Annotated in this window: 40 protein-coding genes and 6 pseudogenes; 22 read left to right on the forward strand and 24 right to left on the reverse strand. The window is 70.2% G+C overall.

All coding sequences use genetic code 11. From position 1 onward, the window contains the following. Nucleotides 1-144 precede the first annotated feature (144 nt). From L2X99_RS09480 to L2X99_RS09490, 3 genes and pseudogenes are all read right to left on the reverse strand, one after another. Nucleotides 145-504 (reverse strand): DUF202 domain-containing protein, encoded by a 360-nt coding sequence (locus L2X99_RS09480; RefSeq protein WP_236123829.1) that lies wholly within the window; start codon nucleotides 502-504, stop codon nucleotides 145-147. Then, the gene (locus L2X99_RS09485) at nucleotides 501-860 is read right to left on the reverse strand and encodes a YidH family protein (RefSeq protein WP_236135009.1); all 360 of its coding nucleotides are present in this window, start codon (nucleotides 858-860) and stop codon (nucleotides 501-503) included. Before L2X99_RS09485 ends, L2X99_RS09480 begins: the two co-directional genes overlap by 4 nt. Before the next feature lie 108 nt (nucleotides 861-968). Further along, a pseudogene (locus L2X99_RS09490) lies at nucleotides 969-2,837 on the reverse strand (phosphoenolpyruvate carboxykinase (GTP)). Nucleotides 2,838-2,945: 108 nt separating this feature from the next. Here L2X99_RS09490 and L2X99_RS09495 point away from each other — a divergent pair. Beyond that, nucleotides 2,946-4,388 carry a helix-turn-helix domain-containing protein gene (locus tag L2X99_RS09495; protein WP_236123827.1) on the forward strand — a complete coding sequence of 481 codons (1,443 nt, stop codon included), beginning with the start codon at nucleotides 2,946-2,948 and terminating at the stop codon, nucleotides 4,386-4,388. Between the two features lie 47 nt (nucleotides 4,389-4,435). Here L2X99_RS09495 and L2X99_RS09500 read toward each other — a convergent pair whose 3' ends face one another. Next, the gene (locus tag L2X99_RS09500) at nucleotides 4,436-5,473 is read right to left on the reverse strand and encodes a winged helix DNA-binding domain-containing protein (RefSeq protein ID WP_236123826.1); all 1,038 of its coding nucleotides are present in this window, start codon (nucleotides 5,471-5,473) and stop codon (nucleotides 4,436-4,438) included. Nucleotides 5,474-5,574: 101 nt separating this feature from the next. Next, nucleotides 5,575-7,023, reverse strand: a complete 1,449-nt coding sequence (locus L2X99_RS09505; RefSeq protein WP_236123825.1) for a glyceraldehyde-3-phosphate dehydrogenase — start codon at nucleotides 7,021-7,023, stop codon at nucleotides 5,575-5,577. 193 nt (nucleotides 7,024-7,216) lie between these two features. On the opposite strand from L2X99_RS09505, the gene L2X99_RS09510 reads away from it, so the two are divergent. From L2X99_RS09510 to L2X99_RS09525, 4 genes are all read left to right on the forward strand, one after another. After that, the gene (locus L2X99_RS09510; RefSeq protein ID WP_236123824.1) at nucleotides 7,217-7,849 is read left to right on the forward strand and encodes an HAD-IA family hydrolase; all 633 of its coding nucleotides are present in this window, start codon (nucleotides 7,217-7,219) and stop codon (nucleotides 7,847-7,849) included. Nucleotides 7,850-8,162: 313 nt separating this feature from the next. Then, nucleotides 8,163-9,671, forward strand: coding sequence for a class I adenylate-forming enzyme family protein (locus L2X99_RS09515; protein ID WP_236135010.1), 1,509 nt, complete (start codon nucleotides 8,163-8,165; stop codon nucleotides 9,669-9,671). A 495-nt stretch (nucleotides 9,672-10,166) separates the two neighbouring features. Further along, nucleotides 10,167-11,561: a beta-ketoacyl-[acyl-carrier-protein] synthase family protein gene (locus L2X99_RS09520; RefSeq protein ID WP_236123823.1), complete on the forward strand. Its 1,395-nt coding sequence runs from the start codon at nucleotides 10,167-10,169 to the stop codon at nucleotides 11,559-11,561. Next, nucleotides 11,558-12,727 carry an acyl-CoA dehydrogenase family protein gene (locus tag L2X99_RS09525; RefSeq protein WP_236123822.1) on the forward strand — a complete coding sequence of 390 codons (1,170 nt, stop codon included), beginning with the start codon at nucleotides 11,558-11,560 and terminating at the stop codon, nucleotides 12,725-12,727. Before L2X99_RS09520 ends, L2X99_RS09525 begins: the two co-directional genes overlap by 4 nt. 331 nt (nucleotides 12,728-13,058) lie before the next feature. On the opposite strand, the gene L2X99_RS09530 is transcribed toward L2X99_RS09525, so the two are convergent. Continuing rightward, nucleotides 13,059-13,493, reverse strand: coding sequence for an Lrp/AsnC family transcriptional regulator (locus L2X99_RS09530; RefSeq protein ID WP_236123821.1), 435 nt, complete (start codon nucleotides 13,491-13,493; stop codon nucleotides 13,059-13,061). 70 nt (nucleotides 13,494-13,563) lie between these two features. On the opposite strand from L2X99_RS09530, the gene L2X99_RS09535 reads away from it, so the two are divergent. The 8 genes and pseudogenes from L2X99_RS09535 (at nucleotide 13,564) to L2X99_RS09565 (ending at nucleotide 20,314) form a co-directional block, all read left to right on the forward strand. Next, nucleotides 13,564-14,745, forward strand: coding sequence for a thiamine pyrophosphate-dependent dehydrogenase E1 component subunit alpha (locus tag L2X99_RS09535; protein ID WP_442923431.1), 1,182 nt, complete (start codon nucleotides 13,564-13,566; stop codon nucleotides 14,743-14,745). Then, nucleotides 14,742-15,763, forward strand: a pseudogene (locus tag L2X99_RS09540) (alpha-ketoacid dehydrogenase subunit beta). The gene L2X99_RS09535 and the pseudogene L2X99_RS09540 overlap by 4 nt, the downstream one beginning before the upstream one ends. Continuing rightward, nucleotides 15,760-17,238 (forward strand): dihydrolipoamide acetyltransferase family protein, encoded by a 1,479-nt coding sequence (locus tag L2X99_RS09545; protein WP_236123818.1) that lies wholly within the window; start codon nucleotides 15,760-15,762, stop codon nucleotides 17,236-17,238. Before L2X99_RS09540 ends, L2X99_RS09545 begins: the two are co-directional and overlap by 4 nt. 43 nt (nucleotides 17,239-17,281) lie before the next feature. Next, entirely contained in the window at nucleotides 17,282-17,764 is a 483-nt protein-coding gene (locus tag L2X99_RS09550; protein WP_236135011.1) for a nucleotidyltransferase domain-containing protein, read from the forward strand. Continuing rightward, the gene (locus tag L2X99_RS09555) at nucleotides 17,761-18,108 is read left to right on the forward strand and encodes a HepT-like ribonuclease domain-containing protein (RefSeq protein WP_236123816.1); all 348 of its coding nucleotides are present in this window, start codon (nucleotides 17,761-17,763) and stop codon (nucleotides 18,106-18,108) included. The genes L2X99_RS09550 and L2X99_RS09555 overlap by 4 nt, the downstream gene beginning before the upstream one ends. Nucleotides 18,109-18,180: 72 nt before the next feature. Further along, nucleotides 18,181-18,399, forward strand: a pseudogene (locus tag L2X99_RS18555) (site-specific integrase); the annotation flags it as partial. Continuing rightward, nucleotides 18,345-19,076 (forward strand): site-specific integrase, encoded by a 732-nt coding sequence (locus tag L2X99_RS09560; protein WP_268928498.1) that lies wholly within the window; start codon nucleotides 18,345-18,347, stop codon nucleotides 19,074-19,076. The pseudogene L2X99_RS18555 and the gene L2X99_RS09560, both read left to right, overlap by 55 nt. Next, a complete protein-coding gene (locus L2X99_RS09565) occupies nucleotides 19,073-20,314 on the forward strand; it encodes an MFS transporter (RefSeq protein WP_236135013.1) in 1,242 nt (413 codons plus the stop codon). The genes L2X99_RS09560 and L2X99_RS09565 overlap by 4 nt, the downstream gene beginning before the upstream one ends. A 39-nt stretch (nucleotides 20,315-20,353) precedes the next feature. Here L2X99_RS09565 and L2X99_RS09570 read toward each other — a convergent pair. Together L2X99_RS09570 and L2X99_RS09575 are read right to left on the reverse strand one after the other, a co-directional pair. Continuing rightward, nucleotides 20,354-22,440 (reverse strand): annotated as a pseudogene (locus L2X99_RS09570) (RecQ family ATP-dependent DNA helicase). Nucleotides 22,441-22,490: 50 nt separating this feature from the next. Next, nucleotides 22,491-23,000 (reverse strand): phosphoribosyltransferase, encoded by a 510-nt coding sequence (locus L2X99_RS09575; RefSeq protein ID WP_236123813.1) that lies wholly within the window; start codon nucleotides 22,998-23,000, stop codon nucleotides 22,491-22,493. 125 nt (nucleotides 23,001-23,125) lie between these two features. Here L2X99_RS09575 and L2X99_RS09580 point away from each other — a divergent pair, with 125 nt between their 5' ends. Continuing rightward, complete coding sequence (locus tag L2X99_RS09580) at nucleotides 23,126-24,973, forward strand: thiamine pyrophosphate-binding protein (protein ID WP_236135014.1); 1,848 nt, start codon at nucleotides 23,126-23,128, stop codon at nucleotides 24,971-24,973. 292 nt (nucleotides 24,974-25,265) lie between these two features. Here the strand turns inward: L2X99_RS09580 and allB are convergent. Further along, nucleotides 25,266-26,665, reverse strand: a pseudogene (gene allB / locus L2X99_RS09585) (allantoinase AllB). An 81-nt stretch (nucleotides 26,666-26,746) separates the two neighbouring features. After that, a pseudogene (locus L2X99_RS09590) lies at nucleotides 26,747-28,614 on the reverse strand (FAD-dependent monooxygenase). A gap of 147 nt (nucleotides 28,615-28,761) precedes the next feature. Between L2X99_RS09590 and L2X99_RS09595 the strand changes: the two are divergent. After that, nucleotides 28,762-29,457, forward strand: coding sequence for an IclR family transcriptional regulator (locus tag L2X99_RS09595; protein WP_236123810.1), 696 nt, complete (start codon nucleotides 28,762-28,764; stop codon nucleotides 29,455-29,457). A 104-nt stretch (nucleotides 29,458-29,561) separates the two neighbouring features. On the opposite strand, the gene L2X99_RS09600 is transcribed toward L2X99_RS09595, so the two are convergent. After that, nucleotides 29,562-29,915 (reverse strand): hypothetical protein, encoded by a 354-nt coding sequence (locus L2X99_RS09600; protein WP_236135015.1) that lies wholly within the window; start codon nucleotides 29,913-29,915, stop codon nucleotides 29,562-29,564. Nucleotides 29,916-29,926: 11 nt separating this feature from the next. Further along, the gene (locus tag L2X99_RS09605; protein ID WP_236135016.1) at nucleotides 29,927-30,742 is read right to left on the reverse strand and encodes an FAD-dependent monooxygenase; all 816 of its coding nucleotides are present in this window, start codon (nucleotides 30,740-30,742) and stop codon (nucleotides 29,927-29,929) included. Nucleotides 30,743-30,874: 132 nt separating this feature from the next. Between L2X99_RS09605 and L2X99_RS09610 the strand changes: the two genes are divergently transcribed. Continuing rightward, nucleotides 30,875-31,543: a TetR/AcrR family transcriptional regulator gene (locus L2X99_RS09610; protein ID WP_236135017.1), complete on the forward strand. Its 669-nt coding sequence runs from the start codon at nucleotides 30,875-30,877 to the stop codon at nucleotides 31,541-31,543. Between the two features lie 100 nt (nucleotides 31,544-31,643). Here the strand turns inward: L2X99_RS09610 and L2X99_RS09615 are convergent, their stop codons facing one another. Further along, a complete protein-coding gene (locus tag L2X99_RS09615) occupies nucleotides 31,644-33,026 on the reverse strand; it encodes an MFS transporter (protein WP_236123806.1) in 1,383 nt (460 codons plus the stop codon). Between the two features lie 70 nt (nucleotides 33,027-33,096). On the opposite strand from L2X99_RS09615, the gene L2X99_RS09620 reads away from it, so the two are divergent. From L2X99_RS09620 to L2X99_RS09645, 6 genes are all read left to right on the forward strand, one after another. Continuing rightward, nucleotides 33,097-34,656, forward strand: coding sequence for a fumarylacetoacetate hydrolase family protein (locus tag L2X99_RS09620; protein WP_442923432.1), 1,560 nt, complete (start codon nucleotides 33,097-33,099; stop codon nucleotides 34,654-34,656). Further along, on the forward strand, nucleotides 34,653-35,348 hold the full coding sequence (locus tag L2X99_RS09625; RefSeq protein WP_236123805.1) for a GntR family transcriptional regulator: 696 nt from the start codon (nucleotides 34,653-34,655) through the stop codon (nucleotides 35,346-35,348). Before L2X99_RS09620 ends, L2X99_RS09625 begins: the two co-directional genes overlap by 4 nt. 8 nt (nucleotides 35,349-35,356) lie before the next feature. After that, nucleotides 35,357-36,895 (forward strand): 5-carboxymethyl-2-hydroxymuconate semialdehyde dehydrogenase, encoded by a 1,539-nt coding sequence (gene hpaE / locus L2X99_RS09630; RefSeq protein WP_236135019.1) that lies wholly within the window; start codon nucleotides 35,357-35,359, stop codon nucleotides 36,893-36,895. 124 nt (nucleotides 36,896-37,019) lie between these two features. Continuing rightward, nucleotides 37,020-38,156: a 3,4-dihydroxyphenylacetate 2,3-dioxygenase gene (hpaD, locus tag L2X99_RS09635; protein WP_236123803.1), complete on the forward strand. Its 1,137-nt coding sequence runs from the start codon at nucleotides 37,020-37,022 to the stop codon at nucleotides 38,154-38,156. A 212-nt stretch (nucleotides 38,157-38,368) separates the two neighbouring features. Continuing rightward, complete coding sequence (locus L2X99_RS09640) at nucleotides 38,369-39,154, forward strand: fumarylacetoacetate hydrolase family protein (RefSeq protein ID WP_236123802.1); 786 nt, start codon at nucleotides 38,369-38,371, stop codon at nucleotides 39,152-39,154. A gap of 81 nt (nucleotides 39,155-39,235) precedes the next feature. Next, entirely contained in the window at nucleotides 39,236-40,039 is an 804-nt protein-coding gene (locus L2X99_RS09645; protein WP_236123801.1) for an HpcH/HpaI aldolase family protein, read from the forward strand. Here L2X99_RS09645 and L2X99_RS09650 read toward each other — a convergent pair. The 11 genes from L2X99_RS09650 to L2X99_RS09700 form a co-directional block, all read right to left on the reverse strand. Then, nucleotides 40,033-40,587 carry a hypothetical protein gene (locus tag L2X99_RS09650; RefSeq protein ID WP_236123800.1) on the reverse strand — a complete coding sequence of 185 codons (555 nt, stop codon included), beginning with the start codon at nucleotides 40,585-40,587 and terminating at the stop codon, nucleotides 40,033-40,035. The two genes, L2X99_RS09645 and L2X99_RS09650, sit on opposite strands and share 7 nt — an antisense overlap. Next, on the reverse strand, nucleotides 40,584-41,054 hold the full coding sequence (locus L2X99_RS09655; RefSeq protein ID WP_236135020.1) for a hypothetical protein: 471 nt from the start codon (nucleotides 41,052-41,054) through the stop codon (nucleotides 40,584-40,586). Before L2X99_RS09655 ends, L2X99_RS09650 begins: the two co-directional genes overlap by 4 nt. Nucleotides 41,055-41,156: 102 nt before the next feature. Next, complete coding sequence (locus L2X99_RS09660; RefSeq protein WP_236135021.1) at nucleotides 41,157-43,871, reverse strand: polysaccharide lyase 8 family protein; 2,715 nt, start codon at nucleotides 43,869-43,871, stop codon at nucleotides 41,157-41,159. Nucleotides 43,872-43,990: 119 nt separating this feature from the next. Beyond that, complete coding sequence (locus tag L2X99_RS09665; RefSeq protein ID WP_236135022.1) at nucleotides 43,991-48,079, reverse strand: NPCBM/NEW2 domain-containing protein; 4,089 nt, start codon at nucleotides 48,077-48,079, stop codon at nucleotides 43,991-43,993. Between the two features lie 85 nt (nucleotides 48,080-48,164). Then, complete coding sequence (locus L2X99_RS09670; protein WP_236123797.1) at nucleotides 48,165-48,800, reverse strand: hypothetical protein; 636 nt, start codon at nucleotides 48,798-48,800, stop codon at nucleotides 48,165-48,167. Nucleotides 48,801-48,874: 74 nt separating this feature from the next. Continuing rightward, on the reverse strand, nucleotides 48,875-50,755 hold the full coding sequence (locus L2X99_RS09675) for a metallophosphoesterase family protein (protein WP_236135023.1): 1,881 nt from the start codon (nucleotides 50,753-50,755) through the stop codon (nucleotides 48,875-48,877). A gap of 29 nt (nucleotides 50,756-50,784) precedes the next feature. Then, nucleotides 50,785-51,483, reverse strand: coding sequence for a hypothetical protein (locus tag L2X99_RS09680; RefSeq protein WP_236135024.1), 699 nt, complete (start codon nucleotides 51,481-51,483; stop codon nucleotides 50,785-50,787). A gap of 59 nt (nucleotides 51,484-51,542) precedes the next feature. After that, entirely contained in the window at nucleotides 51,543-53,060 is a 1,518-nt protein-coding gene (locus L2X99_RS09685) for a discoidin domain-containing protein (protein WP_236135025.1), read from the reverse strand. Nucleotides 53,061-53,065: 5 nt separating this feature from the next. Further along, nucleotides 53,066-53,566, reverse strand: coding sequence for a family 20 glycosylhydrolase (locus L2X99_RS09690; protein ID WP_236135026.1), 501 nt, complete (start codon nucleotides 53,564-53,566; stop codon nucleotides 53,066-53,068). Then, nucleotides 53,563-54,129 carry a glycoside hydrolase family 20 zincin-like fold domain-containing protein gene (locus L2X99_RS09695; RefSeq protein ID WP_236135027.1) on the reverse strand — a complete coding sequence of 189 codons (567 nt, stop codon included), beginning with the start codon at nucleotides 54,127-54,129 and terminating at the stop codon, nucleotides 53,563-53,565. Before L2X99_RS09695 ends, L2X99_RS09690 begins: the two co-directional genes overlap by 4 nt. A 247-nt stretch (nucleotides 54,130-54,376) precedes the next feature. Then, on the reverse strand, nucleotides 54,377-57,469 hold the full coding sequence (locus tag L2X99_RS09700) for an NPCBM/NEW2 domain-containing protein (RefSeq protein WP_236123792.1): 3,093 nt from the start codon (nucleotides 57,467-57,469) through the stop codon (nucleotides 54,377-54,379). Between the last annotated feature and the right edge of the window lie 202 nt (nucleotides 57,470-57,671).

The following is a 57,671-nucleotide window of genomic DNA, read 5'->3' on the forward strand; positions in this document are numbered from 1 at the left end:
GCGGGGTCTCGGCGCGCAGGCGGGGTCTCGGCGCGCAGGCGGGGTCTCGGCGAGCAGGCGGGGTCTCGGCGCGGTCAGGCGGGCCGGGTATCGGCGTGTACCGGAATGGCAGACCAAATGGAGACGATGCGTCTCAGAGACGTGTCACCAAGGGCGCCACTGCACGAAGAGCACCACGAGTCCGGCGACGCCCGCCGCGCCGACCGCGGCGGTCACGAGCGCCGGCAGTCGCCCGCTCACGATGAGCGACTCGTCGCGAACCAGGCCGCCGTGCGCCCTGCGATAGCGGATGGTGCACAGTACCCAGGCCACGACGGAGAGAGCGAGACCGAGAAAGCCGAGCAGCGTCGCCCACGCCCCGAGCGCGTCGGAGAGGTACTTGATCGCCGCGCCGTTGCCGACCGCGAGCGACAGGCAGGTCCGCCGCCAGGCGAGCAGCGTGCGCTCGGTCTGCAGCCCGGCGTCGAACGGACGATCGGCGGACTCGGCAGCGGCATCCGTCACAGGAAGAGCCCCGCGCCGAGCAGCAGGATCGCGATGATCACCCCGGCCGCGATCACGACGCCGGTGGTGGGACCGGGCAGGGCCAGGTGCAGCCGCATCGCGCGCTCGCTGCGCGCCCACGACAGCCAGGCGTGCACGGTCGCGATGACGCCCAGCAGCACGAACAGCACCGCCGCGAGGAAGCGCGGCACCGGATGGATGTCGAGCTGCAGCGCCTCGATCGCTATGCCGACCGCCACCAGCGCGAGCGCCGTGCGGATCCAGGCGAGGAACGTGCGCTCGTTCGCGAGTGAGAACCGGGGATCGGGCTCCTCCCCCACGCCGTACACGCGCCGGGGGAATCGTCGATCGCTCATGTGCCCAGCTTAGAACGCCCCGGACGGCGCCCCGAAACTGCACGCCCGCGCCGAGACCGTGGCGGTGCCACCACGTCTCGGCGCGGGCGTGCAGTTTCAAATGAGAGGTCAGCGGGCCGACGCGAGGCGGTAGCGCAGTGCCGCGAGCTCGCTGCGCAGCGCCGCGGGAGCCGGTCGCCGAAGACGGAGTAGAACTCCTCGGTCTTGTCGGCCTCCTCCTGCCAGGCCGCGGTGTCGACGGCGAACAGCTCGTCCAGGTCGGCCTGCGGGATGTCGAGTCCGTCGAGATTCAGGTCGGAGACGACGGGGAGCCGGCCGATCGGGCTGTCGATGGCGGGGACCCTGCCCTCGATGCGCCGGATGATCCAGTCGATCACGCGTGCGTTGTCACCGAAGCCGGGCCACAGGAAGCGGCCGTCCTCCCCCGGCGGAACCAGTTGACCTGGAAGATGCGCGGTGCGCGGTCGAAGCGCAGGCTGCGGCCCACCTTCAGCCAGTGGTCGAAGTAGTCGCCCATGTTGTAGCCGCAGAACGGCAGCATGGCGAACGGGTCGCGCCGCAGTTCGCCGACGGTGCCCTCCGCGGCAGCGGTGCGCTCGGACGAGATGGTCGAGCCGAGGAACACCCCATGCGTCCAGTCGGTGGCCTCGACGACCAGCGGCACGTTGCTGGCGCGACGGCCGCCGAACAGGATGACGTCGAGCGGCACGCCCTCCGGGTCCTCCCAGTCGTCGGAGATCTGCGGGCACTGCGCGGCCGAGACCGTGAAGCGCGAGTTGGGATGCGCCGCCGGGCGACCGGAGTCCGGTGTCCAGGGGTTGCCCTCCCAGTCGACGAGATCCGCCGGCGGGGTGTCCGTGAGGCCCTCCCACCAGACGTCTCCGTCGGGCCGCAGCGCGACGTTCGTGAAGATCGTGTTGCCCCACAGCGTCTCGACCGCCGTGACGTTGGTCGACTCGCCGGTGCCCGGTGCGACGCCGAAGAAGCCCGCCTCCGGGTTCATCGCGTGCATCCGGCCGTCCTCGCCGGGACGGATCCAGACGATGTCGTCACCGAGCGTCTCGACCCTCCAGCCCGGGATGGTCGGACGCAGCATGGCGAGATTCGTCTTTCCGCAGGCCGACGGGAACGCTGCCGCCATGTGGTAGGCGCGCCCTCGGGCGAGATCACCTTGATGAGCAGCATGTGCTCCGCGAGCCAGCCCTCGTCGCGGGCGATCACCGAGGCGATGCGCAGGGCGAAGCACTTCTTCGCGAGGATCGCGTTGCCGCCGTAACCCGAGCCGTAGGAGTACACCTCGAGCGTGTCGGGGAAGTGCACGATGTACTTCTCGTCGTTGCACGGCCACGCGACGTCGTGCTGTCCCGGCTCGAGCGGGGCGCCGACCGAGTGCACTGTGCGCACCCACGGGGCGCCCTCTGCGATCTGCCGGGTCACCGCGTCGCCGACGCGGGTCATGATGCCGATGGATGCCACGGCGTAGGCGCTGTCGGTGATCTGCACGCCGATGTGCGAGAGCTTTCCTCCGACGGGGCCCATCGAGAACGGCACGACGTACATCGTGCGCCCGCGCATCGACCCCTCGAAGATGCGGTCCATGGTCGCGTGCATCTCCGCCGGGTCCGCCCAGTTGTTCGTGGGACCGGCGTCCTCCTCCTTCTCGGAGGCGATGAAGGTGCGCGCCTCGGTGCGCGCGACATCACTGGGGTGCGAGCGCGCCAGGTATGAGCCGGGACGCCACTCAGGGTTCAGCTTGATGATCTTGCCCTCGTCGACCAGCTCGCGCATGATCGCGTCGTTCTCGGCCACCGACCCGTCCACCCAGTGCACGCGGGCGGGCTGGGTGAGCGCGGCGATGCCGTCGACCCACGCGCGCAGCTCCGCCATCGCCGGAGTGTCGTATGCAGGCGCTGCGCCGTAGCTGCGGGCGGGGGCGACGGCTGAGAGGTGAGGTGTGTACGTCTCGGCGATGGCCATGTCTGCTCCTTCGAAGCGGGTGCTGTGCATCCATCTTCTTCTCGAAACACCGTGACTTTCCAAGGGATGCGAGAGAAAGAACATTGAATCTTTCGCTATGATCAAGACATGGCGAGCACCGGACTGGAACTGACCACCCTCGGCCACCGCATCCGGCACCACCGGGTGGCGCGCGGCCTCACCCTCGACGAGCTCGGTGCCAAGGTCGGCATCGCCGGATCGCAGCTCAGCCTGATCGAGAACGGCAAGCGCGAGCCCAAGCTGTCGCTGCTGCAGGCGATCGCCGAGGCCTGCGGCACCGAGGTCTCCGATCTGATCTCGGGCGAGCCGCCGAATCGCAGGGCCGCGCTCGAGATCGAGCTCGATCGTGCCCAGCGCTCACCCGTGTTCCGCCAGCTCGGCATCGCGCCGGTGCGCGTGACCAAGGGCATGAGCGACGAGACCATCGAGTCCGTGCTCGGCCTGCACCACGAACTGCAGCGCCGCGAGCGCGAGGCGATCGCCACTCCGGAGGAGGCGCGCCGCGCCAACACCGAGCTGCGGCTGCGGATGCGGGCGCAGAACAACTACCGCGGCGACATCGAGAAGCTCGCCGAGAAGCAGCTCAAGGCCGCCGGTCACGTCTCCGGCGCCCTCACGCACCGCACCGTGAGCATCATGGCCGAGAAGCTCGGCTTCGAGCTCATCTATGCGAACGACCTGCCGCACTCCACCCGGTCGCTCACCGATCTCGAGAACGGCCGCATCTACCTGCCTCCGGCGTCCATCCCCGGCGGGCACGGCCTGCGATCGATGGCGCTGCAAGCCATGGCGCACCGGCTGCTCGGGCACACGCCGCCCACCGACTACGCCGATTTCCTGCAGCAGCGCCTGGAGATCAACTACTTCGCGGCGTGCTGCCTGATCCCCGAGACCGCCGGCGTCGCCTTCCTGCAGCAGGCGAAGAAGGACCGCAACCTCGCGGTCGAGGACTTCCGCGACGCGTTCGGCGTCACGCACGAAGCGGCCGCGATGCGCATGACCAACCTCATGACCGAGCACCTCGGCATGCGCCTGCACATGCTGCGCGTGGACTCGTCGGGCGCGATCACCCGGGTCTACGAGAACGACGACCTGCCGCTGCCGATGGACGTCACCGGCGCGGTGGAGGGGCAGCCCGTGTGCCGCAAGTTCCAGGCGCGTGCGGCGTTCGGCCAGCAGAACCGCACCACCGAGCAGCACCAGTACACCGACACCCCGGCCGGAACGTTCTGGTGCGCGACGCAGACCGGCACGTCGAGCGACGGCGAGTTCTCGGTGACCATCGGCGTGCCCTTCGACGACGCCCGCTGGTGGCGCGGACGCGAGACCTCGGCGCGCGCGCAGTCGACCTGCCCCGACGAGGCCTGCTGCCGGCGCCCGGATGCCGAGCAGGTCAACCGCTGGAGCGGCAGGGCCTGGCCGAGCGCCCGTGTGCACACGCACATGTTCTCGCCGCTGCCCCGCGGCGCGTTCCCCGGCGTCGACGACACCGAGGTCTACGACTTCCTCGAGCGGCACGCCGCCGGCTGACGCGGCCGCCGCGCCGTCACCACGAACAGGACGTCCCGGGCGCCGGATCAGCCCGCGCGGAACGCCGCGAAACGGGCGAGGGCGGATGCTGCGCCATCTGCGACCTCGTCCGACGGCGGCGCGAAGAACTGCGGCTCGGGAGCCGGCCCACCGGCGCCGGCATGCGACCAGGTGCCGACGATCCGGCCGTCTGCGACGATCGTGGGTCGCACCATGCCGTTCTTCCCGGGACCGACCGTCATCGCGTGCTCGGGGGCGCACACCGGCGAGCGGTCGGCGTAGGAGATGTAGTACTCGTCGAATGCCGGCAGCGCGTGCACGGAGGCCGCGCGCGGCGCGCGGCGCGGGGCATCCGACGCGGTGAACACGCCGTCATCGATCTCGACCACCCGGCGCCTGCCGCGCTCCACCGCCTCGCGGGCCATGCCGAGCGTGAGCCCCGCCCACCACGCCAGATCGGCCGCTCCGGCCGGCCCGTGGCCGTCGATGTACCGCACGAACAGCTCGGCGAGCGGATCGTCCGGCTGGGCGGCATCCGTGATCCATTCCTCGGCGAGCACGAACAGCTGGTCTTTGCCTGCGACCGGCCCCTGACAGAGAGCGCCGTTGATCGTCAGCACGAACAGCAGATGGATGCCGCGCTGTTCCCGCGGGTCGATGCCGGCCGACTCGAACGCCTCGAACACCTGCGCCCTGGTCATGCCGCCGTCGATGCGCTCCCGGATGACGCGCTCCGCCGCAGCGACGATCCCGTCGTCGATGCCCAGCTGGCGATGGCGGCTCGCCGCCTGCTGGCGCTGCCGCTCCGCCGTCACCGACAGCATCCAGCCGAGGTCACGGGCCGGCACGGTGTGCAGCGTGCCGCGCATCGGCCAGGCCCGCACGATCTCGCCGCGGGTGAACGCGGCGTCCACCTGCGACAGCGTGACGGCGCCGCGGGTGCGTGCGGCGAGCGCCCAGCGTCCGGCCACGAAGTCCTGACTCTGTACCGCGAGCAGGTGCGAAGCGGCATCCGCCACCGTGCGTGCCGGTGCCGTGAGCCGGTGCGAGCGCAGCCGCTCGGCGAGCAGGCGTTTCGTGTTCACCCCGCCATCCTGCCGGATGCCGCAGACACGACTCCGGTCTCACTCGTTGCGGGTGGGAACGGCGTCACACCCGCAACGAGTGAGACCGGAGCAGCGAAGACTCACGCCGTCAGCGTGACCTCACGACGGGTCGGGATGACGACCGGGTGCGAACCGGCCATCGTCTCGATCACGCGGATGACCTGGCAGGAGTAGCCGTACTCGTTGTCGTACCAGACGTACAGCACGACATCGTTGCCGGTGGCGATCGTGGCCAGACCGTCGACGATGCCGGCGCGGTGAGAGCCGACGAAGTCGGTGGAGACGACCTCCGGGCTCTCGACGTAATCGATCTGCTGGCGCAGCCTGGAGTGCAGCGATGCCCGGCGCAGGTAGTCGTTGAGCTGGTCCCGGTCGGCCGGGTTCTCGAGCGTCAGGTGCAACACCGCGAGCGATACGTCGGGGGTGGGCACGCGGATCGCCGAACCGGTCAGCTTGCCGGCCAGCTCGGGCAGCGCGCGTGCGACGGCCTTGGCCGCACCGGTCTCGGTGATGACCATGTTCAGCACCGCGCTGCGACCGCGACGGTCGCCCTTGTGGAAGTTGTCGGTGAGGTTCTGGTCGTTCGTGAACGAGTGCACCGTCTCGACGTGGCCGCGCACGATGCCGTACGCCTCGTCGACCGCCTTCAGCACCGGAGTGATCGCGTTGGTCGTGCAGGATGCCGCGGACAGGATGCGATCCGAGTCGTCGATCGTGCCGTCGTTGATGCCGTGCACGATGTTCTTCAGCTCGCCCTTGCCCGGCGCGGTGAGCAGCACGCGGGCCACGCCCTTCGCGCGCAGGTGCTGCGACAGGCCGTCGGCGTCGCGCCAGCGACCGGTGTTGTCGACGACGATCGCGTCGTGGATGCCGTACGTCGTGTAGTCGACGGATGCCGGATCGTCGGAGTAGATCACCTGGATGCGGGTGCCGTTGGCGATGATCCGGGAACTCGCCTCGTCGACCTCGACCGAGCCCTCGAACCGGCCGTGCACGGAGTCGTGCAGCAGCAGCGAGGCGCGCTTGACGAGGTCGTTCTCGGCGCCGCGACGGACCACGATCGCGCGCAGGCGAAGGCCACTGCCGCCGCTGGTGTGCGCGATGAGGATGCGGGCGAGCAGACGTCCGATGCGCCCGAAGCCGTACAGCACGACATCCGTCGGCTCCGCCGCTTCGGCGCCGAGCGCCGGGGCGAGCACCTCACGGAGGTACTCGTCGAGGTCGCGGTCGTCCGCCGCGTGGCCCTCGACGAGGCGGGCGACGTCGATCGACGAGGCGCCCGGGTTCAGCCGTCGAAGCCCCTCGAGCACCGCCAGGGTGTCCTCCACGCGCAGCTGCGCGTGCCCGAGCTGTGCGACCCGCTCGTGCACCTCGAGCAGTCCCTTGGTCGAGAGGCCGAGCAGGCGGTGTCCGTGCAGGGACGTCACCACGTCGCGCTCGCGGCGGAGCGACCCGATGAGCGGGATCATCCGCTCGGCCAGCTCCTCTCGCGAGGTCCATTCGTCGTGGCGGGCGGCGAAATCGTTCATCTGCTTCCTTGCGATGCGTGCGCGCCTGAGGATGGCGGCGCCGGGCGGGGTCGGGCGGATCGCCCCGTGATTCCAGGGTACCGGGGTGGTATACCGCGGTTCCCGACGATCCGCGCCGCAAGATCGGCGGATGCGCACGGGATGTTGAGAATCGCGATTCGGATGCCACGGGCGCCGGCCCTACGCTGTTGCCATGACCCAGTCGTTCCGCATCCGTGCCGTGCTCCTCGACATGGACGGGACACTGGTCGACTCGACGGCCGCGGTCGAGCGCACCTGGCTGGCCTGGGCGAAGCCGCATGGGCTCGATCCCGCACGCGTGCTCGAGGTCGTGCACGGTCGGCAGGGTTACGAGAGCATGGCGATCCTGCTGCCGGATCGCCCGCACGAGCAGAACATCGCCGAGAACGCCGTCATGCTCGCCACCGAGGCCGAGGACGTCACGGGCGTCGTCGCCGTATCCGGTGCCGGCGATCTGCTCGCCGCGCTGGCGTCGCATCCGCACGCGATCGTGACCTCGGCGGATGTGCGGCTGATGCAGGCCCGGATGGGCGAGGCCCGTCTGCAGATCCCGTCCCTGCACATCACCGCGGAGAACGTCACGTCGTCCAAGCCCGATCCTGAGGGCTTCCTGCTCGGTGCGTCCGAGCTCGGCGTCGATCCGGCGGACTGCCTGGTGTTCGAGGACTCCGAGGCGGGCATCGCCGCTGCGAAGGCCGCCGGAATGCGCGTGATCGGCGTGGGCGCGACCTCGGGGCGCATGCCCCCGACCTGGTCGTGGCCGACCTCACCGGCATCCGGATCGAGGCGGATGCCGACGGCCTGACCCTGACGGTGCTCTGACGAAGCCCCCGTCGCCCATCCGTCGCCTCATCCGTCTCCGCACCGTCCGGTCGCGCCGCGCGCCCCGCGATGCGAGGAGGAAAACGCCGCTGCGGTCCGCCGCCGACCTACGAAATCCTCCTTGCATCGACCAAGGCCCGCCGCCTCCCTGCGATGCGAGGAGGAAAACGCCGCTGCGGCCCCCGCCGACCTACGAAATCCTCCTTGCATCGGGGAACGCCCGGCTTGCGCCGACGGCCGGGCGACGCTGCTGAACAGGCGAGCTCTAGACTGGTGCGGACTGCAGGGAGGACACTGTGCCGATCACACGGACCGTGCTCGCTGCGGCGCAGGAGCACCCGGATCGGATCGCGATCGCCGGCCCTGACGGATCGCTGACCTACGCCGGGCTGGTCGAGGACTCCCGGCGCTCCTTCGCCGTCGTCGATGCGCTGCACCGCGAGCGCCCTGTGGCCCCGGCTCCGGAGACGGGTGGCATCCCGATCACCGCGATCAGCATCGATTCGGCGTTCCACGCGGCGCGCATCGTGGCGGGGCTCGCCGGATACCGGGCGGTCTCGGCGACGATCGACCCGCTCTGGCCGCTCGCGCACCGCGTGCGTGTGATCGTGCGCTCGGGCATCGGCGTCGTGATCAGCGACTCCGCCGATCTGGGCGAAGCGCTCGCTGCCGAGGGGTGGCGTGGCACGGTCATCGGTTTCGAGGAGTTCCGGATGCGGGAGGCGGAGGCAGTTCCAGCCGACCCGCCGACGGTGCGTGACGGCGACGAGGCGTTCCTGCTGCTGTTCTCGTCGGGCACGACGAGCGATCCGAAAGCCTTCCTGAAGACCCGCGCACAGTACCGCGCGAACTTCGCGATCTCGAGTGCGCATCTCGAGCCGCGGCCGGGCGTCGCGACCCTCGCCCCCGGCCCGCTCTCGTACAGCCTCACCCTGTACGCGCTGATCGAATGCCTGGCATCCGGCGGCGGCGCGCATCTCGCCGACGTGTTCGAGCCGGCGGCGATCGCCCGGCGTGTGCGCGATGAGCGCATCACGCGGGTGGTCGCCGTGCCCGCCGTCGTGCAGGCCCTGACGGATGCCGCTCGCCGAGAGCGTTCGGCCTTCGCCGCGCTCGAGCTCGTCGTGACCGGCGGTGCGAATCTGCCCGCATCGATCCGCGCGGGTCTTGCCGAGGTGCTGCCCGCTGTGCGGCTGATCAGCTACTACGGCGCGGCGGAGATCGGGTTCATCGGCGACAGCCGCGCCGGAGACGGCACCCTCATCGGGGTCTATTCCGGCATCGGCATATCGGTGCGCGACGAGTCCGGAGAGCCGTTGCCCGACGGTGACGTCGGCGAGCTGTGGGTGCACGCGGAGGCCTGCTCGGACGGATACCTGGCGGGGACGAGCACCGACACTCTGGTGGGACCGGACGGCTGGGCGACCGTGCACGACCAGGCACGGGTGGAGGTCGGCAGGCTCGCGCTGCTCGGCCGCGCCGGCGACATCGCCGTGACCGGCGGACACAAGGTCTCGCTCCCCGAGGTGGAGCGCGCCTTCGACGGGATGCCGGGGCTCGGCGCCGTGTGCGCGGTGTCGCTCCCACATCCTCGACTGGGCGCGGTCGTGGCGCTCGTGGTCGAGAGCCCGGCACCGTCGAAGGACGCGCTGCGCGCCTGGGCCCGCAAGCGCCTCGCACCGCAGTTCGTACCGCGCCGGTGGTACGTCGTTCCGGTGCTCTCCCGCACCGCGGGCGGCAAGATCCGTCGCGGCGCGACCGCGGAACTCGCCCTCGCACCCGACGCACCGGCGGTGCGGTTGTGAACGTCGCCCTCCCGCGGGTCGTTGAGCGAGCGAAGCGAGACGACGTTTCGTCTCCGCTCCTCCGTCGCTCCGCTCAACGACCCGAAAAGGGCCCCCACTCCCCGGTCGTTGAGCGAGCGAAGCGAGACGAAACGCCCACCGCCCGCCAGACACCTCACCACGTTTCGTCTCCGCTCCTTCGTCGCTCCGCTCAACGACCCGACCCGCCTCACCTCCCGCGGGTCGTTGAGCGAGCGAAGCGAGACGACGTTTCGTCTCCGCTCCTCCGTCGCTCCGCTCAACGACCCGACCCGCCTCACCTCCCCCGGTCGTTGAGCGAGCGAAGCGAGACGACGTTTCGTCTCCGCTCCTCCGTCGCTCCGCTCAACGACCCGAAAAGGGCCCCCACTCCCCGGTCGTTGAGCGAGCGAAGCGAGACGAAACGCCCACCGTCCGCCAGACGCCTCACCGCTCCGCTCAACGACCCGAAAAGGGCCCCCACGGGACGGTGAGCCAGTGAACCGCCGCGTCGTCATCACAGGGCTCGGGGCGATCACCCCCTCCGGCCTCGACGTCCCCTCGCTGTGGGACGCCGTGGTGCACGGGCGCTGCGCGATCACCGCGCTGGAAGGCGCGGAGTTCGACGGCCTCCCCGTGCGTATCGGCGGGCAGGTGCGCGGATTCGATCCGGCTTCCGTCATCGAACCGTCGCTGGCGCGCCGGCTGAGCCCTGTGCAGCACTGGGCGATCGCCGCCGCAGACCAGGCGATGACGCAGGCCGGTGCGATCCACGTCGACACGGCGGCCTTCGCTCACGTGCACCCGCCGCGGGGAAGTGCGCTTCCCGCGGAAGCATCCGCCACTCAGCCCCGCGGCAGCCGCACACCTCCGCGCGAAGCGCACGCCGAAGCGTCCGCGCAGACGCCGTCGGGATCCTCCCTCCCGTGGGATCCGTCCCGCTTCGGCGTCCTCGCCGCGACCGGCTCCGGCCCGATCGACGCGATGCAGCAGGCCACGCGCGCCCTCGACGCGAAGGGGCCGCGCGGCGTGCCGCTCACGCTCGTCGTCTACGGCGCTCCGGATGCCGCCGCCGCGCTGCTCAGTCAGCGCTACGGCGCCCGGGGGCCGGCGCACGGCGTCACGGCGACCTGTGCGAGCAGCGCCATCGGCCTCGGCGACGCACTGCGCCGCATCCGGCACGGCTACGCCGACGCCGTGCTCGTCGTCGGCATGGAGGACTGCCTGAACCCGGTCAACCTCGCCTCGAACGCCAACCTGCGCGCGCTCGCCAGCGGCTACGAGGACGACCCGGCGAGCGCGAGCCGCCCCTTCGATCGAGCCCGCCGCGGGTTCGTGATGGCGCAGGGCGCGGCGGCGCTGCTCATCGAAGCCGCCGACGTCGCCGAGGCGCGCGGGGCGGTCCCCCTGGCTGAGCTCTCCGGCTTCGGCGAATCCAGCGATGCGCACCATCCGACCGCTCCCGAGCCGCATGGCCGCGGTGCCGCGCTCGCGATCGCGGCGGCGCTGGCGGATGCCGGGATCGCCGCCGCCGACGTCGATCATGTCAACGCCCACGGCACCGGCACTCCCGCCGGCGACGCCGCCGAACTGTCCGCGCTGCGCGCCGTGTTCGGAGACCGCCTCAGCGGCATCCCGATCACGGCGACGAAGTCGTCGACCGGCCATCTGCTCGGCGCCTCCGGTGCGGTCGAGGCGGTGATCGCCGTGCAGAGCCTGCTCACCGGCATCCTGCCGCCGACGATCAACCTCGACGACCCGGGGTTCACCGGGATCGACATCGTGACGGATGCCCGCGAGCATCCCGTCGAGACCGTGCTGTCGAACTCGTTCGGGTTCGGCGGCCACAACGGCGCGCTCGTGCTGCGACGCGCGGAAGGGATCACCCCATGACGGACAACTCCCCTGATCGGCACGCTGCGCTGGCCGAGCGGTATCTGCCCGACGCGCTGCTGGAGCAGTTCCGCGAGCGGGCCGCGGTGTACGACCGCGAGAACGGGTTCTTCGATGAGGATCTCGCCGACCTGAAGGATGCCGGTTACCTACGGCTGTTCGTGCCGGAGGAGCTCGGCGGTGCCGGACTGAACCTCAACGAGGTGTCGAAGCTGCAGCAGCGTCTCGCGACCGCCGCCCCGGCGACGGCGCTCGCGATCAACATGCACCTGATGTGCACCGGCGTCGTGCACGCGATGCGCGAGCGCGGCGACCACTCGCTGGACTGGGTGCTCGAGGAGGCCGCCGCCGGCGAGATCTTCGCATTCGGCATCAGCGAGCCCTCGAACGACTGGGTGCTGCAGGGCTCGAAGTCCACAGCTGTTCCGCAGGACGACGGCGGCTACCTGATCTCGGGCGTGAAGATCTTCACCTCCCTGTCGCCGGTGTGGACCCGGCTGATCGTGCACGGCGCGGATGCCTCGGACGATCAGATGCTGATCTACGGATTCCTGGAGCGGGACGCCGACGGCATCACCGTCTCGGACGACTGGGACGTCATGGGCATGCGCGCCTCGCAGAGCCGCGCCACCATTCTGAAGGACGTGCGGATGCGGCCGGAGCGCGTCGCCCGCAGGATCCCCTCCGGCCGGTACCCCGACCTGCTGACGTTCGCGATCACGAGCAACTTCCAGCTGCTGATCGGCTCGGTCTACGCCGGCGTCGCGCAGCGGGCGCTGCAGCTGGCGGTCGCGGGGCTGAAGGCGCGGAAGTCGGCGAAGGCCGGCACCACCTACGCGGAGGTCCCCGAGACCCGCATCCGCCTGGCCGACGCGCACATGGAGTTCATGGCTGTCCCCGCCCAGCTGGAGGCGTACTGCCGCGACTTCGACGAGCTGGCCGACCACGGCGCCGGCTGGCCGCTGCGCCTGGTCAGCGCCCGCCTGAACGCCTCCACCGCCGCCCGCCGCACGGCAGAGGAGGCCCTCATGTGCACCAGCGGCTCCGGCTTCGGCAACGCCCACGAGGCCAGCCGTCTGTTCCGCGACGCCACCGCCGGCCTCTTCCATCCGCCGAGCGCCGACGCCGCCCGCCCGATGTACGCCGCCGCCCTCCTCGACGACTGACCCCGACCGACACGCCCGCGCCCCGGCCCTTGCAGATGGCGGACGATTCCGCACCCGGCAGCGGACACCCCGTGCTCAGGTCCGCCATCCGCAGATCCGTCCGCCATGCGGAAGACGACGGATCATTCGCAGCGCACGCCGCTCGTAGAGCCGGCCAGGCAGGTATGCCGGCATCCCTCGATGGGATGCCGGCATGCTCCTGCCCTCACCAATGTGACCCGCCCCTCCCACCCGGCCACGACGCGTTCCCGAGTCCTCACAAGACCTTGATGCGTTTCGTCTCAGTCGCTGGCGCTCCTTCGCTCAACGGCCCGGGAAGCTCAACGACCGGTCAAGAACCCCAGTCCTCGAAGATCAGCGACGTCCGGGAGGACCGCACCTGCGGGATCGCCTGGATCTCCTCGAGCACGATCCTCCGCAGATCCCGGTTGTCCCGCGCACGCACCAGCAGCAGCACGTCGAAGTCGCCGCCCATGAGCGCCATGTGCTCGACCTCGGCGATGCTGTGCAACCGGTCACGCACCTCCTGCCAGCTGGCCTGCTCTATCGCGACCATCACGTAGGCCGAGGCGTGGTGCCCGAGCAGCATCGGGTCGGTGCGCACCGTGTACCCGGTGATGACGCCGGCATCCGTCATCCGCTTGATGCGGGCATGCGCGCCGGCGCGCGAGATGTGCACGGCGTCGGCGATGGCCGTCATGGATGAGCGGGCATCCTTCTTCAGCATGCGCAGGATCGCGTGATCGGTCTCGTCGAGCTCCACCATGAGCGCCTCCGAATCGTCGGGTTCTGCTGACAGTCTGTCATCCGCAACCGGCGCACTGAAGCATTCGTCCATGAAATCGTCCCGTGGTCTGGATGATCGCTCGCGCGAGGCGCATGCTGGCGAGAGGACACGTTCGGCAAGGAGGCGGAGCGATGACAGACCTGCTCCCCGGGACACCCCGGTTCAGCTCATCGATGAGACCGGTCAGGCGCATGCCGACGAGCAATACCGGATGCCGGCATCCGACGCACTTCGCGAGGCGTATCGCATGCTCGTCGAGGGTCGGCGCCTGAACGAGCAGTGCACCGCGCTCGTCAAGCAGGGCCGCCTCGCGGTCTATCCGTCGTCGCACGGCCAGGAGGCCTGCCAGGTCGCGGCGGCCATGGTGCTCGGCGAGGGCGACTGGCTGTTCCCGACCTATCGCGACACCGTCGCGGTGGTCGGCCGCGGCGTGCGCCCCGCCGATGCGATGGTCATGCTGCGCGGCGACTGGCACGGCGGCTATGACCCCGCGGTCTACGGCGTCGCCCCGCAGGCCACCCCGCTCGCGACCCAGCTGCTGCACGCGGTCGGCTTCGCGCACGCCGCGAAGATGCGCGGCGAGGACACCGTCGTGCTCGCGCTGTGCGGCGATGGTGCCACCAGCGAGGGTGATTTCCACGAAGCGATGAACTTCGCCGCGGTGTTCCACGTGCCCGTGGTGTTCCTGGTGCAGAACAACGGGTTCGCGATCTCGGTGCCGCTCTCGCGGCAGACCGCCGCGACCTCGCTCGCACACAAGGCGATCGGTTACGGGATGCCGGGGCAGGGTGTCGACGGCAACGACGTCGCCGCCGTGCTGTCGGTGCTCACCGCCGCTGTGGATCGCGCCAGGGAAGGCGGCGGACCGTCGCTCGTCGAGGCGCACACCTATCGGATGCAGCCGCACACGAACGCCGACGACGACACCCGCTACCGCGAGCGCGACGAGGTGCAGCTGTGGATCGCGCGCGATCCGATCACCCGCATGAGCACGCACCTGCGAGCATCCGGAGCCCTCGACGACGATGCGCAGCAGACGATCGCCGAGGGCGCGGAGCGCATGGCATCCGATCTGCGCGACGCGATGAACGTCGATCCCGAGATCGATCCCGAGGACCTGTTCCGGTGGGTGACCGCGCAGCGGTCGCCGCAGCTCGCGGAGCAGTGGGAGCTGCTGCGGGGCGAGATCGACCGTGACCGGATGGTCACGACCGAAGGAGGCGCACGATGACGATCGCCGAGGTGCGGGCGGCGGATGCGGCATCCTCCGCCACCCAGACGATGACGATGGCCGGCGCGCTGAACCGTGCCCTCGCCGACGCTCTCGAGGACAGCCGCGAGGTGCTGCTGTTCGGTGAGGACGTCGGCAAGCTCGGCGGGGTGTTCCGCATCACCGACGGACTGGCCGCGCGGTTCGGCGAGGACCGCTGCTTCGACACGCCGCTCGCCGAGTCGGGCATCGTCGGCACCGCGGTCGGCATGGCGATGAACGGCATGCGACCGGTCGTGGAGATGCAGTTCGACGCGTTCGCCTACCCCGCGTTCGAGCAGGTCGTCAGCCACGTCGCCAAGCTCGGCAACCGCACCCGCGGTGCCATCCGGCTGCCCATGGTGATCCGCATCCCGTTCGGCGGCGGCATCGGCGGTGTGGAGCACCACTGCGACTCGTCCGAGGCGTACTACGCGCACACCCTGGGCTCACCGTGGTGACGCCGTCGACCCCGCAGGACGCGTACTCGCTGCTGCGCGCGGCCATCGACTCCCCCGATCCGGTGATCTTCCTCGAGCCGAAGAAGCTGTACTGGACCAAGGGCGAGGTCGACACGTCCCGGCGTACAGAGCTCGGCACCGCGCGGATCGTGCGGGACGGCACTGATGTCACCCTGCTCGCCTACGGCACGGCCGTGCCGATCGCGCTGGAGGCGGCGGATGCCGCCGCCGAGGAGGGCCGCAGCGTGCAGGTCGTCGACGTGCGCTCGCTGTCGCCGTTCGATGACGCGACCGTCACCGCCGCTGTGCGCTCGACGGGCCGCGCCGTGGTGATCGCCGAGGCTCCCGGCTACGTGTCGGTGGCATCCGAGATCCAGGCACGGGTCTCGGAGCGCTGCTTCGAGCACCTCGAGGCGCCGGTGCGCAAGGTCACCGGGTTCGACGTGCCGTTCGCGCCGCCGAAGTTCGAGCACTGGTATCTGCCCGACGTCGACCGCGTGCTCGACGCGATCGACACCCTGCACTGGGAGGACGAATGAGCGTCGCCACCGCCCGGATCTTCCGGTTGCCCGATCTCGGCGAGGGCCTCACCGAGGCCGGCCTCGTGCAATGGCTGGTCGCCGTCGGCGACACCGTCACCGTCGACCAGCCCATCGCAGAGGTTGAGACCGCGAAGAGTGTCGTGGAGCTTCCGACGCCGTTCGCCGGCGTGGTCACCGCGCTGCACGGCGCCGAGGGCGAGACGATCGCGGTGGGTGCGCCGGTGCTGGAGGTCGCGGATGCCGCGGACGCCGCCGCCCTCCGGTCCTCGAGCGAGGAGCGCAGTGACGAGCGGGCGCAGCAAGACGAAGTGACGAGAAGCGCCGAGGTCCCCGAGGACTCCACGCTGCTGGAGGCCCATCGCCAGGAGGAACAAGCCGGCTCGGGAAACGTGCTGATCGGCTACGGCACCCCTGAGCGCGCGACGTCGGGCCGGCGTCGCCGCCCGGCGGCACGCGCAGCTTCGGACCACCGCGCGCCGAACCCCACCGGGCCCGCCTCGCAACACACCGCGGAAGCGCCACCCGCCCCGAAGCCCGGCACGCGCTCGGCCCCGGTCGCCGTCCGCAACCCGATCGTGCGCAGGCTCGCCCGCGACCTCGGGCTCGATGTGAGCACCATCGTCGCGACCGGGGTCGACGGCGCGATCACCCGGGCCGACGTGCTGCGCGCCGCCGTCGACAAGGCCGTTGATCACGCCGCGGCCGCGCATGCGGCGACAGCGTCCGACGCGGCACCCGCGGCCGGCCCTGCATCCGCGTCCGGCGATCCCTGCGGTCTGGCGATCCGCTCCCAGGAGCCGCTGTCGCCGCTGCGGCGCGCGGCGAGCGCCACGCTCAGCCGCAGCCGCGCCGAGATCCCCGAGGCGACCGTCTGGCTCGACGTCGACGCGACCGAGCTCTGGAACGCCCGGAGGGCGATGGCCCCGGAGGGCGGGCGCGCACCGTCGATGACCGCCCTGATCGCCCGGTTCACGCTTCTCGCGCTGGAGGACTTCCCGATCCTGGCATCCCGCCTCTCCGCCGACGCCACCGAGCTCACGGTGTTCGACGGGGTGAGCCTGGGCATCGCGGCGGACACACCGCGCGGCCTCGTCGTGCCGGTGATCCCCCGCGCCCATGCGATGGACCTCGACACGCTCGACGCCGCAGTGCGGGATGCCGCAGATGCGGCCCGTGCGGGCACGCTCGAGCCGTCACGGATGCGCGGGTCGACCTTCACGCTGAACAACTACGGCAGCCTGGGCGTCGACGGTTCCGCGGCGATCATCAACCCGCCGAACGTCGCGATCTTCGGCATCGGCCGCATGATCGAGCGCCCCTGGGTCGTGGACGGGCAGATCGTGCCGCGCCGCATCGCTCAGCTCTCGCTCGTGTTCGACCACCGGGTCTGCGACGGCGGGTACGCCTCGGGCTTCCTGCGACGCGTGACCGAGCTGATCGAGCATCCGCTGCGCGCCTTCGGGAGGCTGTGAGCGTGGGCTGAAGGATATCGCGTATCCGCGATATCCTTGGTGCATGGGTCGAGCGGCGATGCTGTTGCGCAACGCCCGGCAGGACGCCGGGCTCACGCAGCCTGCGCTCGCCGCCAGAGCGAGGGTTCCGCAGAGCGTCATCAGCGAGTACGAGAGCGGCCGACGCGAACCCTCCGTCTCCGCGCTCGAGACGCTCCTCGGCGCGGTGGGGCTCGGCCTGACGACGGCCCCGCGTTCCACCGCTCTCAGCACGGTCCGGGAGCACGCCGCCGAGCTGCAGAGCGAGTTTGCAGCGCTGGGCGCAACCGGCATCGCCGTGTTCGGCAGCGTCGCCCGAGGCGACGATCACGAGGGCAGTGACGTGGACCTGCTCGTGGATCTCGCGCCGGACACCGGCCTCTTCGCGCTCTTGCGTCTGCAGACGACCGCGGAGCGCATTCTGGGCCGCAGCGTCGACGTCGTCCCTCGCTCGGATCTGAAGCCCACCGTCCGCCGCAACGCGCAGCGCGAGGCCGTGCCACTGTGAGTCGGGATGCCGGTTCGCGCCTGCAGGACATCCTCGTCGCGTGCGAGACCATCGCCCGGTACATCGAGCGTGCCGATGCCGACGACGAGATCGTATTCGACGCCATCCGCATCCGGCTCGTCGAGATCGGCGAGGCCGTCAAGGATCTCGATCCGGCACTGCTCACGTCGGAACCGACGATCCCCTGGCCGGAGATCACACGTATGCGCGACACTCTGGCGCATCGGTACTTCGACACTGCACATTCGATCGTGAACGCCACTGCTCGCAACGACGTCCCCGACCTCGCCTCCGCCGCTCGTCGGCTCCTCGCACGTCTGGAAGCACAGCCGGCAGACGAGTGATCCGCAAACCCCGGCACGCCCCTGTGCAACGCGATCTCCTCCTTAACCTGTGTCAATGTGTATTGTCGCAGTATGTCGATTCAGGACGCGGTTGCCGTATACCTCCAGGAGCTGCGGGATGCAGGGCGACGCGCGAACACGATCAGGGGATACGAGACGGATCTCCGCGTCCTTGTCGAGTGCGCGACGAAACGCGGCGGCGCACTCGACGAACAGGCCGTCACCGACTACCTGGCGTGGCCGTCCGCCCGAGCCGCCGCGACTCGGGCTCGACGGATGTCGGCGCTTCGCGGGCTGCTTCGAAGCTGCGGTCGCATGGATCTCCTGCCGCCTCAGAGCGAGATCTCTTCGCCATCCGAGCCCACCGCGCGCAACAAGACGCGCGGGGATGTCCGCGCCGACATCGATGCAGTGTTCGCAGCCATCCCCTGCACGCCGACCTCGATCAGTTGCTGTTCGGGATGCTCGCACGCCTCGGGCTTCGCCCCGGCGAGGCGCTGGAGCTGCAGGTCGAGGACTTCGACGAGACGTCCGCATCCCTGTCGGTGCCCGGCTGGGGCGGTCATCGCAGACGTGTTCTCGTCGATGATCGACAGATCCTGCTGCGACTGAGCAATTACATCCGTTACACCGCGAACCCTGCCGGTCCCCTGTTCACCGCACGAGGGCGCGACACACCATTGCGCTACCAGTCGGTTCAGCATCGCTGGGGGCAGTACTGCGCCGAGGCCGGCGTCGTCCTGCAGCTCTCCGAGCTGAGACAGGCTCACGCGGCGGAGCTGCTCGCAGGCGGTGTACCGGAGCACGTCGTCCGCGAGCGGCTCGGCCAGCGCTCGGGCGCGCTCGGTGCCGCGGTCTCGTTCTCCGCTGCAGACAGCGACGCGGCGCTCACCGCATGGCACGAGCGCCGCGAAGCGGAAGTCGCGAGCGCAGGCGTCTCCGAGAAGTTCCGGGGTCACGCCGGATGAGTCCGGGCATCCGCGCACTCGGCAGACCGTTCACGACATTCCTCGTCGCCGAGACGGTCAGTGCCACGGGCACGATGGTGACCGTCGTCGCCCTGCCCCTGATCGCGATCGAGACGCTGCAGGCCTCCACGTTCGCCATCGGGCTGCTCGAGGCGCTGCAATGGCTGCCGGCCGTCTTCCTGGGCCTGCTGCTCGGAGCGCTTGTCGACCGGAGCCAGCGGCGATGCCGTTCGGTCCTGGTCTCGGCGGACATCGGCCGCGCGGTCACGCTCGGGGCCCTCCCCCTCGCCGCGCACCTCGGCCTGCTCACCCTGCCCGTGCTCCTGGTGTCGGCGCTGCTGACAGGGGCCTTCACGGCCATGTTCCATTCCGCGTACACCCCCTACCTGCGCCAGCTCGTGCCGTCGGATCGGTACGCGGCTGCGAGCGCATCCATGCAGGCCGGGCGATCGAGCGCGCGGATCATCGGACCGGCGCTCGGCGGCGCCCTCGTCGCACTGATCGGGGCGTCGAACACCCTGATCCTCGATGCCGTCAGCTTTCTGCTCTGCGCCCTGGCGCTGCTGACGATCGTCGGCAGGGTCGACCCGCCCCAGCCGTCGCCGCGTCGCCGCCTCGCACGCGAGATCGGAGAGGGCTTGCGGGTTCTGCGCACAAGCACCGTGCTGGCCTGGATCACCGGCGGCGCAGCGACCGCGAACCTGCTGCTCTCCGCGAGCGGCACCCTGGAGATCCTGTTCCTCGCCCGGGATGCGTCACTGTCGTCAGATCTGATCGGTGCAGTCCTCACGGCTGGCGGTCTGGGTGGATTGACGGCCGCCCTGATCAGCCGTCGTCTCATCGATCGCTACGGCGTGGGAAGAACGGGGACCTCCGCCTTCCTCTACACGGCCCCGGCGTCGCTGCTTCTTCCGGCAACGCAGGCCGGCCCCTCGGTGCTCCTCTTCGCCGTCGGCATCTTCGTGCTCAGCTTCGGGATCACACTGGGGAGCGTGGCCGTCATGACGCTCCGCCTGCAGCACACACCGCTGGAGCTGCAGGGCCGGGTGAGCGCATTCTCCCAGGTGCTGAATGCGGCGACGATCCCGCTCGGTGCTCTGCTGGCCGGGGTGCTCGGCCAGTCCGTCGGCACGCGGGCGGCTCTGGTCGTACTCGGATGCTGTTACATCGCCTTCGGTGTCGCCTTCTCGCGCAGCCCGGTGCGCAGCGCTGCGCCCCAGCCGGTGCTGAAGGGCTGATCGAGCAGCCGACGATGACTTCGAGGCGCCTGCCGATCCTCAGCCGCGCAGCGCGAGGGTGAACGGCAGCACCGCGGTCGCGCCCGCCCGACGCAGGGTGCGTGTGGCGACGGTGAGGGTCCACCGGCTGTCGGCGACGTCGTCGACCAGCAGCACCGGGCCGGCCGGCACCTGCAGCCCGTCGGCGGTGAAGCGATCCCAGATGCCTGCGAGCCGGAACGCGCTGTTCCCGCCTGGTGCACCGGTAGGCCCGCCGTTCGCGAAGCCGAGCTCGCCGAGATACGGCAGCCGGCCGATCTCGGCGAATCCACGCGCCAGCGAGCCAGCCAGTTGCGGCCGCGAGCGCGACGGCATCCCGACGACGGCGACCGGACGCTCGTCCCACTCCCAGCCGGCCAGCACCCGCACGCAGGCGGCGAGCACCTGCGGCGGCACCGGCGCGTCCGGGGTCCCTGCAGCGAACAGCTCCCGCAGCGTGCCGCCCCAGCCGAGGTCGGTCAGCCGCGCCAGCGCCCGCCCCTCGGCGGCCTGCTCCTCCGCTCCGATCCGTCCCCGCACCGGCACGTCGAGCCGGTCGGCACCCGTAGGCCACTGCCTGCGAGGCTCGATCGGCACACCTACCCGGTCGAGCGACTCGGCGGCGCTCGACGAAGCGGTCGCGGCGATGTCGTCGGGGTACCAGACCCCCGCGCAGTTGTCGCACCGGCCGCACGGCGCCGCAGTGGCGTCGTCCAGGGAGCGCTGCAGGAACTCCATCCGGCATCCGCGGGTCTGCTGATACTCGATCATGTGCTGCTGCTCGGCACGACGCTCTCCGGCGATGCGCGCGTAGCGCTCCGAGTCATAGGTCCACCCGGCGCCGGTCGCGACCCAGCCGCCCTGCACGCGCTTGACCGCACCGTCCACGTCGAGCACCTTGAGCAGGAGCTCGAGTGGGGTGCGGCGGATGTCGACCATCGCCTCCAGTGCCGGGGTCGAGATCGGCTCCTCACCGAGGGCCGCGATCACGCGCTCGGCACGCTCCTGATCCGGCATCGACGCGGTCGCAAAATAGTGCCAGATGTCGCGGTCCTCCACGCCGGGAAGCAGCAGCACGTCGGCGCTCTCGCTCGCACGGCCCGCTCGTCCCACCTGCTGGTAGTACGCCACCGGCGACGAGGGCGCGCCGAGGTGCAGCACGAAGCCCAGATCAGGCTTGTCGAACCCCATGCCGAGCGCGCTGGTGGCGATCAGGGCCTTGACCTCGTTGCGCTTCAGCAGCCCCTCGGACTCCTCGCGCTCCTCAGCATCCGTCTGCCCGGTGTACGCGCGCACGTCATGCCCGTGCTCGCGCAGCAGCCGCGCGGTGTCGACGGCCGCTGCGACGGTCAGCGTGTAGATGATGCCGGATCCGGGCAGGTCGTCGAGATGGCTGAGCAGCCAGGCCAGCCTGCTCGCCGCGTTCGGCAGCTGCAGCACCCCGAGGCGAAGCGACGTGCGGGCCAGCGGGCCGCGGATGGTCAGAACCTCCGCGCCGCCGAGCTGCTCCGCGACATCCGCGACGACACGGCTGTTCGCGGTCGCGGTCGTGGCGAGCACCGGGACGTCGGCCGGCATCTGCGCGATGAGGTCCCGCAGCCGCCGGTAGTCCGGCCGGAAGTCGTGACCCCAGTCACTGATACAGTGCGCCTCGTCGACCACGAGCATCCCGATCCGCTGCACCAGCGCCGGCAGCCGCTGCTCGCGGAAGGCGGGATTGTTCAGGCGCTCCGGCGAGACCAGCAGCACGTCGACCTCGTCGCGGTCGAGGCGGGCCAGCACGTCGTCCCACTCGTGCGCGTTCGTCGAGTTGATCGCCACCGCGCGCACACCCGCGCGCTCGGCCGCGCTGATCTGGTCGCGCATCAGCGCGAGCAGGGCGACACCAGCACGGTGGGACCGGCGCCCTGACGCCGCAGCAGCAGCGTGGCGACGAAGTACACCGCCGACTTGCCCCATCCGGTGCGCTGCACGACCAGCGCCCGACGGCGCCCGGCGACGAGCGCCTCGATCGCCTCGTACTGGCCGTCGTGGAAGTCGGCGTCCGGGCGCCCGACGAGATCGCGCAGGGCGGCGAGGGCGGCATCACGAGTGGCGGAGGAGGTCATCCCTCCACCCTGCCGTACGGCACCGACACGCGTGCCGCGTCGTCCACAGGTCAGGCGGTCGGCGGCAGGCCGAGGTCCTCTTCGCGCACGGTGCCCTTGAACGACCACGGGAAGTCGATCCAGAGATCGGTGTCCTTCCAGGCGTAGTCGGGCTGGATGATCGTGGTCGGCTTCGTGTAGATCGTCACCGAGCGCACGTCGGCGCCCTTGTCCTGCAGCAGCTGCACGGCCAGGGCGAGGGTGCGGCCGGAGTCAGCCACGTCGTCGACGAGCAGCACACGCCGCCCGTTCAGGTAGTCCATGTCGAGCTCGGGCGGCAGCACCTCAGGAGCATCCAGCACCGTGCCGATGCCGGTGTAGAACTCCATGTTGATCGCACCGCAGTTCTTGGCACCGAGGCCGTACGCGATCGCACCGGCCGGCAGCAGCCCGCCGCGGGCGATCGCCACGACGTCCTCCGTCGCGAAGCCGCTGTCCAGGATGCGACGGGCGAGGTCCCGCGTCGCATCGCCGAAACCGTCCCAGGTGAGCGTCTCGCGCTCGACTGCCGTATCCGTCATGAACCCATTGTGGTGCATTTAGAATCAGAAAGTCCGGCTGCGCAGCCGGTGCCCGAAAAGGGGCACGAAGCCCACGGCGAGACACATACGGAACCTCCATCCGTCCTGTCTTGAAAGGCACCGTCATGCCCACCGTCTCCGCGCAGGTCGCCCTCACCATCGCCCGCCACATCGACCACGTCTTCGGCGTGATGGGCAACGGCAACGCCTACTTCCTGGACGCTCTCGAGAAGCAGACGGATGCCGCGTACACGGCCGTCCGGCACGAGCAGGGCGCCGTGGTCGCCGCCGACGCGTACTTCCGCGCCTCGGGTCGCATCGCCGCCGCCACGACCACCTACGGCGCGGGCTTCACGAACACGCTCACCGCGCTGGCCGAGTCGGTGCAGGCGCACATCCCGCTGGTGCTGGTCGTCGGCGACGAGCCCACCTCGGGCCCGCGCCCTTGGGACGTCGATCAGATCGCGCTCGCCTCCGGCGTCGGCGCGCGCACGTACACGGTCGGACACGCGGATGCCGCGGCCACTGTCGTCATCGCGATCGAGCACGCCCTCACCTATCGCGTACCGGTGGTGCTCGCCATCCCCTATGACGTCGCCATGCTGGAGGCCGGCGAGGTGTCCGTGGGTGACGGCCCCCGCATCCCCGCGCCGCTGGTCCCCGGCGGGGAGTTCGCGGACGGGATGCTGGATGAGATCGCGTCCGCGCTCGCCGGCGCCGAGCGGCCGCTCCTGCTCGCCGGCCGCGGCGCCTGGCTGTCCGGCGCCGGCGAAGCGCTGGGTGAACTGGCCGCGCTGACCGGCGCCCTCACCGCCTCGTCCGCGCTCGGCCGCGGCATCTTCCCGGCACAGCAGTACGACCTGGGTGTCACCGGCGGCTTCGGCGCCGAGGGCGCGATGGCGCTCGTGCTCGAGGCCGACGTGGCCGTGGTCTTCGGGGCGTCCCTCAACCAGTTCACGATGCGATTCGGCGAGCTGTTCGCGCCCGGCACCCGGGTGTTCCAGGTGGATGTCGCCCCCGCGGCGACCCACGCGCACGTCGGCGGCTTCGTCGGCGGCGACGCTCGCGTCGTGGCCGAGACGCTCGTGGAGCGCGTGCGCGGCCTCCGCGACGCATCCGTGCGCCTCCCGCGGGAAAGTGCGCTTCCTGCGGACGCATCCGCGGCAGACCTCCGCCGGAACAGCACGACTCCGCAGGAGGGCACCGCGACTGACGCATCCGCGGCAGATGCGTTCCCGCGGGAAGGTGCGCTTCCCGCGGACGGATCGGCGGAAGCCGTCCGCGCGAACAGCACAAGCACGCGGGACGCGCACGTCGCCTGGCGCGATTCCGTCGACGTCGCCGGCGCCCGCGCCTACGAGCCGGGCGACGATCTCGCCGTGGACGGCCGCCTCGACCCCCGCTCCGCCGCGCGGCGCATCGCCGAGCTGCTGCCCGAGGACCGCGTGGTCGTCTCGGACGGCGGGCACTTCATCGGCTGGGCGAACATGTACTGGCCGGTCGCCTCCCCCGACCGCATGATGATGATCGGCACCGCGTTCCAGGCCATCGGCCAGGGCTGGCCGAGCGTCGTGGGCGCCGCCCGCGCCCGGCCCGAGTCGACTGTGGTGCTCACCAGCGGCGACGGCGGCGGACTGATGGCGATCGCGGACCTCGAGTCGGCCGTGCGCGCCGCCGGCGGGCGGGGTGTGGCCGTGGTCTGGAACGACGCCGCCTACGGCGCCGAGGTGAACCTGTACGGGCTGAAGGGCCTCGCCGAGCAGCCGATGCGCATCCCCGAGGTGGACTTCGCCGCCTTCGCCGCGGCCGTGGGGGCCGAGGGCGTCGCGGTGCACACGCTCGCCGACCTGGACCGGCTCGCGAGCTGGACGGCGGAGGACCCGGCATCCCGCCGCTTCCTCGTGCTGGACCTGCGCGTCTCCGGCGGCGTGATCGCGCCGTACCAGCACGAGATCATCCGCGTGAACTCCTGACGGAGTGCCGCGGTTCCGGCGCTCGGCCTGCTCGCGCTGCACTTCCTCGCCCGCGCGGCACTTCGCGGTGTGCGCGAGCCATCGCGCTGCACTTCCTCACCCGCGCGGCGCCTATCCGCGCAGCGCGTGCCAGAAAGTACCGCGCGAACCGAGAAGTACCGCGCATCCCAGAAAGTGCCGCGCCAACCGAGAAGTACGGCGCGAACGCCCTGGCGCCGCCGACTGACGCAAACGACGGATGCCCGGGCCCGCCCGACAGGGGCGAGTCCCGGGCATCCGGTGTATGCGGCGCTCAGTCCTCGTTGGTCATGCCGCGGCGCAGCAGGCGGCCGCGCGGGGTCTCGAAGTCGATGACTTCGCCGTGCAGCCAGGTCTTGCGCACCTTGCCGGCCAGCGCCTTGCCGTTGTAGGGCGTCAGCGGGTTCTTGTGGTACAGCTTCGTGACGTCGACGACGTAGGCGTCATCGGCCGCGAAGATCGAGAAGTCGGCGTCGTAGCCCGGGGCGATGCGGCCCTTGCCGGTGAGGCCGGCGAATTGCGCGGGCCGCTCGCTCATCCACTCCACGACGGTCTCGAGCGACAGTCCGCGCTGGCGTGCCTCGGTCCAGATCAGCGAGAGGCCGAGCTGCAACGACGCGACGCCGCCCCAGGCCACGGCGAAGTCGCCGTTCTCCAGATCCTTCAGGTCGAGGGTCGAGGGCGAGTGGTCCGACACGATGAAGTCGATCGTGCCGTCCTCGAGGCCCTGCCAGAGCAGCTCCCGGTTGCCGGCCTCGCGGATCGGCGGGCAGCACTTGAACGCGGTCGCCCCGTGCGGGATCTCCTCGGCTGTGAGGGTGAGGTAGTGCGGGCAGGTCTCGACGGTGATCTTCAGCCCGTCCTGCTTCGCCGTGCGCAGCATGGCGAGAGCGTCCGACGACGAGAGGTGCAGGATGTGGGCGCGGCCACCGGTCCAGCGGGCGCGCTCGATGACCTCGGCGATGGCGAGGTTCTCGGCTCCGCGGGGCGCGAGGCCAGGAACTTGCCGTAGTCGTCGCCCTCGGGCTGCGGGGCGCGGTCGATCGCTCGGGAGTCCTCGGCGTGCACGATCATGACCGAGTCGAACTTCTTGAGCTCGCGCATGTCCTTCTCGAGCTCCTCCGGGTCGAGCGGCGGGAACTCGTCGACGCCCGAGTGCAGCAGGAAGCTCTTGAAGCCGAAGACGCCGGCGTCGTGCAGCGGACGCAGATCCTCGGTGTTGCCGGGGATCGCACCGCCCCAGAAGCCCACGTCGGCGTGCACCTGGTCGCGCGCCACGGAGCGCTTGATGTTCAGCGCGTCGACGTTCACGGTCGGCGGGATGCTGTTCAGCGGCATGTCCACGATGGTCGTCACACCGCCGGCCGCGGCGGCGCGGGTGGCTGAGGCGAAGCCCTCCCACTCGGTGCGGCCGGGCTCGTTGACGTGAACGTGCGTGTCGACCAGTCCGGGGATGAGGGTCTCGTCGTCTTGGAGCTTGATGATCTCGGCGCCCTGCAGGTTGTTGCCCAGCGGCTGCATCGCCACGATCTTGCCGTGGCGGACGCCGACCTCACGCGGCGCGATGCCCGCCGTGGTCAGCACGCGCTGACCGCGGATCACCAGGTCGTAGTGCTCACCGGTCGGGTCGAGCGACACTGCTCCGGCATCCTGGTCTTCGGTGGTGTGCGACATGCACAGGTCCCTTCTCTGCGACGACCTCATCATCGTAACGGATATTCCGGTATGTGAGAACCGGATTCCGCATAAAGAGATTCAGGATGCCGGCAGGAACGCCCCACTGAGGACGGACGCCAGTTCGTCGCGCGCCTGCAGGGGCAGGATCGCCGCGACGTACTGATCCGGCCGCACGAGGATCACGACGCCGTCGCGGGACAGACCGCGCTCGTCGAAGATGTCGGTCGCGCACCACGCGCTCGGCGCCGCGGAGTACACCTTCTCCCAGTCGGTGAGCCCGTAGGGCCCGGTCTTCGGCTGCAGCACGCCGGGAACGTCGGGCAGGTCGATCTCCTCGAACGGCTGCTGGTAGACGGCCTTCACATCGAACACGGCGTCGGGGTCGGCGTCGGCCGGGGTGAACTTCGCGACCTCACCGCCGATCCACGCCGCCCAGTCGTTCAGCGCGGAGCCGTCGCGGTCGCCGAAGCCGTACACCCGCCAGCGGCCGTCGGCCTTCGCATGGTGCCCGAGGTGCACGACGTTGCCGTCGCACACCCGCACGACCTCGGCGGACTTGAACCGCCGGCCGAGCGGGAAGCCGGTCGCGAGCTCCTGCTGCGAGGCGTCCGCGACGATCATCGACGGCTGGTACTCGGTCATGAATCCGGACGGGAACTCGGCGGTGCCGAGATAGAAGGTGGCGAGCTCCTGCGGGTCGGAGATCTCCTCGGGCTTGCGCGCCATCAGCGACGACCACTCCTTGTCGAAGTCGATGAGCTGCTGCGCGACCGGTCGCCGTTCGGCCGCGTAGGTCGACAGCAGTTCCTGCGGCGAGCGCCCGGTGAGCACGGCGCCGAGCTTCCAGCCCAGGTTGAAGCCGTCCTGCATCGACACGTTCATACCCTGGCCCGCCTTCGCGCTGTGCGTGTGGCAGGCATCACCGGTCAGGAAGACGCGTGGATGCCGGTCCGCATCGGGTGCATCGTCGAATCCGTCCGTCACGCGGTGTCCGACCTCGTAGACGCTGTGCCAGGCGACCTGCTTCACATCGATCGAGTAGGGGTGCAGGATCTCGTTGGCGCGCCGGATGATCTCCTCGATCGGCGTCGTGCGCACCTGGTGGTTGTCGTCGTCGGCGACCGCTCCGAGGTCGATGTACATCCGGCTGAGGTAGCCGCCCTCGCGCGGGATGTGCAGGATGTTGCCCGCCTCGGCGTTGATCGCGCACTTGGTGCGCCAGTCCGGGAAGTCGGTGTTGACGAGCACGTCCATGACGCCCCAGGCGTGCGCGGAGATGCCGCCGACGTGCTTGCGGCCGATGGCCTCGCGCACGCCGCTGCGCGCGCCGTCGCAGCCGGCGACGTACTTCGCGCGGACCGTGCGCTCCTCACCGGCACGGTCTCCTGCGACGTAGCGGATGCGCACGTCGACCGGGTACTCCCCCGTCTCGTGCACCTCGAGGCCGGTGAACTCCACGCCGTAGTCGGGCACGATGCGGCCCGGGCCGTCGTGGGCGGCCTCGGCGAAGTAGTCCAGCACACGGGCCTGGTTCACGATCAGGTGCGGGAACTCGCTGATCTTGTAGCCGTAGTCCTCGGTGCGGCTGGTGCGGATGATGTTCCCGGGGTTCTCGGGATCCGGGCCCAGAAGTTCATCCAGCCGATGTTGTACGCCTCGGCGACGATGCGCTCGGCGAACCCGAATGCCTGGAACGTCTCGACCGAGCGCGGCTGGATGCCGTCGGCCTGCCCGAGCACGAGGCGTCCGTCGCGCTTCTCGATGATGCGCGTGGTCAGTTCCGGGTACCGCGACATCTGCGCGGCGAGCAGCATGCCGGCGGGGCCGGAGCCCACGATGAGCACGTCGATCTCGTCGGGCAGATCCGCCGGGCGATCGACGCCTGTGCCGGATGCCGGCAGCACCCGCGGGTCGCCGGAGACATAGCCGTGGTGGTGGAACTGCATCAGGGGCCCTCCCGTGGACTTCCTCGTCGGGTGTTGCAGAGCTCGGTATCTCGTTCTATATTCGAACACACCGTTCTACTATTGAACAGATCGTATACGAAGTGACCCCAGCCCACAAGGGCGCGATCACGCACACCCAGGAGTCCCATGGCCGACGCCCCCGCCTCCCAGACCCTCAGCCGCGGCATCCGCATTCTGGAGATCCTCGCCGACGGCCCCGGCGCGCTGTCGATCGACGCGGTCGCCGCACAGCTCGAGGTGCACCGCTCGATCGCGTACCGGCTGCTGCGCACGCTCGAGGACCACCGCCTCGTGGCGCGGGATGCCGCCGGCCTGGTCGCCCTCGGTCCGCGGATGGCCGCGCTGGCCGCCGGAGTCGCACATGATCTGCAGGCCGAGGCCCTCCCCGAGCTCACGGCCGTCGCGAACGAGCTCGGCATGACCTGCTTCCTCGGCGTGCTCGACGGCGACGAGTGCATCACGCTGGTGAGTGTCGAGCCACGTCACGCCGTCGCGAGCGTGGCGCAGCGCCCTGGCGCACGGCACCCGGTGACGGTCGGCGCGCCGGGCAAGGCGATCCTCGCGCAACTGGCTGACGCGGATCGGCCGGATGCGGATGCGGCGCTGCGCGCCCAGGTGGCGGACGTCCGTGAGCACGGCTACGCGACCAGCCACGACGAGGTCATCCCCACCGTGCAGTCCGTCGCGGTGCCGCTCGCGCTGCGCGGCACGCGGCCGGCCGCCCTCGCGGTCGTGCACGTGGCATCCCGCTTCGACGACGCCGAGATCGCCGCGCGCCTGCAGCGCTCCGCCGCGACCATCCGCGAGGCCCTCGGCGGCTGAGGCGGCGCATTCGCGCGGCCGCATCGCGGAGATCCGCATACCCTCGGATCCCCTGCCCGGGGAACCCCCGGAATCCCGCGGATCTCCGACAGGATGCCGCGCGCTCAGACCAGCCGGTAGTCGGGCAGGCTGTCGTCGGTGGCGAACGCGTCCGTCATCCACAGCATCGTGCGGTACATCAGACGGTTCGAGAACGTCCAGTCGCGCATCCGGATGCGGCGCACCGACGGCGGGGCCAGGAACGATCCCGCGTTGCCGGTGCGGGCGATCTTCGTCGGCTTGCGCATCCGGCGGTCGTAGCCGGCGAACGCGGCCTCGTGGTCGCCCCGGGCGGCGACGAGCTCGCCCGCCAGCACATAGGCGCCCAGCAGCGCCAGCCCCGTGCCGAAGCCGCCGAGCGTGTTCGCGTAGCCGGCGTCGCCGACCAGTGCGGCGCGTCCGCGGGTGAACGCCGACATCCGCGTGCGGGTCAGCGCGTCCAGATAGAAGTCGGGAGCGGTGCGGACAGCCTCCAGCGCCTCGGGGGTGCGCCACCCTCCGTCGGCGAAAGCCGCCTCCAGGAACGCCCGCTGCGATCCGACGTCCCTGCGGTCGTAGTCCCCGCCCGCGGCGCGGAACACGAAGAGGGCGGGCGCCTTCTGCCCGCCGAGCAGCACGAGCCGGTCGGGGTGTTGTAGCCGTAAGCCACCGCCCGCCCGCTCGGGAGCACGGTCTCGAGCCCGCCCAGCGGCACATGCCCGCTCGCGACGGCGTAGTGATATCCGCTCTGCTCGACATACTCGTTCTCGGGACCGAACCCCAGACGGCGCACCGCGGAATGCACGCCGTCCGCCCCGATCACCAGGTCGAAGCGCTCGGCTGCGCGCCCCGCGAACGACACGTCGACGCCGCCGGAGGTCTCGGACATCTTCGTGATCTCGTCGCCGAAGACGTACTCGGCGTCCTGCTCCGACCGCCGATGCAGGATCTCCGCGAGGTCGCCGCGCAGGATCTCGACGTCGCCGCCGATGAACTCGCCCGGCACGACGGCGTTCACGCGATCGTTCGCATCGACCATCCGCCAGTCGGTCTTGGGCGTCTGCCGGGCGTGCACCTCGTCGAGGATGCCCATCCGCGTGAGCAGCTCGCGGTGCGTGCGGCCCTTGAAGTCGACAGCCTGACCGCCCGGCCGCACCCCGGGTGACTTCTCGACGACGGTCACGTCGAAGCCGTTGCGGCCCAGCCAGCGGGCCAGAGCAGGACCGGCGATGCTCGCACCGGAGATGAGGATCTTCTTCGCACTCATGAGCAGCTCCTTCGTCAGAATTAATTGCGTCCCTTAGACACAGTAAATAATCGCGTACTCTGGACGCAATACTTTCGAGGAGAATTCCGTGATCGCTCACGACCCCCGGACCACCGCCGACGCCGGCGTGCTGTGGAACACACCGGCGACCGGCCGCCGCGGCCCAAGCCGCGGCACACGCTCGAGGGCATCACCGACGCCGCGATCGCGATCGCCGACGCCGAGGGGCTCGAAGCCGTCACCATGCAGCGCGTCGCGGAGCGCATCGGCAGCACGAAGATGGGCCTGTACCGCTACCTTCCCGGCCGCTCCGACCTCGACGCGGCCATGCTCGACCGTGCGCTCGGCACACCTCCGGCGATCGCGGGACCGGACTGGCGGCGCGCGCTCACGATCTGGGCCGAGATGATGTTCGCCCGCGTGCTGGAGCGCCCATGGGCCGTCGAACTGGCCCAGCGCCCGCACGTGCCCGGCCCCACGGAGCTCACCTGGTACGAGGCGGGCCTGGCACCCACGGCCGAGCTGCCGCTGACCGCCGGCGAACGTCTCGACGTGCTGGCGCTGCTCTCCGGCCACGCCCAGTCACTCGTGCGGCAGCAGGCGCAGTCGGCGATCCCTGAGGACGACCTCGCCGCCCGGATCGCCCCGCTGCTGACCGCGAACGCGGACCGCTACCCGCGCACGGCCGCCGCGTTCGCCGAGGCCGGGCGCGAGGATTCCCGCAACCGCGCGTTCGACTTCGGCGTGCAGCGGATCCTGGCCGGCGTCGCCGCCCTGGTCTCCGAGCGCGCACCCGGCTGATCCGGCATCCGCCCCGGCAGCATCGCGGAGATCTGCAGAATCCCGGACCCCCGCAGGGGAGCCCCGAGATCCTGCAGACCTCCGAACGGATGCCCGGCGGTCAGGCCTTGGACAGCCCGTAGATCGGGCTCTTCTCCTGCTCGGCCTCGAAGTCCGGGCCGAGCGGGATGCCGCTGCGGTCGCGCAGCAGCAGTGTAGCGGCGAGGCCGATCAGCGTCATGCCCGCGAGATACCAGGTGATGCCGACCGTGGAGCCGGTGTTCTGGAAGATCGCCTGAGCGATCAGCGGGGAGAACGCGCCGCCGAGGATCGCACCGATCGCGTACGAGATCGAGACGCCGGAGAACCGGATGGATGCCGGGAACAGCTCGGAGTACAGCGCCGCCTGCGGGCCGTAGGTGAAGCCGAGTCCGACCGTGAGGATGATCAGGGCCAGCGCGAGCGACCAGACAGTGCCGGCGTTCGTCATCGGGAACAGCAGGAACACGCCGACGAGCTGCAGAATCCAGCCCAGGATGTAGGTGTTGCGACGCCCGATGCGGTCGCTCAGCCATCCGCCGAGCCAGGTGAACACCAGCCAGGTGACGCCCGAGAGGGCGACGACCCAGAACACCGGCGCGGTGTCGAGGGCGATCGGCCCCTTCGGGTCGGTGGCGTAGCGCTGCACGTAGCCACCGGTGGTCATGTAGCCGACGGCGTTGTTGCCCGCGAACACGAGTGCGGCGACGATCACGAGCAGGGCGTGCCGGCGGAACAGCTGCACGATCGGCATCCGCGTCTCCTCCTTGCGCTCGGCGATCTCGGTGAACACCGGGGACTCCTCCACGCGGCGGCGCACCCAGTAGCCGACGAGGATCAGCACGAACGAGAGCAGGAAGGGCACGCGCCATCCCCAGGCGAGGAAGGCATCGCCCGGCGCGATCTGCGCCATCAGCGCGAGCATCATCGAGGCGAGCAGCAGACCGATCGGCACGCCGATCTGCGGGGAGGCGCCGAACACGCCGCGCTTCTTCTTCGGCGCGTGCTCGACCGCCATCAGCACCGCGCCGCCCCACTCGCCACCGGCCGAGATGCCCTGCACGATGCGCAGGAAGATCAGCAGGATCGGCGCCCACACGCCGATCACGGCGTGCGTGGGCAGCAGGCCGACCAGCGTGGTCGAGGCGCCCATCAGCAGCAGGGTGAGCACGAGCATCGGCCGCCGGCCGATCTTGTCGCCGAAGTGTCCGGCCAGGAAGGCGCCGAGCGGGCGGAACAGGAAGCTCACGCCGACGGTGAAGAACGACACGATCTGCGCGAAGTCCTCACCCATCGGCTGGAAGAAGAGCGTCGCGAAGACGGTGGCCGCGGCGAAGGCGTAGATGAAGAAGTCGTACCACTCGACGGTCGTTCCGACGACAGTGGCGAAGACGACGCGTCGCCTGTCGCCCGGGGATGCGATGGTGCCGGTCGGGGTGAACCCGTCCTGATCTGAGTCGCTCATTGTCTCTCCTTCGAGGGTGACGTCCTTGTCGCGGCCGCCGGGAATCCGGTGCTTGCCGCCGGGTATCAGGATGATATACGATTTCGAATACGACGCACAAGAGCCGCGCAAGGAGGCGCCCGTGAGCCAGCCGATCCCCCAGCCGGGCAAGATCATCGCCATCCACCTGAGCTATGCCTCGCGCGCCGATCAGCGCGGTCGGCGCCCGGCCGCACCCTCGTACTTCTTCAAGCCGACCTCTTCGATCGGCGCATCGGGCGGCGTCGTCGAGCGTCCCGCCGGCACCGAGCTGCTCGCCTTCGAGGGCGAGATCGCGCTGGTGATCGGCACCGCCGCCCGGCGGGTGTCCCTCGCAGACGCCTGGTCGCACGTCGGCTGGGTCACCGCCTCGAACGACCTCGGCTTGTACGACCTGCGCGCGAACGACAAGGGCTCGAACGTGCGCTCCAAGGGCGGTGACGGCTACACGCCGCTGGGCCCGGAGTACGTCGACGCCCGTGCCGTCGACCCGGAGGCGCTGCGCGTGCGCGCCTGGGTGAACGGCGAGCTGCGCCAGGACGACACCTCGGCCGGCATGATCTTCCCCCTCGCCCAGCTCGTCGCAGACCTCTCGCAGCACTTCACGCTGCAGCCCGGCGACGTCATCCTCACCGGAACGCCGGCCGGATCGTCGGTGATCGTGCCCGGCGACGTGGTCGAGATCGAGGTGGATGCCCCGGATGCCGGAGTCTCGTCCGGCCGCCTGGTGACCACGGTGACCCAGGGCGAGGTCGCATTCGACGACTCGCTCGGGTCGATGCCCGCGGTCGACGACCTGCAGCGCACCGAGGCCTGGGGTTCCCGCGAGGAGGCCGGGCTGCCGCCGGCCTTTGAGCGAGCGACGGAGGAGCGAGACGAAACGCCTTCGACGACCGGGGAGTTGTCCCCCGAACTCCGGGCGAAGCTCGAACTGTCCCCCACGGCAGGGCTGTCCAGCCAGCTGCGCAAGCGCGGCCTGCACTCCTGCTTCATCGACGGCGTGAGCGCCAACCTCCCCGGCACGAAGATCGTCGGCACCGCCAAGACGCTGCGCTTCGTGCCCGCCCGCGAGGACCTGTTCAAGAGCCACGGCGGCGGCTACAACGCGCAGAAGCGCTGCTTCGACGCGATCCGTCCCGGTGAGATCGTCGTGATCGAGGCGCGCGGCGAGGCCGGAACCGGCACGCTCGGCGACATCCTCGCGCTGCGTGCGAAGACACTCGGCGCCGCCGGCGTCGTCACCGACGGCGGCGTGCGCGACTTCGACGCCGTCGCCGAGATCGGCCTGCCGGTCTTCTCGCAGGGCGCGCACCCCTCTGTGCTCGGCCGCCGGCATGTGCCGTGGGACGTCGACGTGACGATCGCCTGCGGCGGCGCGACCGTGCAGCCCGGCGACATCATCGTCGGCGACGGCGACGGCGTGATCGTCATCCCCGCGAACCTCGCCGAGGAGGTCGCAGACGCGGCCCTCGCACAGGAGGACGAGGATGCCTGGATCGCCGAGCAGGTCGCCGCCGGGCATCCGGTCGACGGTCTGTTCCCGATGAACGCCGAATGGCGCGCGAAGTACGACCAGCGGGCCCCTTCGACGAGCTCAGGAACCCAGTCATGAGCGTCCCCGCCCCGCCCACCAGTAAATCCGAGGCCGCGTACGCCTGGATCCGCGAGCGGATCGCCACCCACGCGTTCGGCCCCGGCTACCGGCTCGTGCTGGGCGCGATCGCCGAGGAGCTCGGCATGAGCGTGGTGCCGGTGCGCGAGGCCATCCGGCGACTCGAGGCCGAGGGCCTGGTGACCTTCGAGCGCAACGTCGGCGCGCGCGTCACCCTGGTCGACGAGAGCGAGTACGTGCACACCATGCAGACCCTCGGCCTCGTCGAGGGATCCGCCACCGCGCTCTCCGCACCGCTGCTGCTCGAGGACGATCTGGAGCGCGCCGAGGAGATCAACGGCCGGATGCGGCACCTGCTCGACCACTTCGACGCGCACGCCTTCACGGCGCTGAACCGCGACTTCCACTCCGTGCTCTACGAGCCCTGCCCCAACCCGCATCTGCTCGACCTCGTGCACCGCGGGTGGTCGCGGCTGTCCGGCATCCGCGACTCGACGTTCGCCTTCGTCCCGGGCCGCGCGCAGCACTCCGTCGACGAGCACGTCGAGATCCTGCAGCTGATCCGCACCGGCGCCGACCCGCTCGAGATCGAGCTGGCGGCGCGCAACCACCGCTGGCGCACCATGGACGCGTTCCTCGATGCCCGGCATCCGAAGACCGCCGCTTCGACAAGCTCAGCGACCCAGAGATGAGGATGATGATGACCGACGTGTACATCCCGGCCGACCTGCCGGACAAGATCCAGCACTACATCGACGGCGAGTTCGTCGACTCGATCGACGGCGACACCTTCGAGGTGCTGAACCCCGTCACGAACGAGACCTACGTCCACGCCGCCGCCGGCAAGAAGGCCGACATCGAGCGCGCCGTCGACGCCGCGAAGCGTGCGTTCGACGAGGGCCCCTGGCCGCCGATGCTGCCGCGCGAGCGCTCTCGTGTGCTGCACCGCATCGCCGACATCGTCGAGTCGCGCGACGCGCGCCTGGCCGAGCTGGAGTCCTTCGACTCCGGCCTGCCGATCACGCAGGCGCTGGGACAGGCCCGGCGCGCCGCCGAGAACTTCCGCTTCTTCGCCGACCTGATCGTCGCCCAGGCCGACGACGCGTTCAAGGTGCCCGGCAAGCAGATGAACTACGTCAACCGCAAGCCGATCGGCGTCGCGGGCCTGATCACGCCGTGGAACACGCCGTTCATGCTCGAGTCCTGGAAGCTCGGCCCTGCGCTGGCGACGGGCAACACCGTGGTGCTCAAGCCCGCCGAGTTCACGCCGCTGTCGGCGTCGCTGTGGGCCGGGATCTTCGAGGAGGCCGGCCTGCCGAAGGGCGTGTTCAACCTCGTCAACGGACTGGGCGAGGACGCCGGTGACGCACTCGTGAAGCACCCGGACGTGCCGCTCATCTCGTTCACCGGCGAGAGCAGCACCGGCCAGCTGATCTTCGGCAACGCCGCACCGTTCCTCAAGGGCCTGTCGATGGAGCTCGGCGGCAAGAGCCCCGCCGTCGTGTTCGCCGACGCCGATCTCGACATCGCGATCGACGCCTGTATCTTCGGCGTCTTCTCGCTCAACGGCGAGCGCTGCACCGCCGGTTCCCGCATCCTCGTGCAGCGCGACGTGTACGACGAGTTCGTCGAGCGCTACGCCGCCCAGGCGAAGCGCGTGAAGGTCGGCCACCCGCACGACCCGTCCACCGAGGTCGGCGCGCTGGTGCACCCCGAGCACTACGACAAGGTGATGAGCTACGTCGAGCTCGGCAAGTCCGAGGGACGTCTTGTGGCCGGCGGCGGTCGTCCGGAGGGCTTCCCGGACGGCAACTACGTCGCGCCGACCGTCTTCGCCGACGTGTCGCCCGATGCGCGCATCTTCCAGGAGGAGATCTTCGGGCCGGTCGTCGCGATCACCCCGTTCGACACCGAGGAGGAGGCGCTCGCCCTCGCGAACAACACGAAGTACGGGCTCGCCGCCTACATCTGGACCAACGACCTGAAGCGGGCGCACAACTTCGCCCAGTCGGTCGAGGCGGGAATGGTGTGGCTGAACTCGAACAACGTGCGCGACCTGCGCACTCCGTTCGGCGGGGTGAAGGCGTCCGGCCTCGGCCACGAGGGCGGCTACCGGTCGATCGACTTCTACACCGATCAGCAGAGCGTGCACATCACGCTCGGCGCACCGCACAATCCCACGTTCGGGAAGCAGACCCCGCCGGCCGCACCCGATCTGGACGACCCGGACCCCCGCTGACCCACCAACCGGTCGTTGAGCGAGTGACGAAGGAGCGAGATGAAACGCTCGCAGTCACCTGAGACGTTTCGTCTGGAGCGCAGGCTCCCTCGCTCAACGACCGACAGAGAGCAAGGACGCTGACATGACCAACCGTGAAGACATGACGCTGACCTCCTCCGGCTTCTACGTGAGCCAGGAGGCGCCGATCCAGACCGACAACCCCACGCCGACGCCGCAGAGCACCCCGCCGGACGTGCTGCGCTGCGCCTACATGGAGCTGGTGGTCACCGACCTCGCAGCATCCCGGCAGTTCTACGTCGACATCCTCGGCCTGTACGTGACCAGCGAGGACGACGGGGCGATCTACCTGCGCTCCACCGAGGAGTTCATCCATCACAACCTGGTGCTGCGCAAGGGCCCGGTCGCCGCCGTCGCCGCGTTCTCGTACCGGGTGCGCACTCCGGAGGACCTCGACCGCGCCGTCGAGTTCTACACCGAGCTCGGCTGCGACGTCCGCCGCAACCCCGACGGCTTCGTCAAGGGCATCGGCGATTCGGTGCGCGTGGTCGACCCGCTCGGCTTCCCGTACGAGTTCTTCCACCAGACCGAGCACCAGGAGCGGATGTCGTGGCGATACGACCTGCACGTGCCCGGCGAGCTGGTGCGCCTCGATCACTTCAATCAGGTCACCCCCGACGTGCCCCGTGCGGTGAAGTTCATGCAGGACCTGGGCTTCCGCGTCACGGAGGACATCCAGGACGAGGAGGGCACCGTGTACGCCGCGTGGATGCGCCGCAAGCCTACGGTGCACGACACTGCCATGACCGGTGGCGACGGCCCGCGGATGCACCACGTCTGCTTCGCGACGCACGAGAAGCACAACATCCTCGCGATCTGCGACAAGCTCGGCGCGCTGCGCCGCTCGGATGCGATCGAGCGGGGTCCGGGCCGGCACGGAGTGAGCAACGCGTTCTACCTGTACCTGCGCGACCCCGACGGGCACCGCGTCGAGGTGTACACGCAGGACTACTACACCGGCGACCCGGACAACCCCGTGATCACCTGGGACGTGCACGACAACCAGCGTCGTGACTGGTGGGGCAACCCTGTGGTGCCGTCCTGGTACACGGATGCTTCGCTGGTGCTCGACCTGGACGGCAACCCGCAGCCGGTGCACGCGCGCACCGACTCCAGCGAGATGGCCGTGACGATCGGCGCCGACGGATTCAGCTACACCCGCGCGGATGAGCGCGAGGGAAAGCTCGGCAACCAGCTGTAACCGCACGGGCCGTTGAGCGAACGACGAAGGAGTGAGACGAAACGTTCTCAGCTCACGAGGAACGTCACGACGTTTCGTCTCTGCGTTTCGTCTCTGCGTTTCGTCTCTGCGTTTCGTCTCGCTGCGCTCGCTCAACGACCATCGCTCGCTCAACGACCACCGCTCGCGGGGCGACCATCGCTCGCTCAACGACCGACTCGAAGGAGACTCCGATGCTGAACAACGAGACCATCGCCGCCATCGCCGAGGAACTCGCCGAGGCGGAGCGCACGCGCGCGCTGATCCCGCGCATCACCGCGCGGTACCCGGATGCCACGATCGAGGACTCGTACGCGATCCAGGGCGTCTGGCGCGACCGCCAGCTCGCCGCAGGCCGCCGGCTGGTCGGACGCAAGATCGGGCTGACGTCGAAGGCCATGCAGCAGGCGACCGGAATCACCGAGCCGGACTACGGCGTGATGTTCGACGACACCGTGTACGCCTCGGGCGCCGACATCCCGTTCGACGACTTCTCGAACGTGCGGATCGAGGTCGAACTGGCGTTCGTGCTGAAGGAGCCGCTGGCGGGTCCGGACTGCGCGCTCGACGATGCGCTGGCGGCGATCGACTACGCGGTCCCGGCGCTCGAGGTGCTGAACTCGCACATCGAGCTGGAGGGGCGCACCATCGTCGACACGATCAGTGACAATGCGGCGTACGGGGCGATGGTGCTGGGCGATGTGCGGATGCGGCCCGACGAGATCGACCTGCGCTGGGTGCCCGGCGTGCTCAGCCGCAACGGCGAGATCGAGGAGACCGGCGTCGCCGCCGGCGTGCTCGGCCATCCGGCCACCGGTGTGGCCTGGCTGGCGAACAAGTTCCATCAGCACGGCGCGCGGCTCGAGGCCGGCGAGATCATTCTCGCGGGGTCGTTCACCCGGCCGATGTGGGTGTCGCGCGGCGACGAGGTGCTCTGCGACTACCGCGAGATGGGGACGATCGCCTGCCGCTTCGTATGAACCGCATCCGACTGGCGTAGCGTCGTGCTCATCACCGGCTCGACCGCCCACCCGCCCGCACACGATTTCTCCGGAGCATCCATGGCACTGCAGCTCGCCCCTTCCTTCCGCGCCAGGCTCGCCGAGAGCGATCGCGCCCTCGTAGGCATGTGGGCGTGTTCCGGCTCGCCGCTGGTCACCGAGGTCGCCGCCGGCTCCGGCCTGGACTGGCTGCTCATCGACATGGAGCACTCCGCCAACACCCTGGACTCCGTGCTCGTGCAGCTGCAGGTCACGGCCGCCTACCCGATCACGCCGATCGTGCGGGCGCCGTTCAACGATGTCGTCGCCATCAAGCAGATCCTCGATCTCGGTGCGCAGAACGTGCTCGTTCCGATGGTGTCGTCCGCTGATGAGGCGCGCAGCGCGGTGCGCGCGGTGCGGTACCCGCCCGCCGGCGTGCGCGGTGTGGGCAGCGCGCTCGCGCGCAGCGCCCGCTGGAACCGCGTCGACGGCTACCTGCAGGATGCCGCGGAGCACACGTCCCTGATCGTGCAGATCGAGACCGCCGCCGGCGTGGATGCGGCCGCGGAGATCGCCGCCGTCGACGGCGTCGACGCCGTGTTCGTGGGACCCAGCGACCTGGCCGCATCGATGGGTCATCTCGGACAGCAGACGCATCCGGAGGTGCTCGAGGCGGTCGCCCGCGCCTTCGCCGCGGTGCAGGACGCCGGGAAGCCGGTCGGCGTGAACGCCTTCGACCCGGTCGCTGCCGAGGAGTACATCGCACACGGCACGGACTTCATCGCGGTGGGCGCGGATGTCGCGCTGCTCGCCCGTGCGTCCGAGGCTCTGACGACGCGTTTCATCCCGGCATCCGACGGCGCGCAGCGCGCGAGCTACTGAGCGGGCTTCTCCGCCTCGCGTCGCCCTTCCTCGCGGGCACGCTCCAGCTGCTCCTGCAGACTCCGGCGACGACGGCGACGGTCCACGACCGTCAGCACGATGAGGAGGACGGCGATCCCGAGCGCGATCAGCTGAGGCCACGGCCACGCGGGCACGGTCGTCTCGACAGAGCTGGATCCCGTTCCCGCATCGCCGTCGACCACGGATTCCGCGTCCGCCGTCACACGCACGCTGAGCGGACCGGTCGGCCACACGCCGGTGAGGCGCACAGCTCCCTTGCGCTGCTCTCCCGGGGCGAGCTCCTCGATCTTCGCGGCGGTCTGCGCCTGCGACAGCGTGCCGAACGGCCCCTCGACCGACACCGTGGGAGTCACGGCGACGCGTGTGTTGCCGGTGTTCTCGATCGTGTACTCGACGTCCGCCGTCCCGGGCTGGAACGGATTCCACGACATGGTGTACCGGGCGTTCACCGCGGGCGCCACCTCGGTGCGGTACTCACCGGTGACCCGGGTCATCACCCGGAAGCCGACACGGCTCGTGACGTTCACCGCGGTGCCGCCCGCGTCAGAACCCTGTGACTTGATCGAGGCGGCGACGCCGGCGGGGTGGTCCCCGGGGTCGCGTCCTTCGGCACCGTGACGGTGAACGGCACCACCACCGCGCCGCCAGCGGGCACCGTGACCGAGTCGGGCAGATCGATCCACAGCCCCGCGTCCTTCGACGGCGTGCCCTCCGGCAGGATGTTGAAGCGGCCGGTGTCGGTGAAGTATCCGTCGGCAGCGATCAGCTGGAACGTGGTCTCCGCAGCGCCGTAGTTGCGCACCTCGAGATGATCGACGGCGCTCGCACCGGGCGCGAGCTCCAGCTCTGCCCAGGAACGGCCGTCCGCCGCCGTTGCCGACGCCGGTCGCACCGACCACGAGACCCCGTCATCGGCCGCGACCGCCGGCACGGCGGCACCGCCGATCAGGACGATCGCCGCGCCGACCAGCGCCAGCATGCGCAACAGCTTCACTCTCACCGGGTGTCTCGCCTCTCCGGGCGCATGCACCCCTGCTCTTCGGTCATCTCAATCATAGGAACGTGCCCGCGGTGGCCGGCGCCCGCCCGGCGCGGCTCAGAGCGCCGGGTAGGACTGTTCGACGTCGGCGAAGCCGGCGACGGCCGCCGTGACGACGCCCGCGCCGATCGATGCCGCACGCGTGGCGAACGCCGTCGTGGCGGAGTGACCGGGATGGATCCCCGTGAAGGTCTTCTCGCCGTACGCGGTCGCGAGCGTGATCGTGACCGGGCGGTCGCAGCGGTTCTCGGCCGACACGTACAGGTGCACCTTGCCCGCCAGTGAGCGCGGCGTCACCTGCAGCGTCACCGGCGCTCCGCAGTCGATCTCGATGCGCGCGGAGTGCCCGTGTCCGTCCAGTGCGAACTGGAGCGTGAGCGGCGACGTGCTGACGACGGTCACTCCGTCGTCGGCCTCACCGGCGGCGACGGCCTGGACGTCCGCGAACGTCACGCGCGCGCTCGTCTGCGTGCGGCTGGGGTCGGACAGCGCGACGGCCAGCAGGTCGCCGTCGCGGTGCGCGGCGACCGAGCAGGGCCCGCTGACGGTGATCCCGTGCGACGGTGCGGCACCGGCGGGCGATGCGGCGAAGAAGTTCGCCAGCGTCAGGCCGTTCCCGCCATCCGCGACCACCTGCGCCGCCTCGTCGTTCGCGAGCACGGTCACCGACGGCGTCTGCGACTGCGCGGACGTGGTGCCCTCATCTGCGCCGGGGAGTATCAGGTACGCATAACCGCCGCTGTCGGGCTTCGCGCCGTGCCGGTGCGTGATGGTGAGGTAGTCCCGCGTCCGGGGCTCCGCGTCACCGCCGGTGTCGGCACCGGAGTTGATGGTCTGCCAGTCGCCCGTGCGACGGACCGCCTGCACGTCGACAGAGCCGCTCACGTTCTCGCCCTCGAGGAAGACGTATCCGCCGTGCCCCGCGATGTGCACGGCCTTGGTCGCCGCGACGGCGGCGTCTCCCGGGGCGAGCGTGCGCCGAGCCCCGTCCGCCGTGATCGCGGGCAGCCTCCCGGCCGCGAAGGAGCGGTTCTCGACGGTGGTGAACACCTCGTGATCGGTGGTCCCTGCGATCGCCGCGCCGAGGCAGACGATTCCGTCGTCGAGGAAGAACCAGGACTTCCGGGCGCTGAGCGTCCTGTTGTGGTTCAGGTGGTCCATCCCCTGGATCCCCCAGCGCCCGTCCAGCTCCAGCCCGCCGGCGAACGCCTGGAACGCCCGCGGGATGCCGGTGCCGTCGGCGGCGCCGTTCGCGTGGGGCTCGGCCGTGACCGTGGTCCCCGGCAGCCGGTACGGGTCGACCGTGGGCCAGAAGTCGGCGCTGAACTGGCCGGGATCGGCGGGCGTGTAGACGAAGGTCAGCCCGTCGCCCTGGTACCAGCCCAGGTTGTTCTCCTTGTTGCCCCACTCGTACCGGCCGATCCGCTTCGACGAGATGTTCGCGACCGCGCTGAACGCCGGACGGTGGTGCACCAGGCGGTCCTGGTCGCCGAACGCCTTCGTGTACACCGGGGCGGGCGCCGGCTCGATCGCGTCGTCGCCGAGCACGGAGGTCACCAGCAGCGACTTCGCCACCGTCTGCGTCGGCAGCCCGTACAGGGTCTGGTCCGTGCAGCGCTGCAGCCAGCCCTTCACGAGCGACAGGTACCGGGTGCGATACGGCTCGCCGGCACCGGGGGCCAGCAGCAGGATGGCGGTGAGCGCCGCCGCGCCGTCGACGTAGTCCGGCGCTTTCTGGCGCGACACGGCCCGTCCGCGCACGGCGTCCATCATCCGGCCGTTCCAGATGAACGGTGCGTACGCCGCCTCGACCGCATCGAGGACCACGGCCTTCTTCGGGTCGGTGACATCCCACTCGCTGCCGCCGAGCAGACCCAGGATCTCGGCGATGCCGCCGAGCGTGACCACGCCGTATGTGCCGACGTAGGGCAGGTAGGTGTGCTGCACGAACGACCCGTCGGTGTAGAACCCGTCACCGCTGGTGACGTATCCGAACACGCTGTTCCTCCCCGCCCCCACCGTGTCGCTGAGCGCGTCACGCGCCAGCGCGATCTCGTCCGGCCGGCCGTCCAGCGCCCCGCGCAGCATGCACGAGAGGGCCTTGTCGGTGCGGTTCGCGCCGGTCTCAGCGGAGCCCGTGCCGCGACCGCGCCAGTTCGGGTTCGGAGTGAAGTAGCGGGCGGCCGCCATCAGCGCGGTGCGCACGTCGGCGGGCACGGCCTCGTGCAGCAGCACCAGGATGTCGGCGGCTTTTCGTGGCACGCCGATCTCCCAGAACCACCAGTTGCCCACGGGGGACTTCCCCGCGACGTACACGTTCGCCGAGATGAAGGTGAGCGCGGCGACGAGGTCGGATGCCAGAGCTGTATCGCCGTACTGCGCGCAGCCCGCCGTCGAGTACGCGAGAGCGAGGCTGAACATCCGGTCGAAGGTGAGGCCCATGTTCCCGGACAGCGTCGTCCCGGTGACACCGGTGATCGGCACATCCGCCCAGATTCCGGGCGCGGCGACGGGGCGGACCATCGAGTCCCAGACCGTCTGTGCCTCGGCGCTCATCTGGCTCAGCGCCTCGGCGAGCTCGGGAACGGATGCGGCGCTGCCATCGCCGACGAGCATGATCCGGCGACGCTGGATGAGCGCCGCGAGCGGATCCTCGGCGGTCGCGGAGAACGCGCTTCGGGTGCTCGCGGCGGCGGGCTGGGTGCTCACGGCGACCAGCGCGCCGGCGCCGAGCAGGGTGAGGAAGGATCGGCGGGGCAGTTCCAGTGACATCTTCGGCGGCTCCTGACAGGTGGGCGGATTCTTCAGAGGTGGGGCAGACGGGGTCTGCGGAGGTGGGGCGATCGGCGAAGCGGCCGGGAGGGGAGGAGCTCCTCCCTCCCGGCCCTCCGTCATCCGATGCCTTCGTACGCGACGGTGCGCTGCGCCGTCACGTCCTCTCCGTCGGACTTCTTGACGACGGTGACGGTGACCTCGCCCGCGGGGATCGAGGCCTTGCGAGTCGCGACGGCCTCGATCGCGCTCTTGCCCGGGGCCACGGCCTTGATCGTCTTGCCGCCGTACGGCGTCTCGACGGTGACGTCCACCGGCACCTGCTCGTCGTTGACGACGCGCACCTGGACGTAGGCCTTTCCGCCCATCATCCGCGGTGCCGCCTCCGCCGAGAAGGCCACGGCGGGCTCCTCGTCGGCGCAGTGCAGCCGGGCGTCGCCCCACACGCCGTGGGCGCCGTTGATCGAGCCGGGCGCCTCGACGATCAGGTCGAGGTAGGTCGCCCCGGTCAGGTCGACATCCACCTTCTCGGTCGGGAACCCGGCCTGGAACGTGGTGCCCTGGTAGCGGTTCACGCCGTCGACGTCGACCTTGAAGATCACCGATCCGTTGAAGCCGTCCTCCAGGCCGGCGTCGGAGGTGAAGCGGGTGCATTCGCCGCCGAGGTAGTACCGCACCTTCGACTGCGCGTGCACGCCGAGACCCTTCTCATAGGTCTTCTTCAGCTCCGGCGTCGTGTTGATCACCAGGGGCACGTCCGGCGAGGTCGCGGTGTCCTTGTTGGCCACGTCCTTGCCGATCACACCCCAGCCGGTGCTCGCCGAGACCCAGTCGAGGTCGGAGACCCACGGCTCACCGCTCGGCGCCTCGGGCATGTCGAGCGTCACGGGGCGGACGTCGAACAGCTTCGCCGTGGTGCCCACGGGGAAGGTGATCGAGCGCAGCTCCTTGGTCGGGATGAGCGGGGCGACGTTCGCGTACACCTGGTACGTGTAGGTCGGATACTCATACCCGTCCGGGTTGGCCTTGTTGTTGCGCCCCTTGCTCGCGACGGCGACCGCGGCATCCTTCAGCGGCCCGGACGACTGGATGAGCCAATTCGGGAAGTAGAAGGTCTGCTTCGCGGTCGTGCCATCCGCGTAGGTGATGGTGACCTCGGGGTTCACGCCCGCGCCCGTCGCCGACGACCCGAGGAACGCGAGGTGCGTGCCCTTGCCGCTGAGCGCGACCGTCTGGCCGTTCATCGACATCGAGTTCGGGGTTCCGGCCGCGGCCGACGGCCACTGGAACGTGAGGGTGTCGTCACCGCGCTCGACCTCGAGCGGCTCCCCCGCGCGGGCACCGGCGGCGGCGAGTGCATCCTCCGAGAAGGATGCTCCTCCGCCGTCGAAGTTCCCGGCATCCTTGGTCGCCACCGACGTGATCGACACCGCGTCGAAGGCGGCGGCGATGCTGCCGTAGGCGACGTCGATCCGGTTCGCGCCGGTGAGGTCGCGCTCAGTCCCCGAGCCGTCCAGGAAGGTCGCGGCCGCACGGAGCTGCTGCGCGCCCGCGGCGGAGCCCGTTCCCGGCGAGACGACGAAGGTCGCCGTCGCCGTCGCGCCAGGCGCCACGGAACCGGCCGCCGTGCCCTCGGACGAGACGAGCGTCCAGCCCTCCGGCAGCACCGGCTCGATGCGCACATCGTCCTTGGCCTTGGTGCCGGTGTTGTGGAACGTCGCCTTCATGGTGGTCTGCTCGCCCTGGAACACCTGCTGCTCCAGTGCCACGCTCAGGTAGGCACGGTGCGAGTCGGAGTCCTTGCCGCCGACGGCGCTGGTGCCCGCGAGGGTCACCGTCTCGGACGAGCCGGATGCCACGGTGCCGGCCTTCACCCGCACGATCCCGCCGCGCGCATCCGCGTCGTAGAACCAGCCGGTCTCCTGCGCGTCGAACGCCTCCGCGTCGGCCGCACGCTCGAGGACGGTCTCGCCGGCCCGCACCGATTCCGGCGCCGATCCGGTGTGCACGTCGAGCAGGTAGGGCCTGGCATCCGCCTTGCCCTGGTATGCGCCGTCGCGATCGCCGATCGTGACCACCACGTCGCCGCCGTCCTGCTCCGGGGCGGTGACCGCGAACTCCTGCTGCGAAACCGAGCCGCTCTGGTACGCGCGGGTGACCTCGTCGTCCTCGTAGAGGTCGAACGAGCCGTCGCCCTTCGGGTACACGTCGAGGGTGATCGGCGAGTCCTCGGCGACGAGCGAGGCGTTGCGCGCGGCCGCGCCCTGCGGGATCACGGCGCCGGCACGCACGAACAGCGGCAGGGTGTCCAGCGGAGCGGCGTACCCGTCGAGCACACGGCCTCCGTCGTAGACGTCGCCGGTCCAGTAGTCCACCCACTGACCCTCGGGCAGGTAGATGCCGTTGCGCACGTCGGAGTCCGTGAACACCGGGGCGACGAGGAAGTCCGTCCCGAGCAGGAACTCGTTGTTCGCCTCGGCTCCGTACGAGTACGGGTCGTCCGGGTACTCCAGAGCGAGGGAGCGCATCATCGGGGTCCCGGAGGAGTGCGAGCCCGCGGCCAGGGTGTAGATGTACGGCATCAGGCGCTGGCGCAGCTGCAGGTACTTCCGGTTGATCTCGGTCGCCTCGTCGCCGTACAGCCATGGGCGCTTGTCGGTGCTCGCCCAGCCGCTCATGGAGTACAGCGCCGGGGCGAAGGCCTTCCACTGCAGATCGCGGACGTAGCTCTCGGCGGAGCCGCCGAAGATGCCGTCCACGTCGCCGGTGGTGAACGCGAGACCGGAGTTGCCCGCGCCGGTCAGCGCGGAGACCTGCCAGCGCACGGCGTCGAGGTTGCCGGAGTGGTCGCCGGTCCACTGCATGCCGCACCGCTGCGCTCCCGCCCAGCCCTCGACCATGAGCGCGGTGCCGCGGGCATCCGAGTACTGCTCGATGCCGTCGTGCGCGGCCTCGCAGCCGGTCAGCGCGAGGCGGTAGCCGGAGCCCACCCAGGCGACGTCGAGCTTGCGCAGCCGGACGCCGGCCTCACCGACCTCGTACTCCTGCTGGTCCAGCGAGCGCTGGGTCCACAGACCGGTCTTCAGGTCGGTCTGGTCCTCGATCGCCGCGATGGTCTCCGGAAGCTCCTGGTACTCGCAGCCGTAGCCGTCGTTGACCAGCATCCACCCGCCCGGCATGTCGTTCTCGACGAAGTCCTTCGCGATCTCGAGAGCCTGCGGGGTCTTCAGCTTCGTCGGGTCCTTGCTGCCGGTGTATGTCGGGCTGGAGCGGTTGTAGCAGTCCGCATCGCCGTACTCCAGCGCGTACACCGGCGGCATGATCGGACGTCCGGTCAGCTTCGTGTAGCCGTCCAGCGACTGCTTGTAGTCGCCCACGAAGTAGTACGCGTCGAAGCGCTTCTCCTGGTGCGTCGTCGTGCCGCCCGCGAAGTCGTAGGTGCCCTTCGCGAACGTGTCGCGGAGCACGCCGTAGCCCTCGGAGGACATGTAGTAGGGAACGGCATTGGGGTAGCCGTCGTCGTCCCAGTCCGTGTTCTGGGCGACGTTGATCGTCGCTCCGGTGTGGATCGAGCGCCCGTTCTGCATGCCGCCGCCGAGGAACTGCTCGCCGTCCTGGGGCTTCAGCCGCTGGGTGGCCGCGGTCGTGGAGAAGCTGATCGGCGCCGACTCCTCCCAGACGACCGTGCCGTCGGCGCGGGTGAGCGTCATCCTGCTGGTGGCCCTGTCGATCTTCAGCACGACCTTCGAGGTGGAGATCGAGATCGTGTCGCCGTCCTCGACGGTGAGGTCCGCGGCGTCGAAGTCGTCGGTGCCGACCACGATGTTCGCCGTGCGGGCGGCGTCGCCCTGCGGCGTGTTGGCGGGGTCGGTGAACGATCCGCTCGGGTCGGCCTCGACCCGCAGCGTGGTCGCGTCGAGGAACGTCACCCGTGCGGCGCCGTTCTCCGCGGTGAGCGTGACCGCGTTCCCGGACTTCTCGACGTCGCTGATTCCGCCGATGGACCCGCCGGTCGCCGGTGCGACGGCCGGCGTCACCGGTTTGGGGACGATCGGCGTCGGCGCGGCGCTCGACGCCGCCGCCTGCGCGGGCTCGGTCGCCGCGGGGCCGAACCCCAGGCCGGCGGCGACGACGGCGGATGCGGCGAGCGCGGCGAGCGCGCATCTGACGGGCCCTGCCCATCGGTTCTCCGCTGTGACTGTCTTCATCTTCATCGATGCTCTCTCGTGTCGGAATGCGAAGTGCTGTCTGGGGCACGGAGTCCCGGGATCGCGTCCCGGGACTCCGTGGGTCTCACTCGAAGAGCGAGAGGGTGAGGTTGGCGGTGTAGGTGCCGGGTGCCACGTCGGCCGGAGTGCGCAGCGCCAGGTTCGCGGTGGCGCTGAACACACCCTCCGAGGCGACCTCCGCCGAGGAGAACGTCGAGAACAGCAGCTCGCGGTCCACCAGGCCGACGGCGTTCGGGCCGGAGTCCAGCACGGTCTCCACGGGGTCGCCCTCGAACACCAGCCCGTTCTCGTCGCCCTGCACCAGTGCGGGAGTCCAGCCGAGGTGATCCGCGGTGATCGCCTCCTGACCGTCCGAGCCGGTGAAGCCCGACGAGGTGCCCAGCACGTACCAGGCGGCGTCGCCGGCCACTTCGTCGGCGCTGCGGGTGTCGGTGACGGTGACGGTCGGCAGCGTGCCGGTGAACTGCCGCACCGCGGCATCCGATCCGTTCTCGCTGAGGGTGGTGGAGGTGCCCGCGACGGACAGCGCGAGCACGCCGGGCTGCTCGATCTCGGGGATCTCCACCGAGACGTCGACGGAGCCCTCTCCGTGGGAGGTGTCCTCCTCGGCCGCGCTGGCGACGCTCGCGGCGGCGCCGGTGACGAGCAGGGCGGCGAATGCCGCGGTGGAGTACCGCAGCAGGCGATTGTTCTTTCTCATTTCCGTTCTTCCTTTCCGATGAAGGGGTGGTGTGGTGCCGGGACGCCGCTCGGTCGCGGCGCCCCGGACGTGGGTCAGCCGCAGGTGAGCGCGTCGTAGCCGGTGGTGGTGCGCTCGGTGTCTCCGTCCCTCTCGCCGCTGACGTCCAGCTCGCCGGCGGGGATCGCCTTCTGCCGGCTGTTGAACGACGTGCTGACGCTCCTGCCGGGTGCGACACCGGCGAACGCCTTCGTGCCCAGCGCGGACTCGATCGTCACGTCGGCCGGTGCGTCCCCGCGGTTCTCGACCGAGGCGTACACGTACGCCTTGCCGCCGATGCAGCGCGCGGTGGCTGCCGCGTGCAGTTCGTGCGGCGGCTCGACGTCGGATGCCGGGACCGGGACGTCGATGTGCTTGATCTCGGTGGGACCTGCGGCGCCGAACGAGTACACGGTCATGCGGACCCGGTCGTCGTACAGGGCCGCGCGTACGCCGATCGGGTCGGCACCGCCGATCCCCGCCTCTCCCCAGTCGCCGCTGGGTCCGTACTGCGTCGTCACGGCACCGGTGTTGACCATGGTCAGTCCCTGCGCGTCCGCGGGATCGATGCGGTGCTCGACGGACCAGTCGTTCAGCTGCGGCGACCAGTGCGTGTGGCTCGTGACCATGATCACGTTCGGGTTCTCCGACATGAGCCGGGTGAACCGTTCGGCGTCGGCGCCGTAGTCGTTCCGGTTGAAGGTGATGTATGTGCCGGACACCGAGTCGGCCAGCGGATGGTGCGTGAACAGCAGCACGGGCTGGTTCTGTCCCTTCCAGTAGGCCAGACGTTCGCGCAGCCACCCGAACTGCTCATCGGAGTAGTCGACGAACGGCCCGCTTCCGGTCTGCTTCGCGTAGTCGTACGCCTCGCTTCCGACCCACAGCAGTGGCAGCCGGCCGTCGACGAGGACCTCGCCCCACAGCCCGCCCTGCCCGCCGACCGTCCGCATGCCGGCCTGGTCGAGGAAGCGGTTGCGGAACACCTCCGAACCGTCGTTGCCGTAGTACTCGTGATTGCCGATCGTCGAGATCGACGTCGGGTAGGAGTCGCCGCCTCCGGCCGTGAACGCCGCCTTGTAGGCGGCGTAGTTGGCTGTCGACCCGGCGGAGACGAGGTCGCCGTTGGCGACGATGACGTTCGCCTTCTCGGCCATCCCGCGGAATCCCGGGAGCACCTGCTCGCTCAGCCGCGCATTCGAGCCCTGGATGTCGCTGAAGATGTCCACGAGTGCGTCGGCCGTCGCATCCTCCGCGAGTGGCGCGAGCGGGCGCACCAGCAGCACGTTGTCGACCATCCATGATCCGGCTGCGTCCGGCGTCGTGAATCCGAACTCCAGCGTGACGGAGCGGGCGCCCGACGGCACGGACAGAGGAAGCCGCAGCTGTGCGGACTCCTGGTCGCCCGCGGCGTGCTCGAACAGGACGGCGGACTCCCCGCTGTCGAAGCGTGCGGTCAGTGTCGCGCTCTGTGCCGCGCCCCGCACGCGGAGGTGGCTGTCCACGCGCACCTCGAGTTCGTCGCCGGCGCTGACCGGGATCCGCTCCGAGGTCAGCTCGCCGTCGAACGCGCCGGTCGACGACTCCGCGACGGCCAGCCTGCCGGTGGCGCGGGTGAACGCCTGACGCCGGTCCGTGCCATAGGCGTCGACCACGTCGTCCCGGGTCGAGATCGCCCAGTCGCCGCCGGCCGTCCAGTCATCGGCGCCGTCGAAGCCGCCGAACCAGACGATCGGCTCGGTCGTGGCGATGCCGGCCGATTCTCCGCTGAGCACGGAGATGCTCAGCGCGATCGGGGCGACTCCGTCTCCGGAGATCGCCAGGCGGAGGAACCCCTCCTGCGTGCCGGCCGGGATCGTCACATCGAAGGTTGTCGTGCCGTCGGCCGCCGCCGCGGGGATGCCGCTGACTGCTGCGCCGTCGAGCTCGGCGGTCACCTGCTGTCCTGCGCGCAGGCCCCCGAGCTTCACCCGGGTCGTGCCGCCGGGAGCTGCGACGGGCTTCGTCCCCGAGAGCACGAGGGGGTCACCGGCGCGGGAGCAGACTCGGAGATCTGGACGTTGTCGATCATCCAGAACCAGTTGTTCGAGCTCTGCAGGTACGACCAGCCCACCTGCACCGTGTCCGTGCCGGCCGGGACGTCCACCGTGAGGTCCACCGACTCGTCGAGGCGGTTCGTGGCGAAGCTCTGCACGACCACCGGATCGCCGTCGTCGAACCGCGCGACGAGCTGAGCGGTCTGCGGGGCCTGCCCCTGCTTGTAGTGGCTGTCGAACCGGACGCGCACGGCGCCGGACTTCTCGATCAGGTCCGTCTGCGGCGCCCACAGCACCGAGTCGAACCTGCCGGTCGCCGGACGGTTGAGGTCGGATTCCACAACGGCCACCATTCCCTGTCCCTTGCCGAACGACGCGCGATCGCCGCTGTCGCCGAACGCGGAGACGACCTCGGCGGTGGTGTGGAAGGTCCACCCCTGCCACCCGTCCCGCATCCCGGCGACGTTCTCGTTGTCGATCGCCCAGCCGCTGGGCACCTGCTGCGCCGAGCCGGTCGAGAAGTCCTCGGTCAGCAGGGGTTCCGCCGCGACGGCGGGGGCGACGGCGGCAAGGCCCGCCAGGCACGTCGCCGCGATGGCGACGACGCCGATCGAACGTCTGGTTCTCATGCGGTGGATCCCTTCTCAGCTGCTCTCTGATGGCGCGGTCGGTGTTCAGGTGGTATCGGTCAGCCGCAGGCGAGGGCGTCGTACCCGACGTGAGCGCGCTGCGTGCTGCCGCTGGGGTGTTCCGCGGTGACGATCAGCTCCCCCGCGGGCAGGGTCTTCTCACGGCTGTTGAACGACGTGCTCGCGCTTCTTCCCGGCGCGACCGCCGGGAACGTCTTCGCGTCGGACGCGGACTCGATCGTGATGTCGACCGGCGCGTCACCGGTGTTCTTCACCGACGCGTACACATACGCCGTGCCGCCGATGCACCGCGCCGCGACCGACGCGCTCTGCGCCTCCGCCGCGTCTGCGGGACGGGGAACCGCCACGTCGATGATCGAGAGATAGGGGCTGAGGTTCTTCCCGGTCACCAGGATGCGCACGAAGCGAGCTTCGGTCCGCTCGATCGTCACCGCGTCCGCACGCGACGATCCGGACGGAGCAGGCATGCCGGACCGCTCGGCGACCGTGCGCCACGTGCTGCCGTCGTCGCCGACCTGCACCGCGTACGCGCTCGCGCTCGCGGCTTCCCAGAGGATCGAGACCGCGTCGAACTGCCGCACCGATCCGAGGTCGATCGACAGCCACGGCTCGGCGACGTACGACGCCGACCAGCGGGTCGCCGGGTTCCCGTCGACCGCGTTCGACGCGGGCATCGACGCCGCCTCATCCCCCGACGACGTGGCGATCGCGCCCGCGGTGAGCGGGCTCGGCGCGAACGCCCGCACGGCCCAGGCCGAGATCGGAGCATCCGCCGCCGTGATGTCCGTGAGGGACACGTAGCGTGCTCGCACGTTGCGCAGGTCGACCGGCGCCCCGGCCTCGGCCGGAACGTCTGCGGACTGCCAGAACACTCCGTCGGCCGACGTCGTGGCCCGGTACGACGCCGGCGCCGTGCCCGCCCAGTCGACCTCGAGCCGCCCGACGGCCTGGACCGATCCGAGGTCGAGCGTCACCGACGCCGTCTGCGCCGAGGTGGTCCACCGGGTCAGGCTCCGGCCGTCGGTGAGGTGAGCCGGATCGCTGCCAGCATCGGTGGACGAGGCGGTGGCGTCGGCGCCGAAGGACAGCTCGCCGGGGGCTGCGGTGCCGGACTGCTCGATCGTCTTCAGTCCGGGGCCGCGCCCGATCTCGGCAACTGCCGAGCTGAAGTCCGCGTACGTCTGCTCAGGCGTCTGCGCGGCCCATGTCTTCTGGGCGATGACCGGGAACGAGTCCCTGATCAGCCCGTGCACGTCGAGTTCGGTGTAGTCGCGGTCGACCAGGTCGTTCCACACCGCGAACATCGCACCCTGCGGTGCTCCCGCGGGGACGTCGTCGGTCGCGGAGCGACGGTTGGGCAGCCAGGACGCGTAGAGCTCTGCGTTGTTCAGGCCGCTGCCGTGGTAGTAGTCCGCGAAAGGCACGACGTAGAGCGTGCTGTCGTTGGAGTTGACGAAGGGGTACCCGTCGGCATGGGCCGCCGCCATGCCGTACCAGCCGTCGTTCCAGCTGTTGATGGTGACATCGCGGTCGTATCCGCTCGCGTCGCCGCTCATCACGGTCATGCTGCCCCAGGCGCGAGGGTGCTTCCCAGAGAGCGCACGTGCTCGGCCATCGCGTTGAAGAAGTCGCGGTACTGCGTCGCGTACTGGCGCGGATACTCATCCGCTCCGAAGTGCACCTCGGGACCCTGGAACCACGGCGCGAACTCGTCGAAGACGCCCTTGATCGTCTCGGTCGTCCCTGGCTCGGTCAGGTCCAGGTGGTCGGAGTCACCGCCGTCGAGCCCGAGCTCGGGCTTCCACTGGATGAACGCCAGCGAGTGGGCGGGAACGTCGATCTCGGGCACGATCTGCACCGCGTGCGCGGCCGCGACGTCTTCGAAGCTCTGCCAGTCCGCACGGTCGTACGCGCCGTCGGCGGACGCGAGGCCGGCGTACTCCGGATCATCGGACCTGAGCCGGAAACCGGCGTACCCGTCCTGCCAGCCCGTCGCCGGGCGGCCGATCTGATTGTCGTTGAGGTGGATCTGGAAGTTGTTGAGCTTGTACCAGCTCATCATCCGGATGTAATCGCGAACGAACCCGGGGTGAAGAAGCGCCGGCCGACGTCGAGCATGAATCCGCGTACGGCGTAGTCCGGCCAGTCCGCGCTCTTGCCACGAGGCAGTGAGGTGCGGGAGTCGGTGCCGGCGAGGATCTGCAGGATCGTGCGCGTGCCGTAGAAGACGCCGGTCGCGCTCGGCGCGGAGACCTGCACGCGGTCATCGACGGCGAGCGTGTAGCCCTCCTCGGAGAAGCGCTGTCCTCCGTCGGCACTCGAGAGCGAGCCGTCCTGGGTGAGCACGATGTCGCCGGCCCTGGCCCCGTCCGTCATGACAGCCGGAGCGATCCCGCTGACGGCATCCAGGTCCGCTGCGAACTGTCGCGCCATGTCGTCCAGTGCCGGAGGGGCGATGATCCGGGTGCTGTCGCTCAGCTCCCAGTCCCCCTCCCCGCCCGACCAGGTCTTCAGCGCGGGGATCACCGTGGGCTTCGCGTTCGCCACCGTGTCGGTCGCCGATCGCAGCGCGGCGGCAGAGGCGTCGGCGGGAGCGCCTGCGACGGTCCCCGCAGCCAGCGCCACGGCTGCCAGCCCTACGGCGACCCGTCCCGGACCCCGCAGGGATCTCGAACGCACATCCACAAGATTCCTCAGCATCATCGCGAGCCTCTCCTGCGCGACGGCCGCACTGCCGTCGCTTCATTTGATTGATTCTGCGTGTCTAGCGCGGAATAGTCACACTAACGATCATTTCAAGGCGGGACAAGACCTCTACTGCAGACGACGGCTCCCGCCGGGGCTGCCGGCGAGCCGGCGCCCGCGCGGCGCGTCATCGACACGACAACGCCCCGTACGGCGCCCTCCCGTCATGCTCGGCCGTGCCGGCCGTCGCGTGCACTCCGACCTCACCCGCAGGCAACTCCGCGAGCCGGGAGTTGAAGCCGGCGGTGGCGGATGCTCCGGGTTCGACGGCCGCGAAGGAGCGCGCTCCGTACGGGGTGTCCAGGTCGATGTCGACCGGGACGTCATCGTCGTTGCGTACCGAGACGTACACGTAGGCCTTGCCTGCGAGGCAACGCGGGGTCACGGTCGGCGCCAGGTCCAGGCCGTCGGACTGCGCGAGCTCGACCGCGAACAGACTGAGGCCGGAGCCGGTGACCGGACTGCCCGCCGGCAGCGTCACACTCGCCACGGGCTTGCCCGAGAGCGGGATGCGCTGGGCGAAGATCGACGCCCGCTCCTGCACATTCTGGATCGTGCCCCCGTTGTAGGGCTTCGTGCGCTGCAGGGAGGATGCGGCGTCGGCGAGCACCTCGGTGTCCGCGGCGGTCGCGGCCCGATCGCTCCACAGCGGGAGGGCGATCCGCACCCGCTGAGTGGTGCCGTCCTGGTAGTGCACCGTGGCGGTGCCCTCCGTCTGCGTGCCGGCGGAGAAGCCGGCGACGACGAGCTGGTCGCCCTCGCCCTCCAGCTTCAGCTGCTGGCCGGCGGCCTTGACCGCATCCGGAGTGCCGACGGCGTTCGGGTGCCAGTCGAGCTCGGCGCCGAATGCCGACACCTTCTCGCCGACAGCGAGCCCGGCATCCGCCAGCGCCTCCGCCGAGAACGCACGCAGGTCCGCAGTCACCGCTCCGTTGCGCGGGTTGGCGGCCGAGGCGACGGCGGTCTGATTGACGAGCTCGCGGAACGGCAGCGGTGCGGCAGCGACGCCAGGACCCTGATAGGCGCCGATGTTCGGCGTCGCGGGGATCGGGTCGCCGAAGAAGTCGCGTTCACCGGCATCCTCGATCGGCGTGCCCGCGCCCAGCAGCGGCGAGCCGACGGCCAGTCGGTAGCCCGGCAGGGTGCGCGTGGTCTGCCCGCTGCCTGCCGCGATCAGCTGCGGGTCGCCGACGATGGCATCCGCCTCGCCGGCCGCCGGCTGGATGCCGCCGAAGTACGCGTTGCTCTCGTACACCGCGTTCGCGGTCTTCAGCGTTCCGCCCTGGGCGATGATGATGTTGTTCCGCACCTCGCGCGGCGCGTTCATGTCGTCCTCGAACGGACGGTTGAGGCACGAGAAGGTGTTGTTGTAGATCAGGTGCAGCCCGGGACCGCCGCTGGATCCCGCGAGCCGGCAGTCGTCCTGCGAGACGTTGTAGCGCAGGATCGTGTTCGTCGTCGTGGAGGCGGTGCCGCAGCCCGAGATGCAGTCCAGGTAGAACCCGCCGGCGTTGCCGTAGGAGTAGTTGTACTGGAAGGTGCAGCTGCCCTTGATCTTCATGTCGCAGTCCCAGGCCGTCGAGTCGTAGGTCGAGCCCACGCTGTTGCCGACGACGTTGTACTGGAACAGCGGATCCACCGAGTTGTACGGCCACATGCCGGCGAAGTTGCCCTTCAGGAAGGGGTACTCGCCGTGCCCGAGATCGATCGCGGAGTTGTACTCGATGACCGGCCTGTCGGAGTTGTGGATGACGATGCCGTCGCCGCCCACCGCACGGATGTCGTTGCGCGCGACGTACACGTCCTCGTTGTAGTGCGCGGTGCTGTCGGGTGCCGAGAGCTTGATGCCGCCCGCTGCGGTGTCGTTGATGACGTTGTCGGTCACGGTGATGCCGTCGAACCAGCCGACGCCGTCGCCGAGCACCGAGATGCCTGCTGAGCGGGAGAACGCGTTCCCGAGGCTGGTCTTGTCCGACCATCCGGCGACCTTCTCGACGTGGTTGCGGGTGAGTACCACACCGCTGCGCTTCGAGCCGTCGTTGATCTCGTACAGGATGCCGACGCGGCGCTGGTCGGGGGTGCCGGGGTTGATCACGTGCATGCCGTCGACAGTCCAGTTGCTGACGTTCAGCAGGTGGATGCCGGCCAGCGCGCCGGCGCCGTCGATCGTGGCCTCCTCGTCGCCGTCACCGTAGGGCGCGACGGTGATCGGCGCCGTGTCGAGTCCTGACCCCTTCGGGGCGAAGGTCCCGGCGCATTCGGCACCTCGGCGGAACAGCACCTTCTCACCGGGCTGGAACGTCCCGACGGCCGCGGTCAGCTGCGCGAGCGAGGTGTAGGGCGATGCGACCGAACCGTCGCCCTCCCCCTCGGCCGAGCAGTCGATGTGGTGCACCGCCTCGGACACCGCGACGACGTGCGCGGGCGCCTGCCCGGTCGCCGTCACACCGAACTTCGCCTCACCCGTGGCGCTGATCTCGTAGTCGCCTCCGGCGATCCCGGCCGGAACGACGAAGGTGGCCGTGGCCCGGCCGTCCTCGTCGGCGTTCGCCGTCACCGTCACCTCGGCGAAGGTCACCGTGACCGGCGCCTGCGGCAGCACGCCCTCGACGGCGACCTTCGCCGTCGAACCGGGCGACAGCAGGGAGAGGTCGGTGTCCTGAGGAGTGATCGTCAGCGGCTGGGCGATGAAGGAGTCGGTGCAGTTGAATCGCAGGTCGGCCCAGTCGGCGTGATCGTTGCCGTTGCCCTCCGGCCCGGTCTCGGCCCGCAGCTCGATGAGGTCGGCACCGGTGACGTCGAGGTTGAGCCGGCCCGCCGGGCCGGATCCGGTGCGCTCCATGCGGAACTCCTCGGCCCCGTCGACGGTGACCACGAAGTCGACCCGCCCCTTCCCGCTCTGGCTGTCGTCGATGCCGACGTATCCGAGCAGCTGACGGCAGTCGCCGCCCAGCGAGTAGACGATGGATGCCGGGGCATGCGTGCCGAGGCCCTTGGGATACTTCGTCCCGCGGATCGACTGGATGCTCCGATCAGCATCCGGCACGGCCTTGGCGCCGTTGTTGTAGTCGAGCTCGACGGGCCCCCAGCCGTTGGTCGCGGAGACCCAGTCGACATCGCTGGCGTAGTGCACATCGCCGCCGAGGCCTTCGACTGCAGAAGCCGCCGGCGCCATGGCCGTCGCCCCCAGGGCCACGAGTGCGGCGATGACAACACCCATTCGAAGTGAGCTTTTATGCACGAATTCCTCCTCGAACCGTCACGACTCAGCATTCTGTGATCCCTGTGAGGCTGACATGCCCCGCGGGGAAAATCTATGATTTGTTCGTGATCGATCTGATTGGAACGGATTCGAACAGTCCCACCCGCGATGCGGGACTCGAGCTGCCCGAGAACGCCGGGCCCGTGGAATGCTGGACGAA

It is taken from the genome of Microbacterium sp. KUDC0406 (assembly GCF_021582875.1).
Classification (GTDB): domain Bacteria; phylum Actinomycetota; class Actinomycetes; order Actinomycetales; family Microbacteriaceae; genus Microbacterium.

Coding starts and splice junctions, on each gene's coding strand:
- L2X99_RS09505 (WP_236123825.1), bottom strand. CDS start 7,023: ATGAACGATTTCGCCGCCCGCCACGACGAATGGACCTCGCGAGAGGAG.
- L2X99_RS09700 (WP_236123792.1), bottom strand. CDS start 57,469: ATGGGTGTTGTCATCGCCGCACTCGTGGCCCTGGGGGCGACGGCCATG.
- L2X99_RS09510 (WP_236123824.1), top strand. CDS start 7,217: ATGACCCAGTCGTTCCGCATCCGTGCCGTGCTCCTCGACATGGACGGG.
- L2X99_RS09595 (WP_236123810.1), top strand. CDS start 28,762: ATGGCCGACGCCCCCGCCTCCCAGACCCTCAGCCGCGGCATCCGCATT.
- L2X99_RS09575 (WP_236123813.1), bottom strand. CDS start 23,000: ATGACGGATACGGCAGTCGAGCGCGAGACGCTCACCTGGGACGGTTTC.
- L2X99_RS09665 (WP_236135022.1), bottom strand. CDS start 48,079: ATGAAGACAGTCACAGCGGAGAACCGATGGGCAGGGCCCGTCAGATGC.
- L2X99_RS09535 (WP_442923431.1), top strand. CDS start 13,564: ATGAAATCGTCCCGTGGTCTGGATGATCGCTCGCGCGAGGCGCATGCT.
- L2X99_RS09660 (WP_236135021.1), bottom strand. CDS start 43,871: ATGTCACTGGAACTGCCCCGCCGATCCTTCCTCACCCTGCTCGGCGCC.
- L2X99_RS09495 (WP_236123827.1), top strand. CDS start 2,946: ATGGCGAGCACCGGACTGGAACTGACCACCCTCGGCCACCGCATCCGG.
- L2X99_RS09530 (WP_236123821.1), bottom strand. CDS start 13,493: ATGGTGGAGCTCGACGAGACCGATCACGCGATCCTGCGCATGCTGAAG.
- L2X99_RS09640 (WP_236123802.1), top strand. CDS start 38,369: ATGCTGAACAACGAGACCATCGCCGCCATCGCCGAGGAACTCGCCGAG.
- L2X99_RS09625 (WP_236123805.1), top strand. CDS start 34,653: ATGAGCGTCCCCGCCCCGCCCACCAGTAAATCCGAGGCCGCGTACGCC.
- L2X99_RS09615 (WP_236123806.1), bottom strand. CDS start 33,026: ATGAGCGACTCAGATCAGGACGGGTTCACCCCGACCGGCACCATCGCA.
- L2X99_RS09690 (WP_236135026.1), bottom strand. CDS start 53,566: ATGATGAGCTGGTACAAGCTCAACAACTTCCAGATCCACCTCAACGAC.
- L2X99_RS09580 (WP_236135014.1), top strand. CDS start 23,126: ATGCCCACCGTCTCCGCGCAGGTCGCCCTCACCATCGCCCGCCACATC.
- L2X99_RS09550 (WP_236135011.1), top strand. CDS start 17,282: ATGGGTCGAGCGGCGATGCTGTTGCGCAACGCCCGGCAGGACGCCGGG.
- L2X99_RS09605 (WP_236135016.1), bottom strand. CDS start 30,742: ATGAGTGCGAAGAAGATCCTCATCTCCGGTGCGAGCATCGCCGGTCCT.
- L2X99_RS09620 (WP_442923432.1), top strand. CDS start 33,097: ATGATATACGATTTCGAATACGACGCACAAGAGCCGCGCAAGGAGGCG.
- L2X99_RS09645 (WP_236123801.1), top strand. CDS start 39,236: ATGGCACTGCAGCTCGCCCCTTCCTTCCGCGCCAGGCTCGCCGAGAGC.
- L2X99_RS09545 (WP_236123818.1), top strand. CDS start 15,760: ATGAGCGTCGCCACCGCCCGGATCTTCCGGTTGCCCGATCTCGGCGAG.
- L2X99_RS09485 (WP_236135009.1), bottom strand. CDS start 860: ATGAGCGATCGACGATTCCCCCGGCGCGTGTACGGCGTGGGGGAGGAG.
- L2X99_RS09680 (WP_236135024.1), bottom strand. CDS start 51,483: ATGAGAACCAGACGTTCGATCGGCGTCGTCGCCATCGCGGCGACGTGC.
- L2X99_RS09670 (WP_236123797.1), bottom strand. CDS start 48,800: ATGAGAAAGAACAATCGCCTGCTGCGGTACTCCACCGCGGCATTCGCC.
- hpaD (WP_236123803.1), top strand. CDS start 37,020: ATGACCAACCGTGAAGACATGACGCTGACCTCCTCCGGCTTCTACGTG.
- L2X99_RS09525 (WP_236123822.1), top strand. CDS start 11,558: ATGACGGACAACTCCCCTGATCGGCACGCTGCGCTGGCCGAGCGGTAT.
- L2X99_RS09600 (WP_236135015.1), bottom strand. CDS start 29,915: ATGTCGGCGTTCACCCGCGGACGCGCCGCACTGGTCGGCGACGCCGGC.
- hpaE (WP_236135019.1), top strand. CDS start 35,357: ATGACCGACGTGTACATCCCGGCCGACCTGCCGGACAAGATCCAGCAC.
- L2X99_RS09565 (WP_236135013.1), top strand. CDS start 19,073: ATGAGTCCGGGCATCCGCGCACTCGGCAGACCGTTCACGACATTCCTC.
- L2X99_RS09685 (WP_236135025.1), bottom strand. CDS start 53,060: ATGAGCGGCGACGCGAGCGGATACGACCGCGATGTCACCATCAACAGC.